A 56817-nucleotide genomic window follows, 5' to 3' on the forward strand; every position below is an offset into this window, starting at 1 on the left:
GCTTGCGAGATGTGGCCATCGGGCACCTCCCACCGGAACGGCCCAGCCAGACACCACAACCGTACGTCCACCTTCCCTAACCTGACCAACCAGCGACTAACCCGGCCGGCGGCGGTGCGCCGGCCGGGCGCGCGAGGCCCCCGGCATGGGACAGTTTGCCGGTGGCCTGGTTAGCGGGCGGCGGGGAAGGCGGGTAGGCGCATGGGACGGGCGCGGGACGAGCGGGCGTTGCTCGCGGACGTGATCGAGGCCGCTGGGCCAGAGCACCCGACCCTGTGCGAGGGCTGGGACAGCTATGACCTCCTCGCCCACGTGGTGACCAGGGAGCGGGTACCCAAGGCGGGCCCCGGCCTGATGGTCCCGCGGCTGCATGGGATGACCGAGCGCGCCGAGAAGGCGACGAGGGCGGCCCACTCGTTCCCCGAGCTCCTGACGATCTTCCGGTCCGGGCCGCCGCGCTGGCAGCCAACCCGGATTGGGCCGATCGACAACGCCACGAACCTCGTCGAGTTCTATATCCACGGCGAGGACGTGCGCCGCGCGCCGAAGGGCGTTCCCGAGAACGCCGCGGGCGCGCTCGCGGCGCGCGAGCTCACGCCGGAGCTACGCGAGACGCTGTGGGCCACGGCTCGCCGGTTCGCCCGGGTCGCGTACCGGCGGGTGCCGGGCGGCGTTGTTCTCGAACGCACTGACGGGCCCGCGACAGAAAGCCCGGGTGCGTCGCGGGTCGTCGCGCGCAAGGGCGAGCCGGCAGTGGTTCTGTCGGGCCCGGCCGCCGAGCTGTTGCTGTACGGCTATGGCCGGCGCGCGGGTGCCCAGGTCGAGATCAGTGGCGAGCAGGACCTCGTCGCGGCGCTCTCCGAAGCACGCCTGGGTCTGTGACCGCGGTCGCGGCGGGAAAGACCGGGCAGGCCAGCCAGGCAGACTAGGCATGTGCTGGAACCAATTCCGCGCGTCGCCGCCCGGGTCGTGCTGGTCGACCCGTCCGACGCGTTCCTTCTGATCCAGTCGCACGACCCGACCCTCGAGGACTCGCCGGTCTGGTGGCATGTGCCCGGTGGCGGCCTCGACCCAGGGGAGAGCGCGCGGCAGGGCGCGATCCGAGAGATCGCGGAGGAGGTCGGCATCCGCCTGGCGGAGGTCGGGCAGCCGGTCGGGACCAGGACCACTCGCTTCACGTTCGCCGGCAAGTCGTACATCCAGCAGGAGTCGTTCTTCGTCGTGCGGATCCCCGAGCGGGTCGATGTCGACCCGGCCGAGTGGACCGACCTGGAGAAGCGCTCCACGCTCGGCTGGGCCTGGTGGACTGTCGACGAGGTGGCCGCCAGTACGGAGACGATCTATCCGCGTGGCCTGACGGCGCTGGTCTCCGGCTGGCTCGCGTCCGGCCCGGGCGCCCAGCCCGTCGTCGTGGCCTGAGGCGCTGGGGGACGCGCCTGGGGCGGGCGTCCGAGCAGCCAGGTGCCCCACGGGCCGACCTTGCCCGGCTCGCGGACCTTCGCCCAGGGGATGACCCGCGCGTCCATCGTGTCGAGCAGGTAGTCGAACCTGGCCATCATCCGGTAGCCCAGCCGGCCGCCGAGCAGCCCGCGGGAGCGCAGCAGGTGCGGGTGTGGGCGGCTTGGCGCGCGCGGCAGTGCCCGCTCGTACTCGGCGGCAAGCAGCTGCCGCTGCTCCGGCGTGCTCGCCTGGTCGAACTCGCGCAGCAGATCCTCCTCCTCCCGGCTGTGGTCCGAGATCGCCGTCGCCAGCTCGCGGCGCAGTTCGGTGGCCTCGGCCCCCGGCGGGTGTGTGTCGCCCTGCGCGTACTGCTGAACCCCACGCATGATTATCAACATCTCGCGCGCGCCGGCACGCAGCCGCGTAATACGGCTCTCGGTATGCGGCAGCAGCCGGGCGACTTCCGGATAGATGACGTAGCCCATCGTGGCAAGATGCGCACACATTGCGGCGACGGCGGTGTCACCGGCGCGATGGATCTGGCGTGGGTCGGCCCCGGGCGCCGCTCCGCCCGCCCAGGCGGCGAGCCGGGCGGCGTCGCGGTGCACCGGGCCGACCAGCCGTACGAGACTGTCGTCCGCCGGCTCGGCGTCGACACCCTTATGCGAGTCCGCCTCCGCTGTACCAACATCCACGCCGCTGTCCACGCCGCTGGCGGAGGCCCACGGGCCGCCGGGCGTGGAGCCGCGTCCGGCGCGTGACCCGTCCGCGCGCCGCGACCGCATCTTCACCAGCGATCGCGGCGCGGACCTGGCCGCCGCGAGCAGTCGCGAGTTGGCCAGGGAACCGTGGCGTTTAAGAGCGGGCATCTGCCACCTCCTACAGCGCCCTCCCTCGTCGCGTCGCCGGGGAGCCGGTTCTCCGCTCACTCCCGCACGCATGACCGGCCGGGCGCATCGGTCCGACCCAGGAGACTCCTGCCCCAAAACGGCGACCCTATGGCAGCCAGCCGGCAGATCGACGCACGATCGCAAGGCGTGGCCGCTCGCATGAGGTTCACGCATGTAGTGGCACTCGTTGCCACTACATGTCGCGATGAGCGGCTCCAGCGCGCATCTGACGTCAAGATTACGCATCCGCCTTCTACCCTCGGAAACCTCTCCGCTACCCTGCCGATATGGCTGGCACCGCTGCCCCGGGGTTCCCAGGCTTCCTGCCCGACCGGCGAAGCCCGGGGTCCCTGCCGGATCCGGGGTCCCTGCCCGATTGGCGACAGGGTCCCTGCCGGATCGGCGACAGGGTCCCTGCCGGATCGACGGACGGGGTCCCTGCCGGATCGGCGAAGCCGATCTGGGAGGTCGTGATCTGGGAGGTCAGCGATCTGGGAGGTAAGCGATCTGGGAGGTCTGCTGGCAGGCCGGCGACCGGGCAGGCCGGGGAAGCCTCGGACCGGCGGTACCGGTCCGGGATGTTCGAGCCGCCGAACGGCACGGCGGCCCCCCTGGCTACCGGCACCGACGGCGCGAACGTGGCAGACACGGCCGCGGGAACGGCGTTCGCCGACACCGCCTCGGACGACGCCTCGGGCGCCGCCCGTGACCAGCTGGACCAGCTGCGGCGCCGATTCGTGCGCGGGCAGCTGCTGCCGCTCGGCCACCTCATCGTCCGGTATCGGCTGGTCGTCCCGGGCGGCTTCGAGGCGCCCTGGGTGCTGGTGACCTCCTGGCCCGCTCCAGCCTGGCTGCTGGGACGTTGCCTCAACGACACGGTCCACCCAGACCTCGCGCACATCCGGATGGGACGAACGGTCGCCGTCGGAGTAGACGACGTGATCGACTGGGCCGTGCTGGATGCCAGCAGCGAAATCGCCGAAGGCGGCTGGAGCCGCGGCCTACGTCATGCCGCGGATCTGCCTGACCTGCCCGGCCATCCGGACCCGCTGATCTCCGCCAGGCCCCCAGCCGCCCCGGCTAACCACCTGGTGACTAGCCACCGTCTCGACCGGGCACAGACAGCGAATAGCCCGGACTAGTCCAGTAACGGCACCCGAGCCGACACAAAGCCCACCGCTTCCGGCTTCATAACGATCGCTGCCGGCGTATATGGGCCCCTCACTGAGAGGGCTCGGCTACCGTTACCTACCGTGGCGGATGTAAGCGGCCGGCGCAGCCTCGCCAGCTCGCCCAGCCCGACCGGGCCGCGGAGCCTTGCCGACGCCGGGGGGCAGCGGGCCGAGTCACCCGGCGTGTACGTCCACGCCACCGTGCCTGAACTGGCGCTGCCCGGCATGCCCGCGCCCGGTGACGCTCCTCCGGCTGACCATCCGGGCCTCGACGAGGGCGGCATTCCGGTCGTGGACCTGGCCGGGCGGGAGGAGCCACCCGCGGTCGATCCCACCAGGTCCGAGAGCACACTCTGGCCTGACTGGCCCATCGGGTCCCAGGCCGCCGCCGAGCCCGACGGCCTGCCTGGGCCCGAGTGGGTGGCCGGATCTGAGTGGGTGGCCGAGCCCGAGGGGATGGCCGCCGCGGACGTCACTGGTGGCTCGGAGGGCGCCTGGGTTCCCCCTCAGATCGGCGACGGGCTTCCCGCCGGATCCGGGGTCCCTGCCCGATTGGCGACAGGGTCCCTGCCGGATCCGGGGTTCCTGCCCGATTGGCGAAGCCGATCGGGGAGGTCTGGGAGCCGATCTGGGAGGCCAGCGATCGGAGAGGTCTGGGAGCCCAGCTCGGAGGCCGCCGGCCAAGAGGGTCCGGACGACGTCCCGTGGACCGTGTCCGCCTACCAGGAGCAGACGTACGAGGGCTACGAGGAGCAGGCGTACGAGGGCTACACGTATGTCTACGACGGGCACCCGGGGCCGCACGACGCGGGCGGGCCGGATCCTGACCCCGAGTCTGACTTCTCACCCGTCCCGCTGCCGTCGGTCGGTGCTGACGGTTCGGTAGATCCCCTACCGCCAGATGACCGAGAGGAAGACCGAGGGATCGCCGCGATCGCTCGTGGCGACCTCATCGCGGAGCTTGCCGGCCGGCTCGAACTGCTCGACCAGTTGCTCGGCCGTCTGGAGGAGGCCAAGCGCCAGGCGGCCGACGCGAGCGAACACCTGCTGCTTACCCGTCGGTGGCAGGAAGAGACGGTGCGCACCATCCAGGAGGAGCGCGCTCGGATGCGCCAGCGCCAGCACGCGCTCGACGAGCTCGCCGAGCGGGCCAGGGCCGCGGTCGAGGCCATGCAGGCCACCTACCGGACCCTTCCCCGGGAGGTCATCGAGCTGGCGATCGAGCTTCAGGTGCTTGACCGCGCCGGCTTCATCACCAGACGCGCTCCCCGCCCGCCGCCCTAACGACCGTAAGTAACTATCTCGACGCAACGGGGAACGGTTAGGTTTTGCGCTAATCACAATGGGATTTTAGTCCCAACGACTAGGACCTAATGCCCAGACGGCCCCATCGACCCGGCGAAGCCTGCTCGAACCGTTGGATAGGCCCACTCGTCATAGGGGTGCGGGCGTCCATGGCGCCCCCGGACTAGACACACATCGTGTGCCGACTGTAGTCCTCCGCCCGCAAGGCCGGATCTGCGCGTAGTGTTCAAGCTACGTGGAGTACCCGATGGATCGGCACGACCTAGTCAGTTGCGATGGTTACGGGTGGATGGCTACCCTCGGCGACCCCTGCCATGACGGCAGCCTCGGTCCTCGGAACCGACGGTTCGCAGAAATCAGGCTTATGGGGGGTACCCACGCTTATCGTCATCATCCCAGTGGACTAGTCTTGTTCACGACGTCAGGCTCAGCACCGGACCGAACGCCGAATCCTGCCCGCGGTCCCGGTGTCCCCTCCGAGTCGTCACCTCGGGCAGGAGCGGGGGACCCACCTCGCAGTACCGGCCAGCGCCCCCTCCGGCGCGGGCCTTGGGGTGAAGCCCATCGCGTGCTTGCTGCGCGAGGGCCGGGCAGCCCAGCCCGAACCCGACAGCTCACCTCGCAGGCGTACGGGAAGGACCACACTTGTCCGCGCCCTCCGTACAGTGGGATACCGACACCCTGCCTGATACCAGCAGGGGTCGTCACCGCGGTCTGACCGTGGTGGCAAAGGTCCGAGGTCGTACCGCGGTCGCCGCGGCTACCACCGGTGCGATCGCGATGTCCGGCATCGCCCTCGCCGGCTGCGCCCCGGCRGCCGACACCTCGGCGGACGCGTTCGGAGATGACGGCTCCGTCACCACCGGCCTCAGCCTCGCCAGCGCCTTCGGCTCCGGGTCGATGGGCGGCTCTGGCACCGACGTCCGCCCGGTGAGCCTCGCGTCCACCCTTGGCGCCGACGGCACCGACACGGCGTCCGACCTGGCCGCGCCGACGCTGACCGCGAAGGCCGACGTCGACCTGTTCATCACGAACCCCGACGTCACCGTCTACTCGGACCAGCCGGTCGAAATCGGCTTCAAGCTGACCAACAAGGACACCAACCAGCCGCTGGCCAACCAGCTGGTCAAGGTCCAGGTCAAGCTACCGACCGGCTTCGCGACCTTCCTGCACCTGCAGACGAACAACGACGGGTACACCTCGTACACCGCGCGGGTGCTGACCACGACCCAGATCACCGCGGTCTTCGACGGCACCGACGCACTGCAGTCCGCCACCGCCGACAACGTCGGCACGGTGAACGTCGCSGARCGGCCGGCCCCYTCGSCSAGCCGGGGCGTCACGRTCAACGCCCCGTCRAACGGCGAYCTGGGTGAGAAGGCCGTCTACCTCGCGTCGCTGCAGGCCGGCAAGCCCTACGTCTACGGCGCCAACGGGCCGGACTCGTTCGACTGCTCCAGCCTGGTGCAGTACGTCTTCCGGCAGCTCGGCCGCAGCCTGCCGAGGACGGCGGAGGCGCAGTACGAGGCCTCGCTCCACGTCGACCAGGCGCACAAGGAAGTCGGCGACCTGATCTTCTTCGGCACGCCAGGTGACATCTACCACGTCGGCATCTACGCCGGCGACGGGAAGATGTGGGCCGCGCCGCACTCCGGCTCGGTCGTGCAGCTGCAGACGATCTGGAGCACGAGCTACAACGTCGGCCGCGTCCTGTAGCGGGGCGCGGCGGGCGAGGAGGGCTCACTCCTTGAGCGGCGACGTTCGGCCAGGTTCGGCTGCCCCGTTCGCGGGGTCCTTCCTCGAACCCACTCCCCTCCGGGTTCGCGGACACGGCCTGACCGCCTGGCTGGCTCCAACCGTCGGCGAAGCCGGTGGAACCGTCGCTCTCAGAGTTTCCAAAGCCTTCGACGCTCGGTGATGCCCGACCAGGCAGCGACCCAGCGACGCGTCCGCCATCCGTACCGGCGGCGGTAAGTTGCGGCTGGATGCGACAGCGGCCATGGTGGCCCGTCTCCTTCGACGCATCGTGCCTTTCCTCAGGCATTCCCAGACCCCCAGGACTCTCCGCATAGCAGCCGGCGTGGCCCTCGCCCCTTGGCCGCGCCACCCAGGACGTCCGCTGGTGGCATCAAGGGCTTCCCCCTCCCGCCCTCGATTCCGCCAGCGGACCACCCGCCGTCCGAACCCCCTCGGCGGCGGCGGCCCGGCTGGCTGCCCCCACGGCTCCGGGCCGAACAACGCGACGCCGCCCCACCGGATCTCCCCCCATCCGGCGGGGCGGCGCCCGCGGCCAACGAGACACCAACATCAGACTTCCGCCGGCTGGGTTCGCCCGGCCCGCGGATGGCCCGGGACGTCACACGACCGCCCGGGCACCCAGCCCCGCCCGCCCCGTCGGAAACCCCCCCGCCGACGGGGCGGGCGGCTGGCCTCGGTCAGTCAGTCCGTCGTGGGAGGCCGCCGGTGGCCAGGCCCGCATGCTCGCCGGCCCACTCTGGGTCGCCTGGCCCGCTCTGATCGCGTCTCCTAGAGCCGCCGTCACCAGCGTTCGCTTCACCAGCACGCGACTGGTAGATCACCACGACCGTGTCGCCGTAGTCGTGAATCGGGCCAAATCGCGACCGCGACAACACGTCCGCGGCGATCATGAATCGTCGCGGACGGGGCGGCGCGGCAGTAGCTCGCTTTGGTCGGGTCTCCTGGACCGCTCCGGTCGCGGTCTTCCTGGACCGCTCCGGTCGCCGATCCGAACCTGGCCGCTAGAGGGCCAAAGGGTGTGCGAAAATGATCTTCCTTCGCACACCCGGCGGCCGTTGTCCCCAGGATCACTAGCGGGACTTGTTCTGCGAGAAGCTCCACAGGTTGCCGGAGAGGTCGTCGTCCCACGAGGCCTGTCGCTCGCGGTCGGTCGGCACCTGGTCAGGGCAGTTCGGACCCGGATCGGGGTCGAACTGGCCCACGACGCCCACCGCCGCGAACTTCGTGGGGTTCGCGCAGGCGAGGGCCAGCGCGAGCCGGGCGCCCTCACCGAGGCCCCAGATGTAGACCCGCTTCGGATCGATCGCCGTCCAGTCCTCGGACATGTACGTGACGATGTCCATCAGGTACTGCGCGTCGGGTCCGGCTGAGTCCACCTGCCACTCGCCGGCGACCGGCTCGGGGTAGACGAGCGCGAAGTTCTTCCGGTCGGCCAGTTTCGACGCGCCGCTGTCCGTTTCGAACACCTTCGTCTTGGTGTTGTTGTCCGGCAGAACAAGCACAAGCGGAACCGCCTTCTTGGAGTTCCGCTTGGCATGCACGAGCAGTACGCGGCCTTTGGACTCGTACCGGGACGGCATGTCCTTCTCCGAGGTCTTAGCCGAGCCGCTGCCGTGCGCGAAGAGATAGAGCACAAAGATCGCAACGACAGCGATGACGGCTGCCTTGCGGTGCTTGCCCCACCATGCGGTGAGCGGATTGGCGGCCACGCCCCCAACCGAACCACACCTGACACCACGATGGCGCCCGTTTCGGCCAGGCATCTCGCCTGACGATGCCTTGATGGCATCTCGATGGCATCTCGCCGAACGGACGGGGCCCGCGGCCCGACTCCTTTGCCTTCCTCACCCCACTCGTGTCTGCTGGCGCCTCCGGCCGCGCGCGGCTTCGCCACGATCGCGCGGCCTTTGGCTGTGTCTGCTGGGCGCCTCCGGCCGCGCGCGGCTTCGCCACGATCGCGCGGCCTTTGGCTGTGTCTGCTGGGCGCCTCCGGCCGCGCGCGGCTTCGCCACAGTCGCGCGGCCTTTGGCTGGCTTCGCGGCGGACGCTCAGCCGACCTGCAGGGCGCGGATGCGCGCGGCCCGCAATGCCTCGACCTCCGGCGGGCCGGGAAGACGCGGCAGCGAGCCGTGTACCCAGGTCAGCATCAGGTCGGCCAGCGCCGGATTCTGCGCCAGGACCGGGCCGTGCAGGTACGTGCCGATCACTCTGCCGTCGATCCTGCCGTCCGTGCCCTCGGGGACGCCGTTGCCCAGGCCAAGCAGCACCCGGCCGAAGGGAAACCCACCGGCGCCCGGCAGCGGCCTCGTCCGGCCGCCATGATTCTCGTAACCGAGCACGGTCGGCAGACCGAGTGACGGGTCGGGTTCGACGACGATGTCGCCCACGACGCGCGGTGGCAGCGGCGCGTCCGGAGGGTCGAACGAGCGCCTGGTCTCGACGCCTACCAGCCCCATCCCGTCGTGGATCTGACCGCCGGCCGGGAAGCTCTCGCCGACGACCTGGTAGCCGGCGCAGACGGCCAGCACCACCGCGCCGCCGGCGACGGCCCGCTCGATCGCCTTGTTACGCCGCAGGCCCTCGGCCGCGAGTGTCTGCGGCTCGTCCTCGCCGCCGCCCAGCAGGTAGATGTCACATCCGGCCGGTACCGGCTCGCCTGCCGGCACGCTGACGACCTCGGCGGACAGGCCGCGCCAGCGCAGCCGCTGGGTGAGCACGATCGCGTTGCCACCGTCACCGTAGGTGCCGAGCAGCTCGGGATAGATCAGCGCGATCCGAGTGGTCGACTCCCGGGTCGCCGTCGCGCCGGCCGGATCGGGCTGCCGTTCCGCCAGCCGGCGTTCGAACGGGTCCGGCAGCCGCTCGGGCAGCCGGCTCCCCGGGGCCGACGGTTGCGATGGCGGCTGGAAGAGCCGCCGTTCCGGGATCTGCGGCGGCGTATACCGCTGCGGCGGGTACTGAAGGGGATGGGGCTCGAGGGGTTGGCGCTCGTCCGGGTAGGGCGGACGTCGCCCCGGCTGAACCGGCTGTGCCGGCCGTCCGGGGTACTGATCGTCCGGCGGGTAGGTCCCGGACGGGCCGGACGGGTAGGTCCCGGACGGGCCGGACGGGTAGGTCCCGGGCGGCGGGTAGAGCGGCTGGGTGACGTCCGGCGGCGACCCAGGGTCGCGCGGACGGCGTGGCTCCGGCTCGAACAGGCTCACCTGGCGCCTCCACGCGCGGGCGCGGGCAGCGCCGCCCGCGGGCGGCGCGGCGCGGGCGCGGTCCGGACCAGCAGGTCCCGGAACGCGGTGTAGTTCGCGACGACGTCCAGCACGGGCTCGGTGGCGGCATCGGCCGCGGCCTCGGCGTCCTGGTGCACCGAGTGTAGGACGCCGGCGTAGGCCAGCCGCACGCTCATGTCCTCCTTGCGCTCCCCGGTGACGAGCACGGGGCGGCCTGCGAGCCGCTCGAACGGCACATCCCAGATCCACGACGGGTCGCGGCCGTCAGCCGTCTGCGAGTTGAAGTCGACGATCAGGCTGCGCGGGGACGTCGAGTTGATCAGTTCCATCATCTCGACCCAGCCCGCGGGATTCTTGGCCAGCAGCATGCGGGCGCGCCGCGCCGCCGACCCGAGCAGTACCTCCTGGTAGCGGCCCTGCACGTCACCGAGATCGGTCATCGCGGCCAGCGCGTCCTCCACCTGGACGCCGAACTGCCGGGCCGCCGCCGCCGCCATCGTGGCGTTGCCCAGGTTGACCCGCCCCGGCAGGCCGATCGACGCCTTGATCGTGTGGCCGAACCACATGATCTCGTCAGGGCCCGTCACCGCGACGATCGGCTCGGGCCTGGCCAGCCCGCACTCCGACCACCAACCGGTCTCGTTGCGGTGCAGCAGCTTGGCGCACTGCGGGCAGACCATCGCGTCCGCGGTCCAGTTCTGCCCGACCGACACCCAGACCTGCTTCGACCAGGACATCGCGGCCCAGGTCACCAGCGGGTCGTCGACGTTGGCCACGACCGTGCAGTCCTCGAGCTCCTCCCCCAGGTCGCGCCAGATGGCGGCGATGCGCCGCGTCTCGTTGGAGCGGTCCAGCTGGTCACGGCTGATGTTGAGCAGCAGCACCACGCGCGGCTGGACCTCACGGGCGACCTTCGGCAGCCAGATCTCGTCGACCTCGAGCGCGGCGGCGGCGTCATAGGGCGGGCGAGAAAGCGCCGCCAGCACGCCGGGCGCCATGTTCGCGCCGCCGCTGTTCGACTTGACCGGGCCGAGCGTGCCGAGCGCCCTGGCCAACAGCCGGGTGGTGGTCGTCTTGCCGTTCGTCGCGGACACGCAGGCGATCGGCCTGCCCTTGCCGACCTCGGCAAGGGCGCGCGGTGAGATCTGTAGGGCGAGCTTGCCGCCGATCATCTCGCCGGAGCCCTTACCAAGCCGGCGAGACGTCTCAGAGGCCAGCCGCTCGACGGCAAGCGCCGCCTTGGTCCTCGCGGAGAGGCGGCGCGGCAACGGAGTCATCATCGCGATTCTTACCGCGCGCTGGGGCGTTGGGGCGCCCTACCCGGGATCCCTGCCGGATCGGCGACGAGGTTCCTGCCGGATCGACGACGACGCGCCGGCAGGTCGGCGATCCGGGAGGCCCGGGACGCTCCGCGCCCGTCACACCCTGTCGCGAGTCGATACATATGGCTGGGGCCTGTCCTGGTCTGGGTCAGTGAATGATCGGAACGGGCCGGCCGCCAACGGCACCACCATCGAGTAGTGACGCACCCGACGGGACATGTCTCTGGTCGATGCATATGGCTGAGGCCAGCCGTGGTCAGAGGCCGACGAGATCGTTGAGCTGGCGGCACCCGACAACCTGGCCGCGGCCTGTCTACATGATGAGGGCGGCCTTGGCCCAGGTCGACCCGGGGGGCCGGTGGGTGTCGTCCGCGCGCGGAATAGCCTCGCTACCAGCTCCCTTGACCGGCCACCGGCCCCCGGCTACGCCGATGGGGCGGGAAAGGTGATCCCGCGCACCGGACGACCCGCACGGCGCGAGAATCTCAGGTCAAGGCGCGTGGATCCGGCGCCACGGACTGACATGACGATGTACGAACTGGCTTGACGATGTGAGGACACCACGGTGAGCACCAAGGCCGTCGCGATCGCCCGCGACGACGACGGGTGGCGGGCTTACGACCTCGACCCCACCGAGCTCGAAGACCTCGACGCGCTGACAGACGCGATGCGTGATCTCGGCGACGGTCTCGTCGTCGCCTTCGTCGAGGAGGACGACGAGTACCTGGCGATCATCCGCATCGACGAGGACTCGTCCGACCCACGGGTCTTTCTCTCGGACCGGCGGGTACTGACGACCTCCGACCTGGCAGAGGCGCTGTTGGCCGACGCGCTGCCCATCCCCGCGCCGCGCGGGGATGGGGATGAGGACGACGAGGCCGTGTTGCGGCACGCCCATCCGATCGGCGACCTCGACCTGCTCGACGATCTCGGCACGTCGGCGGGCGCTCTGGCCGCCCTGATAGCAGAGGAGGGCATGCTGCCGGCGGACGTCGCCGCGGTTATCAGCGAGCGCGCCGGAGCAGGCGAGATCTTCGACGAGGTGCCCGACTGACCGCCGCCTCCGGCACCGCCGCTGAGCGCGACCTCGCGTCGATGCGGCTCGCGCTCGCTGAGGCGGCCCGCGCCCCCGAGGGCGGCGACGTGCCGGTCGGCGCCGTCGTGATCGGCGCCGACGGCACCCTGCTCGGCCGCGGCCACAACGTCCGGGAAGCCACCGGCGACCCGACCGGGCATGCAGAGGTCATCGCGCTGCGTGCGGCCGCCGCGGCGGTGGGCGAATGGCGCCTCACCGGGGCCACGCTGGTCGTGACACTGGAGCCCTGCACCATGTGCGCGGGCGCGCTGGTTCTCGCCCGTGTCGCCCGACTCGTCTACGGCGCCACCGACGACAAGGCCGGTGCCGTCGGCTCCCTGTGGGACGTCGTCCGCGACCGGCGGCTCAACCACCGCCCCGAAGTGATCGGCGGCGTCGCCGCCGAGGAGTGCTCGGCCCTCCTCGCCGCCTTCTTCGCCACTCGCCGCACCGACCGCCAACCCCGCGGCTGACCAGCGCGCCCGCACCCAAGCCCTCTGCCCCACCTGTTCGCATCGTCGAGTAAGCTCACCTGCGGTGGAGTCGCCTAGTGGCCGAGGGCGCACGCCTCGAAAGCGTGTGAGGGGGCAACCCCTCCGTGGGTTCAAATCCCACCTCCACCGCCCCTGAGCAGCACAAAGGCCGACCCCGGACGACACGTCCGAGGCCGGCCAATATCATCTAGTCTCAATCTTGGTCTCATTAGGCGCCCAGAGCAGCGATCCAACCCGCTGGGCGATGTCTCGACGTATCGGGGCGGTCAGGTGTTGGTACCGGGCGGCCATGGTGGTGCTCGACCAACCCATGATCGACATGACCGCGCGGTCTGGCACTCCAAGCAGGAGCAGAACAGTGGCCGCGGTATGCCTGGCGTCGTGCAGCCTGGCGTCACGCAGACCGGCCGCCGCCAGCAGTCGCTTCCATTCGGAGTAGTCCGTGCGGGGATTCGTCGCGCCGCCGGTCGGGGTTGCAAACAGCCATCCCGCGTTGGTCCATATATCGGCGGCCATGTCTCGTTCGCGCGCCTGCTCTACCTGGTGGGCACGAAGCAGGGCGACCAGCTCGTCCGGCAACCCGATCGTCCGCTTTCCAGCCCTGGATTTCGTGTCGTCGGTCTCGGGGCGGAGCGCGATGCGCCGTGGGCAGTAGCCACCATGCTTCTTGCCACACGTCCCGCCGCAGCCGTGGGACCATTTCGGCCTCAGCCTGTTGCGACGCACCCGTAGCGCACCCTGTTCTAGGTCGACGTCCGCCCATTTTAGCCCAAGGGTCTCGCCCTGGCGCAGACCGAGCGCAAGCGCGATCGCCCATCGTGCGCTGTTACGTCGCTTGGCAGCGGCATCCATAAGCCGTTTGATCGCCGCGACATCGTAGGGTTCGATCTCTTCTTCGACGACAGCCGGAGGCTTGGCGAGAGTCGCCGGGTTCTCCGTTATCCGCTTCCGGCGCTTCGCCTCATTGAGCGCGGTCTTAATGGTGCGGTGCGCCTGGTGGGCCGTAGCGGGCTTGCTGCCGTTTCGCATCATCTTCGCGTACAAGCGCTCCAGGTGTTCAGGCTCAAGCCGGTCGATCCGGTGTTTCCCCACTCCCGGGTTCAGGTGAACGCGGACCGCGACGCGGTAGCCCGCCAGCGTGTTGTCCTTCACCGTCCCGGGCACGATGTTCTCGATCCAGTGATTTAGCCACTGCTCGACGGTCCACGGCTTCCCCGGCTTCCTTACCGCGCCCTCGTCGCGGTCGCGCTCCAGCTTGCGGACTTTCGTGATGACCTCGGTTTCTGTTTTGGCGCTGACGTGGCGGCGGTCGGGTGTGCCGTTGTCGCGGACGCCCATTGTGACGCGGCCGTGCCAGCGGCCGTCGTTTCCTTCGTAGATGGAGGCGGCGCCGTTGGGGGCGCGGGTGCCTTCCTTTCGCTTTCGGGGCATGGGTCGTCCTTTTCAGGCGGCGGGGGTGAGGCTGGCGGTGTAGGTGGCGAGGTCGGCCGTGCGGACGCGGCGTAGGCGTCCGATGCGGACGGAGGCGAGGGCGCCTTGGCGGATGAGGGCGAAGGTGGTGGTGCGGCCGATCCCGAGGGCGTCGGCGGCTTCTTCGACGGTGAGCAGGAGCTTGGGCGTGGGAGGGGGCGCGGTGTCCATGCGTGCTCCGGGGGGTGTAGACAGCCGGGGGCGCGGCTGGGCGTTGACACGTTGACAATCGGGCTGTCGGGGCCTGTTCGTGCTGGTCGGGGCGGGTGTAGGTCCGTCATCGGGGGTTGGTGACGGTTGTTGACGGTGTTGACAGCGCGGGCGCCGTGGTGGGTGGGTGTCAACGCCGTCAACGGCTGTCATCGGGGGGTGTCGACGGGGGTTGTGGGGCCGTGACCTGCGGTAAAGGCGCCGTTGATGTTGGTTGTCAACGTGTCAACGGCTGTGAGTAGGTCGGCGGCGCGGGGGTGGAGTTGGTGGCGTCCGTCGGGGCGGGGTCGGGTCCAGCCGTAGGTGGCGAGGACGTCGAGGGCGGCGGTGACGTCGGCGGCGGTGGGGAGCTGGCGGATGAGGCGGCGGTGGAGTTCGCGGCGGGTGAAGCCGGTCATCTGTTCGCGGGCGAGGAATCGCAGGGTGCGGGCGGCGGCGGTGTGGGCGGGGTCGGTGGTGACGGTGTGTAGGGCGGTGCGGTAATGGGCGGCGAGGGCGTCGGCGAGATGGACGGCGCCGCGCATTTGTTCGGCGTCGATGGGGTGGCGCCAGCCGTCGCCGGGGTGGTGGGCCATGTGGAGCAGTCCGGCGATGCGTAGGGTGGTTCCGGGGAGTTTGTTGGCCCATTCGCGCATGGCGTGGTATTCGCCGCCGGGGCGGAGCTGGTTTTCGACGTGCTCGGCGTGGGCGGTGCGAATCGTGTCGGCGTCGGGGGTGAGGGTGATGACGGCGGGGTCTTCCCATTCGGCGAGGGTGGCGGCCAGGCCGTGAATGGTGCGGGCGTAGGTGTCGGTGATGTGGTCTGGGATGGGTGGGGAGTTGACGTCGCGCCAGCCCGCGAGCGAGGCGGGCAGGACGAACAGGAACCGGGCGACTAGGCCGCGGCCGGATAGGTCGGCGTCTGCGCCGAACTTCCGGAGCACCGATGGTTGGATCATGACGCCGACGGTGAGGGCGGGGCGGGGGATGAATTCGGCGTCGCGTCCTTTGCGGTCGACGCGCATGGGCCGTCCGGCGTGGCCTTTCAGGTAGGGGTCGAGGTTGGGGGCGGCGGAGAACCGGCCGGCGAGGGTGTCGAAGATGCCTCCCTCGTCGGAGATCAGGGCCATGCGTCCGCCGTTGTCGGCCATGAGCGAGGTGAGGGCTTCGGGGGTGGCGTCGTCGGCGAACAGCCGCGGCAGCGACGGCACGGTGACGGCCTCGGCGGCGAGGGCGGCGACGACGGCCTCGGCGGTGAGATCGGCGCGCCGGTCGTTGTCGGCTCGGGCGGCGACGTTCTTGGCCTGTTCCGCGGCGCGTCCGGCGATGTCGCGTAGGGCCGCGTTTTCCTTGGCGACCGGTTCGACGCGGGCGGCGAGGGTGTGTTCAGCGGCGAGGAGCGGGGCGGTCAGGGCGCCGTGGACGGGGCTTTTGCGTTCGCCGGGGTCGGCGACGACGGCGAGGAACAGGTTGACCGGTTCGCGCCAGCCCGGTCGGGGTTCCACTTCGAGTCGGCCGCCGGCGCAGGTGGATAGGACGGCGAGGGCGACGGCGCCGGCCATGGCGGGGTCGGTCTGAGTGAACGTCGCGACGGCGCGGACGTAGTCGGCGAGCCAGCCGGGGTAGACGTCGACCGGGAAGCCGGGTGGTGGGGGCGCGGTGCCGAGGGGTACGGGGAGTTCCCACGGCGGGCCGTCGTCGGGGTCGGCCGCCGGGGCGGCGGGGTGCAGGGGGTGGGCGGTGGCGGCCTCGGGGTGCTGCCCGGTCATGGCGGGTCTCCCTTCGGTGGCGCGGCGGGGGTTGTGCGGGCCGTGGACGGCCTGCCGTGGGTGAGGTGGTCTGCGGTGGTAGGTGATGGTTCGGATGTGTTGGTGACGGTTTGGCGTGGCCCTGAGACGGCCATAGGGGCCCGTTTTCGGATGGGCTGGTGTGGTGAGGTAGGGCCTGGCGGTCTCAGGCCGTCTCAGGGCGTCGGTCAGGGCTGGATCGCGACGGCTTCGTCGCGGAAGCCGCCTTCGATCGCGGCGCGGGTCTCGCGTGCGGTCTGGCCGGCGGCCAGTCCGGCGCGGGTGAGCGCGTCGAGTGCGGCGCGGCAGGTGAGGGCGTCGGCGGCGACCATCCGGGCGGCGCCGCGGGCGGCGCCGTAGAGGGTGGTGCGGCGCCGTCCTTGCGGGGCGCGGGCGACCGCGGCCAGATGCGCGGCCAGCAGCAGATCGGGGTGAGAGATGCCCCCGCCCCCTTGCCCGGCGGGCGAGGCTGGCGGGGCGGGGTGCGGTGCCGCCGGGGCTGGGGTCGGCGGGTCGGGCTGGGACAGGCAGACCTCGAGAAGGGGCGGGGGCATCTCCCCCACTGCCCGGCCACCCGCCCAGCGGTAGGGGCGCCGGGTGGCCGGGTGGATCGAGGGCGGGGCGACGACGTAGCCGCCGTCGGCTTTGATGTCGACCCCCGGATGCCCCGGCAATGGCCGGGATGGGACGGGCTTTCCGGGGTGGGTGTAGTAGAGGTGCCAGCCCCCGCCGCCGGTGGCCACCGTTGCGGTGGGCGTCATGAGCGCGCGGTCGAGCTCGCCGCCGTGGGCGGGGTCGATGTCGACGATCACCAGCCCGGACGTCGCCCCGGTCCGGATGGCGACCAGCCCGTCAGGGATGGCGGCGAGCATCGCGGCGATGCGGGTGGGGTCGGTGGTGGCCGCGTAGAAGCCGTGGCAGGTCAGACAGTCGCAGACTTCGCGGTCGTGGTCGTGGTCGGGGGCGACGGCCTTGCAGGGCTGGCAGTTGGCCACGGGCCGCTTGGAACGGCCTAGGACGAACACCCGCCACCCGGCGGTGGCATAGCCGCGGGCGACGGCCAGCCGATCTGAGGGTGGCGCGGGGTGGGTTTCGGCGGTGGGTCGCCCGCCGTGGCGGGCGTCGTCATGGCTGCCGGCCGCGGTGACGGCCTCGGTCTCGCTCGCCGCGGCGATGGCGAGGTCCGGGCAGGCGGGGCAGGTGACGGTGAACCCGCCGGGCGGGCTGGCAGGGGTGGCCATAGGTCGAGTCCGTTCGTGGGATGCGGCCGGGGCGGCGGGGGCTGGTGGGGTTGGGCAGGTGAGGTGCAGTGGTGCGCCGTCGTGGCGGCGGAACGTGGCGATGCCGCAGGCGCGGCAGGGGGCGAGGCTGCCCGGGCCGGATGCGAACTCCGACCGCCCGGCCTCGGTCGGCGTCGGGGTGGCTGGTGGCCGGGCGGCGGGGCCGGCGGGTAGGAGTCGGGCGGCGGTGTAGTCGACGCGGCGGGGTCGGTGGGCCTCGCAGCGCCAGCCCGCGGCGTAGAGCCGGCCGGGAGCGCCGCAGACGGCACAGGGCGGGGTGGTCATGCGGCCAGCCCCGTCCGGTCGTGGCAGTCGAGGCAGACGCCCAGCCGGGCGGGGATGACGTAGCCGGCATCCGCGCCGCAGCCGGGGCAGAGGCGGCGGCGGGCGCGGGCGGCGGCGAGTTGGGCGAGCCGGCCCGGGGCGGGCGGGGTGCGTAGGACGGTGTCGGCGAGGTGGTAGAGCGCGGCGGTCCGGACCCCGCTGGCCGCCCGCCGGGAGCGCCACATCAGTTGGGCGACCGGGTCGCCGGTCGGGCGTAGGCCCATCGCGGCGAGCTGGCCGCGGGTGGCGAGATGGTCGGGGGTCATCCGCCACGGCCAGGTCGGGATGCCGTAGCGGGTGCCAGCGGGGTCCAGGAACATCTGCGTCGGCCTACCGGCGGGCGCGCTGTGGCGCGGGCTGGGCGGAGGTGTCGCGGGTGGGCTGGGCGGGCCGGCAGAAGTAGCGCTGATGGGTGGCCAACAGCTCGTCTGCTTCGGCCTGGGTGGTGACGTTGTCCGAGACTGCGCCGCAGTCGCCGCACCGGTAGCGGGCCATGATGGGTACTCCCTTGCTTGTTCTTGTCGGGCGGGTGAGGGCCGGGGCGCGGCGACGTTCTTGGCGGAGTGGCGCCGCGCCCCGGGCGGATCTAGCGGCGGAGGTGGCCGCCGACGACGGCGATCCCGGCCAGGGTGAGTACGGCGAGGGCGGCGGTCAGGGCGATGGCGGCGGGCTGGTGGTGCAGCGGGTAGCCGCCGGCAACGGTGAGGGCGAGCCGGGCCGCGCGGGTGGTGGCGGTGCGGGTGGTGGCGGCGAGGCGGGCCAGGGCGCGGCGCAGGGTCGGCCAGAGCGCGGCGGCGGCCAGGGCGAACAGGACGGCGGTCATAGCAGGGCTCCCGGGCTAGCGGAGGCGGCGCAGGGCGTTGGTGGCGCGACGGCCGGCGCGCAGGGTCAGGCCGGTGTGGTCGCAGTGGCGGCACGGACGGGGCCGTCCGGTGAACCGGCCGGTGGTGCGGGTGGTGCCGGCGCAGTGGCGGCAGGGGCGGAACGGCCGGATCCAGCACAGAACCCCGTAACCGACAGTGACGATCAGCAGGGGCAGGGCGAGCGGGACGAGCAAGCTCGGGTCGGGGGTCACGGAGGGCCTCCAGGGCTGTTTTTGGGCGCGTTTGGCCGGGGGGTGCTAGCCACTAGTGGGCTGGCGGGGGTTGGTGGGGGGTGCTAGCGGGGGTGCTAGGTCTAGCGGGGGTGGCCGCTAGACCTAGCGACCCGCCGGGGCGGGTTAGCCGCTCCGCTTCCGCTCACGCTCAGTGATCGCGGTGAGGATGTCGGCGTGGGTGACGCCGCGGCGGTTGCCGCCCTTGCCGGTGGCCGGGTCGGTGCCCCAGATCTGCCCGACGGTGATCCCGTGGGGGGTGAGGGCGGCGGTGAGCTGGGCTGGCTTCCACCCGGTGTAGGCGTCGGGACGGTGCTCGGCGAGCAGGCTGCACAGGGTGTCGTTCCAGACCTTGTCCTCGCCCAGCGGCCAGACCGCGGCCACGTCGGCGAGCACATCGAGAACCTCGGTAGTGCGGGTCCGCTCCGCCGGGGTCGGCAGGGTGCCAGCCTCGGCGCGGAGCTCGACCGCACGGGCGACGACGCGGACCAGGTCCGGTCCGGCGACGTAGAACGACCGGTCGGCGCCGGGCTTGCCGAACCCTGCGAGGATGCCCCAGCCGGCTTCGGTGACCGGCTCGAACACGGTGGCCCGGTAGCCGTTCTTGTACGCCGACGTCCCCAGGATCATGTCGTTCGCGGTCTGGTCCGCCACCGACAGGCAGAACCGCGAGTTGACGTTGCGGGTGATCCCCGTCGGCAGGCTGTCCTTGTCGGGGATCTGGGTACCCAGCAGGATGATCACTCCGAGGGCGCGGCCCAGCTTGATCGCCCGCTCCAGGGTCTCCCCTGCCGCCTTGCCCCAGCGGGACACGAACAGTTCCTGTGCTTCGTCGATGAAGACCACGAGCGGGTGCAGCCCGGAGCCCTTGAGGGAGGCGAGCTGTGGAGTGACTTTGCCTTCGGGGGCCATGCCGCGGGCGCGGTAGTAGTCGATCCGCTCGGAGCGGCGCTGGCACTCGGCGTAGACCCAGTCGACCATCCCGGCGGCGCGCTCGATCGTGGCCTCGTCGAAGCCGTTGCCGTACTCGGCAAGGACCGGCTCGAAGTCGGCGAAGTCACCGACGCCCTTGAGTTCGTAGCCGCGGATCTCGGCCCGGGGGTCGAGGGCGGCGGCGGCCACGAGTAGCCGCAGGGCGAACGTCTTGCCGGAGCCGGGCTGGCCGCCGAACAGCCAGTTGCGGAACATCAGCGACACGCAGACCGTGGTCATCCGTGGGGTGGTCGCGAACGCGAACGGCTCGAAGACGTCGACCTTGCCGGACCGGATCAGCGGCCAGGCAGGGGGGCGCATCTTTGACGCAGGCTCATGGCCCACCCACAGCGCCAGCCGCCCGGTGTGCCCCGGCGACGGCTCAGGCCAGACCTGGTCGAGCGGTAGGCGCAGGCCGGAAGCGAGCCGGCCGCGGCGGGCGACGACCTCGGCGGCTTCCACGCCGTAGGGCAGGTCGACGATGGCCAGGTGGCCGGGGCCGTCGCGGTGGATCTCGACCGGGAACGAGATCGCCCCCGGGTCCTTCGCCACCGCGGAGTTGATCCCGGCCAGGCCGATCGAGGTCAGGGCGCGGCGGACGAGTTCCGCCGTCAGCTTGCGATAGGCCGGGCCGTTCGTGACACGGTCGAGAATCGGCCGGTCCGCCGGGCGGCCCAACCGCGCCAGACCGACCACCGTGCCAACCAGCACGGCGAGGCGGACCAGCGACGGCCACGGGCCGAACCAGACCACCAGGTAGGCCACCAGCACCAACACGGTGCTGATGCCGAGGATCGGCCAGCGGGTCGTGGACTGACGCTGGCGGGCGCGGTCGAGCTGCAGCCATGCCGCGGTGTCGTTGCGCCGGGCCGCGTCCTGCCGCAACGCCCAGTTGCCCTCCTCCGCCGACGCCCACCGCAGCAGCCGCCCGACGAGGCGGAACCCGCCCACCATCGCCCACCACACCGTCAGCAGCGCGTACTTCGGCGCGCGCAGGGCGTGGAAGCCAGCGGCGTAGCCGACGTTGCGGGAGGTCTGGCGGGCGGCGGTGCGGACCGCGACGCGGGAACGCAGCCAGGCCGGGACAATCGGCGCCCGCACCGGACGCACCCGCCCCGCCGGCACCGCCGTCTCGTCCGACGGGTCGACCGGCACGCCCAGCGGCGCCGGCTCGACCGCGACCGACTCGCGGTCCTCGCCATCGTCGCCGGGGTCGGTGGTGGGCGGGGCGGGGACCGGGCGCCGGGCGCGTGCCTCTGCCAGGTCCACGACCTCACCCCCCGGCCCGGCGGTCGGGTCGGCTGGGTCGGTCGGGCTGGTGGGGTCGGTCCACCCGTCGTCGGGGTCGGGGCTGGCGCCCGGCCCGAACGGGTCTGTAGTCGTCATGATGGTGGTGGTCCTTCCATGCGGAGGGGCAGGACCGGGGCGCGGCGGGTGAGTCTTGGCGGGCTGAACCGCCGCGCCCCGGGGAACACGGGCTGGTCGGGCTGGTTAGGCGGCGACCGGCTCACGGGCCGCCGGCACCGCCGGGACGTCGCTCACGGTCGGCGTGGGTGCCGGGGTGCGCAGGCCGGCGGTGTCGAGTAGCCGGGTGGCGCGCTGGTGGCCGATCCCGAGCGCGGCGGCGGCGCGGCGGACCGGCACCGTGCCGTCGGGGGCGCGGGGCAGGTCGCGAAGCGCGGCGATCAGGTCGGCGTCGGTCCGCTGAGGGGCGCGCTTGCGGTCGGGGTTGCGGGGTGTGCTCGTCTGCGTCCGGCCGGTCCGGGCCGGCACACGCTTCGCGGTGCGCTCCGTGGTTGGCGTGGGTGTCGGGTCGGGGGTGGATGTGAAGGCGGCGGCGGTGACGGTGTCGAGCGCCAGGTCGAGCACAGCACCCACCGCGCCCGCGGGCGACGGTGCGGGCTGGGTGTTGTCGAGTTCGGCGCGGATGCGGCCACCGGTCTCCAACAGGGCGATCGAGGCGACGACCACCAGGCCATCGACCGACAGCGGCAGCAGGTGCGCGGAGATCGCGGTCTCGCCGTAGCGGGCGGCGACGCTGACCATGTGGAAGTAGGAGACGTACGCCGCGACGCCGGCCACCGCCGCCGTCGCCGCCCGGCCCACGAACGCCAGCACGAGACGGTGAACCGGAACGCGGGAGATCAGCTCCACCGTGATCAGCAGGGCGACCGGCGACCACGCCGACATCACCCGCCCCACGATGCTCGGCTGGGCGTGCAGCACGTTCGCCGCGATCGACGCGGACACCCCCAACGTCAGGGCGACCCGCACCCCCCACTGGAGACGGCGCAGACGGTGTAGACGGTCGTTCACTGGTCCTCCTCCAGGGTGTCGAGCGTGGTGAGTTCGGCGCGGAGCTTGGTGGCCTGGTCCGCCCACCAACCGGGCACGGTCGTGCTGGTGGTGGCGTACCGCTCGGCCTCGGCAAGCCGGGCGGTCAGCACGGTGCGCCGGTCGGGGATCTCGTCCACCACGGCGGCCACCGCCAAGGCGCGGCGCAGGCTGACCGTTTCCGCGTCCTGCGAGTACGCACCGGTCAGGGTCGACTCGATGGAGGCGGCCATCAGGCCGAGTGCGAACGCCCGCCGGCTGGCCGGGGCGTCGTAGTGGGCGAGCATCGCCCGCGCACCGTCCAACTCGGCGGCGGTCAGCTCGACCGCGGGCGGCCACGTGGAAACGGTCCGGGTGGTCACGCCGCACCCCGTAGCGGGTGACGACGGGGACGGAACCGGCCCGGCCCGGCAGGCTCGAAGTCGGTGGCGACGCTCGCCAGCCGGCGGTGGGCCGTGTCGAGACGGAGGGTGGCGAGGGGGCCGCCGTACCCGGCGGCGAGGGAGGCTTCGGCGTCGACCACGGCAAGTTCGGCGTCGATCAGCGGCCATTCGGCGTCGATCTCCGCCAGGTCGCCGGGCGTCGGCTCCCGGTCGGCCAGGTCCGCGGACGACTCGTCCGACGCGAGGCTGGCCAGCATGTCGAGGTCGGTGAACACCGCCCACAACACGAGACCCACCTCGGCGCGGGTGAAGACCGCTTCGACCTTGACCGCCCTGCCGCTGTCGCCGAATGGGCGCGCCGACAGTGGCACTTCCAGACGGGCGGCGTAGCGCAGCAGCGCGGCAAGGCGGCGAGCCTCATCGGGGTCGTACACATGCAGGTCGACCGCGGTCTTCCGCGCCGGCACCGACACATGCACCCCCGGCGCGCCGCCGCCCAGCAGGTCGACGACTTCGGCAGCCACCCGCAACGCGGCGGCCTGCCGGCCGGCCCGGACATCCGGGCCGGCCACCACGACAGAGGCGGTCACTTGCTACCGCCCGACTGAGAACCCCGCTCCACCAGCTCCCGCGCGAGCTTCTCGACGGCCTCAGCCGTCGCGTCCGCGAGGTTGTCGGCCGACGGGGCCGTGTTCAGGGCATGCTTCATACGGGTCTGACCTCCTACACAGGTCGGATCAAGACCCTGGCCGGGTGCGGGAACACTCGGCCGGGGTCGGACCTTGGCCCTCGGCTGGTGCGGGAACACCAGCCGAGGGCCGTTTTCGTTGCGGTTCAGCGACTTAGCCGGTGACCCGCACCCGAAGTATGGGGTAGCACCCTTAGTGCCGTCTAGACCTTCCTAGGATTTTTTGTGCGACCTAGTCACACGGGTACGCCACAGCGGTCGGCTAGGCCGCGAAGCTCCAGGTCGTCGCGGCGGTCCGGACCCTGCAGCAGATCCCGCACGAGCACTCGCACGCGTGGATGGTCGCGAATCTGCTCCGGCGCGATCCGCTCCGCCTCCAGCAGTGCGGTCACTGCCTCGCCGCGGGCGCGACGCTGCGCATTGGCTCGCGCGACGTCGATCAGGAAGCGCGCCCGCCGTTCCGGCGACAGCCCATCGAGGTCAATGTCGGCTGCCCGTTCCAGGGCCTCGCCCGCGTCACCGAGCTCGACCGCGACCGCGACCGCGTGGATCGCAACGTTCGCCGGTCCGAACTCGGTGTTGAAATCGTTGCGACCGGCGCCGACCGTTGCCGCGAGCCTCTCGGCCTCGCCGATCGCCTCTCGGGTGCCGGACCGGTCGCCGGATCGCGCGGCCACGACTGCCCGGACCAGGCAGAGCGCGCCAAGCACCGATGTGGCCGGTTTCCCGAGGTCGGCCGACCGCGGGCGAAGCGCGTCCGCGCCGACGGTCGCCGCGTGGCGGGCCTGGTCGAGCCGACCGGCGCTCAGCAACGTCTGCGCCAGCCGGTACTGACCAGCCGCCACCAGCGCCGGATCGTCCGCGCGCTCGGCCGCGAACAGTGCGCGGTCGGCTGTCAACCAGCCCGCTTCGAGGTCATCCACCTTCGCGAACACCGCGCCGACCGCCTGATAGGCACTGGCCAACGCCGCAGCGATCCCGGCACGCTCGCCGGACGGCGCCGACCGCACCGCCTGCTCCAGATCGATGATCAGCGCGGCCAGTGTCGGCACGACTTCCGAGTACCTAGACGCGTGGACTAGGTCCCACACACCGTCGACCCGCGCCCGCGCGTCCGAGCCGGTCGCGCTCCTGCCTGGTGGTCCCGGAGCAATCAGCGCGGCCAGCGCCGGGTGGCCAGTGACCGCCAAGCGCAGCGTCGACCACCAGGGCGCCGGATCGGCAACCGCCTCAACGGGCGCGCCCGGCGAGAGTTCAGCCACCGGAACGTTCAGGGTGTCGGCGAGCAGCTCCAACACCGACATCCGGTCGACCTTGCGAGCGTTCCGCTCGACCTGCGAAACCCAGCTCTCCGACCGGCCGATCAGCCGCCCAAGCTCGACCTGAGACAGCCCACGCCGCTTCCGGTGGTACGCGACGCGTTCGCCCAGCGTCGGGGACGCCTCGGTCACTTCGCGCCCCCGGTCACGCCCTTGTCGTCGATCAGCGAAAGGAACTCGACCCGCGGCGGCGCAGCTAGGAACTCCTCCCGCGCCGCGAGGAACCGCATCACGTGCTCCTGGCGCTCATGCTCGTCGAACGCCTCGCGGCTCCGGTACAGCTCGTAGAAGATCCGTGCGTCTGGATCTTCCTCAACGGCATGCGTCGCGTAGACCTGCGTCCCAGGCTCCAACGCCACAATCTGTGGCAACGTCTCTGCGACCAGGCGGTCGAACCCCTCCGCCGCCCCGGGTCGCAAGGCGAACCGAACCACCAACCCGAACATCGAGCCTCTTCTCCTTGGGTACGACGCCAGGCAGCTCAGCGTCGACGACCCCACCATCCTGACACAGCCCGCACCCTTAGGACCATCTAGCATTTTTTGTGCGACCACAGCTCTCGTAACGCCCAAGGATGGCCGCCTTATTTCCTCCCCAGCGAGAGTCCACGCACTGGATGACGATCAACCTTCAGCCGCGACCACTCCGAGCGGTGCCGAAGATTCATCGCGGTAGGATCGCCGCCAAGTTCCAACTGCTAGACGGGGGCTAGTGATGGCAAATTCACGACCAATTTATTCATGGAGAACAAAAAGAAATACCCGCAGATTGCTTGGCAAAGTCCGGAAAGACTTAAGGAGGCTTGAGCGCCTCGACCTGCTTTCCGAACCACAAAAGCTAGCACTAAGGCCGGCAGTTGTTCGCGCGAAGATTTTCCAAGAATTGGTGACAAGCTACGATCGCACCATCGTAAATTTAGTGATGATACCCCTAACGCTATTGCTATTGATACTGCTCATCAGTAGGGCTGTCGATGTATCCGGAGGCGAAATATCAGGCACGTCTCTGCGTGCAGCTATTGCCGGGGTCGGAATTTCCCTTGTAGTACTCGAAGGGTTTCGGAATCGCATAAGAGGAATTCTAACATCAATCTTTGTTTATCTCGGCATATTGTGCCTTTTGGTAATTCTCTACTTAGCAAATGACGTCGGTCATCATTTTGAAAAATCCTCAGAAAAATCTTGGATACCGTGGCCGTCGTGGAACATCAAAATTAGTCACGATTGGCTCAAGGATGTAGCCATCGGTCTGGCCGGCGGAATCCTCATCGCGCTGTCGATGATCTTTCTTTCGATCGCCTTGTCTGTAGTAGAGACGCGGCTTTTCAACGCAGCAGTTGTCCGCCTCGCTCCGGAACGCTTAGTAATAAGTGGGCTTATTACGGCGATACTTTCGATTGGTTCGACCGATACACAACTTTCATGGAAACGACGAATCCGGGCGGCATCGGCGTTAACAGGCTCCGCCAAAGCAATGGACCATATGGGACGTAAGACCCCAATGACAGAGGTGGCCGAGGGATTTCGACGCCGCGCAAACTACCTGCGCGGAATGTCGGGGGCGCTCACTCTTTCCAAGGAGAGTACCCAAGGAGATACTGTCACCCATTTGATGGCGTTCACCATTGAGGCTACCCGAGGAAACCTTAGCCACATACCCGAAGCTGAGGGAGAGTCCGCGGTGATGTCCAGTCGCCGCCTTGCACTTCGTTCCACAAGGGCAGTGCTTGTCGGACTATTCCCCATAGCCGCTATCCTCACAATTGAGAGATTCGTCGCCGGATTTGATGGTCCAGTGGTCGACTATTTGAAAATTACCGCAGCCACCTGGCTTATCGTTTCAATAACGTCGATAATCGACTCGTCTAGTTCCCAGCGCATTCCGCTTATTGGAGGCTGGCTAAACCGTCCGTCCTAGCCAGCCGGCGTCGCCAGCCAATGGGCAACCAGGCTCGTCGGACGTCCGGCGTACGGACGTCCGCAGCCACTTCTAGGCGGTGTGGCCGGGGGCCAAGATGCGAGCGTTTGAGACCCGGGCCGTAGGGCACGGCGCCGGACGGTAGCGCCCCGCAGGAAAGGCGCCGGCCTGCGGCTCTCTCGCTCCCGTCCTAGATCGAGCAGGGCGCGTCCGGCGGTCTCAGTTCTGGTCTCGTTCACCAACGTTCGGTACCGGTCACGATCGGTCGAAGACCGATGAGACGCCTCATCTAGACCACGGCGTATCTTCCTGGACGGCAGTGAGCAGACCTCGAAAGCGTGTGAGGGGGCAACCCCTCCGTGGGTTCAAATCCCACCTCCACCGCCCTGTTCGGTGACCCTTTGGGTCACCTTCCCGGAGTCTCGATGTCTGCTCCGGGGGACGACCCCCGGACCCCCGATGTAGGGGCTTCGCCCCTACGACCCCCTCGGCTCGCCGCCTAGCGGCGGCATTTGACCCTTCGGGTCACCTTCCCCGAGTCTCGATGTCTGCCCTGGAGGACGACCCCGGACCCCCGATGTAGGGGCTTCGCCCCTACGACCCCCTCGGCTCGCCGCCTAGCGGCGGCATCGGGCTGGGCGGTCTGGCTGGGGTTCTTTGCACGGACGCCTTCGGTTGCTTTTCCTTTGACCGCCCTTCGGGCGTTGTCGGCTGTGCGGGCGGTTCTCGGTCAGGTCATCCACGGCTTGGTGAACCTTTCGGGCAGAGGCCGCTTCCGAGCCTGGCTATGGCCTTCATCGCGGTGGCCGGGAGGCCGGTGTGGGTGGCGCCGATATCAGGTGGCGGCTCGGGTGTCGGGACGACGGCGCGGCGGGGCTGGAATTGGGCCCGGGTACATCGGCGGGGCTGGGTGGGGTGACCGGTTTAAACGGCTTTGGGTGGTCGGCTTTGGGAGTTCGCGGGGCGGGGATGCGCCGACGCGAAAAATGGGGTGGCGGCCCGGTCTGGCGGGTATACCCATCGGTCGGGTTGCGGCCGCGGCAGGGCGTGCAATAGTCGTGACGAACAGAAAAACAATGCGTGACCATGACTCCGCGGAAGGCCACCACGCGACGAGAAAATGATTTCTGAACGGTCGCGGACCAGGCGTGGGAGAAGGACTTTCGGCGGGGTCGGCGCGCACAACCGATCCCAGCCAGGAGGTACCGAGAATGGCAAGGGTTGTGGTGTTCGGAGCGAGCGGCAAGATCGGGCAGTCCGTCGTGAGCGAGGCGATCCGGCGCGGCCACCAGGTCACCGCGGTGGCGCGCGACGAGGCGAAGCTCGCCAAGCTGCCCAGAAAGGCCCAGTCCGCCGCCGGTGACGCCACTTCGCGTGACTCGGTGTACAGCCTCGCGGACGGCGCCGACGCCGTGGTCGTCGCGATCGGTGGAAACGACAAGAAGGTCTGGGTGAACGCCGCCCGCACCATGATCGACGCGATGAGCAAGCTGGGCGACAACGCGCCTCGTCTCATCCACGTCGGCCACGGGGGCACCCTCGAGGACGGACAGGGTGCCCGCATCCTCGACGACCCCGAGTTCCCGAACGGCATGCGCAAGGACGCGCAGGGCCAGGCGGAGGCGCTCGACGCGCTGCGTGCCGCCAAGAGCGTGCGCTGGACGGTCGTCTGCCCGCCGCCCGTGAACCTCGCCCAGGGCAAGCGCCGGGACACCTACCGCACCGGCACCGACCAGCCGGTCCGTGATGGCCGCGGCAACATGGCGCTGTCGGCCGACGACCTCGCCGTCGCGATCTGCGACGAGATCGAGAAGGCCAAGCACATCAACCAGCGCTACACCGTCGGCTACTGACCGGCGGGCGGCGGCCGGCGGGCGCGGAGTTTCGCGGAGTTTCTCTGTCAACCGCCGGCCGCCGACCTCCCGGTGTTCCCACTGATTCCGGACCAGCTAGGCCGCGCCGTCCGTCATTGTGTCGGGCAGCGGTCCAGACCAGTCCCTGAGGAGTTCGAGACGGCGATCCGGAGCCGCCACGGAACAGATATACGCACCGCCACGGCCGGCGTCAGCGTCGACGCGGGTATCCGGGCGGCGCCAGTCTTCATCGCAATCGCCCCCGGGGCCGCCCAGCGTCGCGCGGTTCCCGGGGGCTACTTTTTCGCGCGAGCCTTGGCGCGGTTATGGATGCGACTGGTCCGCCCGGGCTCGGGCGCGGCGGGCCGCCAGATCCTCCGTGAGCGGCGGCGATGGGTCGGCGCGCATTGTGTCGAGAATCTCGGCGGTGTCCTTCGGAGTCGTCAACGGCGAGACGATCGCGAAACGGGCGAGTGTCTCGCCCTGGTGCACCGTCGGAGTGACGAACGCGAAACCATCACGCAGCAGGCGCTCGGACCAGGCGTGGTAGTCGCCCGCGGACCAGCCGAGCCGGCGGAACACCACCACGGACAGCTCGGGCTCGCCGACGAGCTCCAGGTAGGGGGCCTCGCGGATCTGTTCCGCGCAGGCAGCCGCGGTGGCGAGCGCGCGCTCGATCGCCTCGGCGTAGGCGCGGGTGCCGTGCACCGCGAGCGAGAACCAGAACGGCAGGCCACGGGCTCGCCTGGTCAGCCCCACCGCGTAGTCGGTGGGGTTCCACACGTCCGGCGCGTCGAGCACCTGCAGGTAGCCGGCCTGCTGGGTATGAGCGGCCCGGGCAAGCGCCGGCTCACGGTAGATCAGCGCGCACGCGTCGAACGGCGCGAACAGCCACTTGTGCGGGTCGACGATGAAGGAGTCGCACAGTTCCAGGCCGTCGAACCGATGCCTCGCGGACGGCGCGGCCAGAGCGGCCAACCCGTATGCCCCATCGACATGCATCCACAGCCCGTGCGCTCTGGCCACCTCGGCCAGCCCGCGCAGGTCGTCGACGATGCCGAACTGGGTGGTGCCGGCGGTGGCGACGACGGCGAACACACCATCGCGCCGGTCGGCGGGCAAACCATCGAGAGCGTGGGCGAGCGCGGGGCCGGTCAGCCGTCCATGCCCGTCGGAAGGCGCGTCGACGATGTCGACATCCATCACCCGCGCGGCCTCGGCCAGCGACGAGTGTGCCTCCTGCCCACAGGCAAAGCTCCACCGACGCGGTGAGATGCCCGCCGCGGCGCACCTCGCGCGGGCCGCATGGCGAGCGGCGACCAGCGCGGACAGGTTGCCGACCGTCCCACCGGGCACGAACACGCCGCCGGCCGTGGCTGGGAGGCCCGCCAGGTCGGTAAGCCAGCGCAGCGCCTGGTTCTCCGCGAAGACAGCGCCCGCGCCTTCGAGCCAGCTACCCGCGTAGATCGACGAGGCACCGACAACCAGGTCGAACAGTATGGCGGCCCTGGTCGGAGCGGCGGGGATGAACGAGAGGTAGCGCGGATGGTCCGTTGAGATGCAGGCGCGGGCCAGCACCTCGTCATAGAGGCGCAGCGCCTCGACACCACCGAGGCCGTCAGGAGTGACCGTCTCACCCACGGCGGCGGCGAGCTGGGCCGGCGACCGCGGCGCGTCCAGAGGCGCCGGGTCAAACCGCATCCGTTCCTGCGCGTACGCGATGACAGCGCGGGCCAGCTCGGCCGTCTGGTCGTCGTAGCGGTGCACAGTCCTCCCGTGCTCCAGCGCTCGCCATCCGGCCGCTTACACCCGCCTGTTTGTGGCGCGGCGCTTCTCCTACCGATTCGCGCGGCGGCGGCCACGGGTTCGGCGTTCTTCCGGTTCAGGGCGGCGAGACCCGCGGTTGAGCCTGGCCTGGCCCGGTGCGGGACGGCTCGCGCGCCAGCCCTTTCCAGCCTGTCGCAGCAGGCATGCCGCACACCGCCCATGGCATGCCGCGCCATGGGCACGACGTGCCATGGGCGGCACGGTATGGGCGAGCCACGGGCGGCACGCGGAGACCGTCGCCGCCTGCCCGTTCCCTCAGGGCCCAGCCCGTCAGAACCGTCAGGACGGTGCTGGGCCAACCCTCATGGCTGTTGGTCTCACGCTCCGCCCGGAACCGCCCGGGCGGAACCGGTCAGGCCTCCTGCTTGCCCTTGCGCTGACGCAGGAAGAAGCCACCGGTGGCCAGGGCGACCAGCAGGACGACGATGCCGACACGCTTCATGACAACCTCCGAAATACCTGTTGAAGACTTGTGGACGCCGACCCCTGGGGTCGGCGCCGCCGGATCAGGTTCCGACCGAATGTCACGGCGAAGTTTCCGCCCGGCATGGCCAGAGCATGCCACGCACCGCACGGCATCGAGGTACCGGCACCGGCACGTGCCCGGCTTACCCCAAAGATCCGGCGCGCCGACGGGTGCCGCGGACGGGTTCCCCGCCTCGACCGGCGTGGAATCGACCGGATGTCTCCACCGCCACATCAGCTAGACACCCGGCGTGGCCACCCGTTGTCACCCGGTTCGTCACTACTTGTGCGCAGGATCGGCGAGGGGACCGCCCAGGCCGCGCGGACCGGCCCAACCCATCCGTCTGGCGCGGGTCCAGGTCAAACCTGCATAGCACCCACCGGGGCGCCGCCTCACGGCGCCGTCCGCCGGGCTCCGCGAGGCGGCCGGAGGTCCTGACGGCGCGACGCGGCGCGGCGCGCAGGTCTACGACGACACGGTGGTGGTGATCCACCAGCCGCGTGCTGGCGGGCGAACATCGGCGCAGGCGGCGCTAGCCTGCCCCAGAATTCGGGGCGAGGGGGACAAACCCGCGTGGGATCGCTCAGCCGTCGCCGCGCTGCTCGATGACGGTCGCGCCGAGGCCGACCCGTAGCAGTTCCACGGCGGCGGCCTCACCCGTCAGGGTCGCGCCCGGATGCGTCGGCGCGTCCTCGTCGTCCGGCGACGGCTCGTCGGTCGCGTCGTCGCCCGCGCCGAAGGCCCTGGGCACCGCGGTCGTGGTGTGGGAGGGCGTGGCCACGGCCCCCCCGGCGGCCGCGGAGCCCCCAACCGTGGTCACGGCCACCGGGGCAGGTGCCGCCGTGAGGCCGAGTCCGGCGTCCTGGCGGGCAAACGTGGGGGCCGGTGCGGCGTCGAGCCCGGGACCGAGCGGTCCGCGTTCCGCCGTAGCGATGGCGGAGCCAGCGAACCCACCCGCCCTGCCGGCGACACCGGCCTGGAGGGGTGGCTGCACCCCGCCGCCCGCGAGGCCGGCGCCGTATCCGGCTGACGGCTGCGGCTGCGCGGCGTAGCCGGTCGGCGGGCGGACCCCTTGGCCCGGCTGCGGTCCCGACCAGGCGGCCGCCGCCGGCGAGGGCGGCGGCCCGGGCGGCGTGGGCCCGGGCGGCGTCGGACGGCCCGGGCCGTCGGCCGTCGGCGCGTGGCCAGTCGGCGCGCCAGCGGGTCGGCCCGGCCCGCCCCGGGCGCCGCCGGCGCCGGGACGCCCGCCGCTCGCGCCGGGCTCGCCGATCGTCACCCGCCACGCGCCGCCGAACGTCTCGGCGAGCGCCTCGGCCAGCACATCGGCATGGTTCCCCTGGCTGAACACCTTGGCCATCGGGGGTGTCGAGAGCGCGAGAAACACCTCGTTCGACCGGACCTCGAGCACACTGACGTGCTCTACCAGGAGGCTCGCTGTCACCACCCTGCGGCGCCGTGTCGCGGCGAGCACCTGGTCCCACCTGGCACGCACAGTTGCCGCCTCAGGCCCGCCACCACCGTCGGCCGCGGCCGGCCGCTGTGCTGGCTGCGCGGCCGGCGGAGGCGGCGACTGCCGCCCGGCGGGGGCCGTCGGCCCGCTCGCCGGGCCGCCCCAGCCGCCGCCCGGCCGAGGCGCAGGGGCTCCATCAGCCGGCCCGGTCGACGGAGCCGGCCTGGGCTCGGCCGCGTGCGCGAGCGCGGGCGCGGATGCCGGCGGGCGTGTGCTCGGGGTGTACGGAGCCGGCGGCGCGGGCGAACCGACCGGAGCCGTGGGCTCGGCCGCGGAAGCGGAGGCGGGGGTCACCAAGGCCGGCGCGCCCGCGGCCTGGCCGCGCTCGAGCCGTTCCAGGCGGACGAGCAGCGCGGCCGGGTCGGTCGCGGCGCCCGGCAGCAGCACCCTGGCCAGGACGAGCTCGAGCAGCAGCCGAGGGCTCGCCGTCCCGCGCATCTCCGCGAGGCCGGCGTGCAGCACGTCGGCGGTCCGCGACAGCTCCGCCGGGCCGACCCGGCCCGCCTGGGCCTTCATTCGGTCGATCTGATCGGACGAGAAGGCATCGAGGAGGCCGCGCTCGACCGCGTCGGGCACAGCGTTGATCAGAATGAGGTCGCGCAGCCGCTCCAGCAGGTCCGCGGTGAAGCGGCGCGGGTCGTGCCCCGACCCCACGACCTTGTCGACGACGGTGAACAGCGTCGCCCCGTCGCGGACGGCGAGCGCGTCGACGGTCTCGTCGAGCAGCACGCCGTCGGTCATCCCGAGCAGCGCGACCGCCCGGTCGTAGCGCAGCCCCTCTGGGCCAGCGCCCGCCAGCAGCTGGTCGAGCACCGACAGCGAGTCACGCACCGAGCCGGCGCCGGCTCGGACCACCAGCGGGAGCACCGACGGGTCGACCTCGGCGCCTTCCTGGGCGCACACCGAAGCCAGGTGGTCGCGTAGTACCCCCGGCGGCACCAGCCGGAAGGCGTAGTGATGCGTCCTGGACCGGATGGTGGCGATCACCTTGTCCGGCTCGGTGGTCGCGAAGATGAACTTCAGGTAGGGCGGCGGCTCCTCGACGACCTTGAGCAGCGCGTTGAACGCCGCGGCGGTCACCATGTGCGCCTCGTCCACCACGAAGACCTTGAACCTGGCCGATGCCGGCGCGAAGAACGCGCGTTCCCGCAGGTCACGCGCGTCATCGACGAGGCCGTGCGAGGCGGCGTCGATCTCGGTGACATCCATCGACGAGCCGGTCCGGATGGACACGCACTGGTCGCACACACCGCATGGCTCAGGCGTCGGCCCCCGCTCGCAGTTGAGCGAGGCGGCAAGGATCCGCGCCGACGAGGTCTTGCCGCAGCCGCGCGGGCCGCTGAACAGGTAGGCATGGTGCAGCCGGCCGGTGCGCAGCGCCTGCATCAGCGCCGTCGTCACATGCTCCTGCCCGACGACCTGGCTGAACGTCGCGGGCCGGTACCGGTTGTACAGCGCTGTGCTCACAGCGTCTCGAGCTCACTCTGTCGCCGCACTCGCTCCGCCGCCTTCCTCGTCCCTCGGAAGGCAGCTCCGCGAGCTTGCTCCTGCGCTCGCCAACCCGCCCTCGCAGCCCGCGTCGCTACGTGCCCCGATCCGGTGCCTGGGCTGTCAGGGGAACGGGGCAAGGCCATTGTCCGCCTCCCACGACTACCGGTGCGGGGGCCACTCCGCCCCCAAGGCCGCGGCCCCCAAGATCGCGCGAAGCGCGACATCGGAGGTCCGGGAGCCACCCTCCCAGGCAGACATCACGAGCCCGCAAGCCACCCCTAACGACGACGAAGGACACCCCGCCGCGCCCGCAGGGCCGCGGCCCCCAAGGTCGCGCGAAGCGCGACATCGGGGGTCCGGGGGTCGCCCCCCGGGGCAGACATCACGAGCCCCGGGAAGCCGCCCAAAGGGCGGCGAACAGGAGGACCCCTCGCGCACCCGCCAGAGCCCGCTTATCCTTGCTGCCTTCCGGCCCTGGGGAGGTTCACGAGGATGACGCCACACGAGGGGTCTGCTCCGCAGTCTAGCCGGCCGGCGCCGATCTTGACGCCCGGGCCACCCCCGGCCTGAGACGCCTTCGAGATCGCTACCTGAGCCCCGCCCGCCAGCCCTCACCCGCCCGCGATCCGGTACTCTCGTCGGCGGAGGACTCGCCTAGTGGCCTAGGGCGCACGCTTGGAAAGCGTGTTGGGCTTACACCCTCGCGGGTTCGAATCCCGCGTCCTCCGCTCGGCGAGCCTGCTCGGTGCGGCGCACCTTCGCTTTGCGGAGGACGCAATATCTGCCCATGGGGGCGACCCCCTGGAACCCCCGGTGTCGGGCTTCGCCCGACCCACCGATCCACACAGCACCGCCACCACAACTCGGCACGGGACACCTTCGCTTTGCGGAGGACGCAGCATCCCCCAAAGGGCACCCTCGCACCCGGCCGTCGAGGCCTCATCAACCCTCAGGTCCGCGCGCACGCCGCACAGGGCGCCCACCGCATAGGATCATGGTCATGTCGAATCCTGGGGACCCGTTTGGTGGGCTCGGCGGTGACGCGGCCGGTGGTTTCGGGGCGCTCTTTGAGCAGGCGCAGAAGATGCAGGCCGCGATGGTCACCGCGCAGCGGGAGCTCGCCGAGGCACGGATCGAGGGCAGCGCGGGTGGCGGGCTGGTGACCGCGACCGTGAACGGCGGCGGCGAGCTGGTCGACCTGAAGATCAGCGCGCGGGCCGTCGACCCGGACGACACCGAGACGCTTGCCGATCTGGTGCTGGCCGCGGTGCGCGACGCCACGACGAACGCGCACAAGCTGGCCGAGCAGAAGATGGCGGCGGCCACGGGCGGGCTGGGCGACATACTCGGGGGGCCAGGCGGCGGCCTGCCGGGCGGCTTCCCCCAGCTCGGCTGACCACATCGGGTTTGGGCAGATTTCAGGGACCGACGGCGCTGACGGCGCGGGAACGGTAAGGCAAACGTGTATGAAGGCGTCGTCCAGGACCTGATCGACGAGCTCGGGATGCTTCCCGGGATCGGGCCGAAGAGCGCGCAGCGCATCGCGTTCCACATTCTCGCCGCCGACCCGGCCGACGTCCGCCGGCTCGCCAAGACGCTCATCGAGGTCAAGGAGAAGGTCCAGTTCTGCCGGATCTGCTTCAACGTGGCCCAGGCCGAGCTGTGCCGGATCTGCTCCGACCCGCGCCGCGACACGACGGCGATCTGTGTCGTCGAGGAGTCGAAGGACGTCGTCGCGGTCGAGCGGACCCGCGAGTTCCGCGGTCGCTACCACGTTCTGGGCGGGGCGATCAACCCGATCGGCGGCGTCGGCCCCGACGACCTGCACATCCGTGAGCTGATCGCGCGGCTGGCCGACGGCTCGGTGACCGAGCTGATCCTGGCGACCGACCCGAACACCGAAGGCGAGGTCACCGCGAGCTACCTCGCCCGCCAGATCGCCCCGATGGGCCTGACCGTCACCCGGCTGGCGAGTGGGCTGCCGATGGGCGGTGACCTGGAATGGGCGGACGAGGTGACCCTCGGCCGTGCCTTCGAGGGCCGCCGGACGGTCTCACCCTGAGCGCCGTGCCGGCCGGCCCGCCCGACCTGGGCTAGAAACCGAGGATCGGCGCGTAGGTGGAGCTGGGAATCGCCGACAACGTCAGCAGAACGACGCTGATATCCAGCTCGTCCGCCTCGGCGGAGAAGTGCCCGAGCATGCCACGGGTCAGATAGACCGGCTGGCCGCCGCGGCTGACCCGCACCCCGAAGACACCCGTCGCGCGCAGCCACCAGACCCTGTCGGCCGCTCTGATGCGCACCTGCCGGCGGTCGCGGCGCAGGTCGGCTACGAGCCTGCGCAATCGCGGATGGTCGGCCCGCGGCCGGCTAGGCTGGTCGACCGCGCCGGCGATCTCCCGGCCCGCGGCGTGAACCACCAGGCGAGCCGGCTCCGCCGTCAGTTCGATCAGCGAGCTTTCCCGCGAGATCTCCTGCCCGGCGGGCCACATCGTCGCCGGCCAGATTCCCTCCCCGGCGAGCACGCGCGCACCCAGCGGGCCGCCGGTCGGGTGCCCTGGCGGCAGCAGTGCGCCGACAACCATGCCGGCTCCGTCGAGCCGCCAGGCGACCGACACGACGGCGCCGGGCGCGAGGCCGGGCAGTGCCGGAGCGCGGGGGGCCGCTTCGGTGGAACTCGCGCGCACGGGCAGCATGCGCAGCATCCGGGTGGGAGTGACGTTGTGGATGAGGGTCCACGACTGGGTCAGACCGATCATGCCCGGCGCCTCCTCCAGCCATCCGCCAGCACGGCTCTGGAACGGGCGATCGGGCGAGCTAGGCGGCCCGGAATGTCCCGTGTCCAGCGTGAACCACGCTCCGCTTCCACCGGTGGACAGTCTGCCATCTGCCCCTTACGCATCGCAATACAAGTACATCTTGGGAGCTATCACGACATTCGATAACTCATACGGGTTGTCCGGAATGCCGACCGGGTCGCCCACCCCGGTCGCGACCCACCGGAAGCCGGATGACAGCGTGGAACGCGGAGCCGGCCCCAGCCGGTCATGTCAGGAGCGGGTACATCAGATGATCATCAGTTCACACGTCGGAGCGGGTGCCCTGGTCGGCATGGCCGTCCGCAGACCGGGGGCGGCGCTCGCCGCGGGCTTCCTGTCCCACCTTGTGATGGACGCGCTGCCGCACTGGGGCACCGGCCCGAACACCGAGCCAGAGTGGCTGCCGATCGCGAAGAAGGACGGCGTCGCGGGGCTCGCCGCGATGGCGCTGCTGACCGCGTCCGCACCGGCGGCCGTCCGGCTCGCCGTACTCGCCGGGATGACAGGCGCCTGCCTACCGGACACCGACAAGGTCGGTCGCTTCTTCGTCGGCCACAGCCCTTGGCCAGCCCGGTTCGACCATTTCCACGCGGCGATCCAGAACGAGGCCCGCCACCGTCTCCCCCGCGAGGTCGCCACCGCCGCCGCGCTCACGGCGATCAGCACGCTCACTCTGCGAGCCTGGTCCGCCCGCACCCCGCGGGCCGACTGAAGCCGCCGCCATCGGCGCCCGCCCCTGGGCGCGGGTCCGGCGGCTCGGAGTTCCGAACCCGGAGTTCCGGAACCCGGAGTTCCGGAGGCCGGGCCTCAGCGCGCCGGGAATCAGAGGTCAGGGAAGAGGACAGCGGCGCCGGTGACGCGGTCGGCGGCAAGATCCGCGAGGGCTCGGTCGGCGGCGGCGAGCGGGTAGGGCGTCACCGTCACCTCCAGCAGGTGACGGGCCGCGATCTCGAGGAACTCGGCGCCGTCGGCCCTGGTGTTCGCCGTGGTACTGCGCACCGAGCGTTCCTGGAACAGGTGGCGCTGGTAGTTCAGCGGGGGGACATCCGAGAGGTGGATCCCGGCGATGGACAGGGTGCCGCCACGGTCGAGCGCCTGGAGCGCGACCGGCACCAGCTCGCCGACCGGCGCGAACAGCACCGCCGCGTCGAGCGGCTCGGGCGGGGCGTCGTAGGCGCCGGTCGCCGAAGAGGCGCCGAGACTCAGCGCCAGCCGCTGGGCGTCCGCCGAACGCGTCATCACGTGCACGGTGGCTCCCTCGGCCCGTGCCACCTGGGCGGCAAGGTGCGCGGAGGCGCCGAAGCCGTAGATGCCGAGCCGTCCGCCCGGCGGCAGCTCCGCGCGCCGCAGCGCCCGGTAGCCGACGATCCCGGCGCACAGCAGTGGTGCGAGCTCGCCGTCGTCGTAGCCGGCCGGGAGCCGGTAGGCGTAGTCGGCGCTCACGACGGCGTACTGGGCATAGCCGCCGTCGGCGTCCCAACCGGTGTAGGTGGACGCGGGGCACAGGTTCTCCGCGCCGCGGCGGCAGTAGGCGCACGTGCCGTCCGTGCCTGCGAGCCAGGCGATGCCCAGCCGGCCATCCGGCCCGAGCCCCGGCCAGCGGGCCTCGATGTCGACACCGGGCCCGGCCTCGTCGAGCGTGCCGACGACCTCGTGGCCCGGAATGGTGAACGGACGCCGAGGCGCCAGATCACCCTCGGCGAGATGCAGGTCTGTCCGGCACACCCCACAGGCCTTCACACGCAACCGGACCTGCCCGTACCCAGGTTCGTGCACCGGCAGTTCGACCTGGCGCAGCGGCCCCGTGGCCGCCGGCCCCGGCCTCGCCACCTGCCAGCCCACCATCGTGTCCGCACCCGAGGTCACGACCAAAGCCTCTCACCGCGCACGCTGTCCGTCCGTCCGAGCATCCACGCACGCAAGGGCACGAGGACGACAGACGGCACGCAACCAGACGACCGTCGCCGAACAGCGCAACCCAGCCAAGAGCCCGACGCCGGTCCGGGCCAGCCCGGCACTTTCTGGTCCGGCCCGGAACCAACGCAAGGAGCAGGGTCCCTGCCGGATCGGCGGAGCTTGCGGAGCCGATCTGGGAGGTTAGGCTCAGCGCCCGATGTCTAAGCGCCGAGCGGTCGCGCAAGCGACCTCCGAGGCGCTTAGACGCTCACCCCGTAGTCGCGTGCGAGGCCGGCGAGGTCGGTGTGGCCCTGGCCGACAGCGCGGAACTTCCAGTCGGCGCCGTTGCGGTACACCTCGCCGAAGATGACGACCGTTTCGGTCGAGTAGTCCTCGGACAGGTCGTACCGGACGAGCTCGGTGCCGTTCTGGTCGACGACGCGGATGTAGGCGTTGCGGACCTGGCCGAAGTTCTGGGCCCGGTTGACGGCGTCGTAGATGGACACCGGAACGACGATCTTGGCGGCGTCGGCCGGGACGAGGCCGAGATTGATGACGACCGACTCGTCGTCGCCCTCGCCTTCGCCGGTCCGGTTGTCGCCGGACAGCTCGATCGCGCCATCGGGCGACTTCAGGTTGTTGAAGAAGACGAAGTGCCCGTCCGTGACGACCTTGTTGCTCTCGCTGACGGCGATCGCCGACGCGTCAAGGTCGAACTCGGTGCCGGTGGTGGTGCGGGCATCCCAGCCGAGGCCGACGGTCAGCGCCGTGAGCTGCGGGTTGCCGGCGTCCGCCGCCGTCTTCGTCAGGCTGACGTTACCGCCTTTGGCGAGGCTGATGGCCATGTATGAGTCCTTCCTGGCCGATCTGTTCCACAAGCATCGACGGCCATGACGGTGAGCAGCGCTGGTCGCGAACACCTTCGCACAATTCGTCCGGCCGATCAGCGGGCCCGTCGCGCGCCGGACAGCATGACCGGGCACCGGGACCACATCCGGGCACCTTCCACACCACATGACCACCGAAACCACACGGAGGCAACAACGTGGGCACCATCGTGGAACCGCCGGGGCCCGGCTGGCGAGGACCCGCCGGGCGCGCTGGAGAGACCGGGAGATGACGGATGTCATCGCGGGTTCGTGACGGTCATGACTGACGCGAGGATCGCCGTACCCAGCACCCTGCTGACATGCCCAGATTCAGTGCGTCGCGGCCGCCGCGAGACGAGCGCGCCGCCCATCAGGCCCGCGGCAGCGGCAGCGGCACCGGCACCGGCACCGGCACCGCGGCGTCTTCCCCCGCCCCGGCACCATCCGCACCATCCGCGCGGTCATCCTCCGCGCCCTCCAGAGCGGGGTCGCCCGGCGCCGCGCCGATCGTGCTCGACGGCGTCCACCGGGGCTACGGGGCGACGAAGGCCGTGGACGGTGTGAGCCTGGCCGTCCCCGCCGGCCAGGTCGTCGCGCTGCTCGGCCCGAACGGCGCCGGCAAGTCCACCACGATCGACATTCTGCTGGGCCTGACCAGGCCCGAGCGCGGCACGGTGAGCCTGTTCGGCCAGGAGCCTCGGCAGGCCTGCGCGAGCGGGCGGGTCGGGGCGATGCTGCAGAACGGGGGCCTGCTCCCCTATGCGACGGTCGGCGCGGTGCTCGACGCGCTGCGGGGGCTCTACCCTCGCCCGCTGCCCACCGCCGAGGCGCTGCGCCGCGCGGGCGCGACGGAACTCGCCGGTTCCCGCACCGAGCGGCTTTCCGGTGGCCAGCGCCAGCGGGTCCGGTTCGCGGCCGCGCTGCTGCCCGACCCCGACCTGCTGGTGCTCGACGAGCCGACGGCGGCGATGGACGTGGCCGCGCGGCTCGCGTTCTGGGCGGCGACGCGGGAGTGGGCGGCCGAGGGGCGCACCGTGCTGTTCGCGACCCATTACCTGGCCGAGGCCGACGACTTCGCCGACCGGATCGTGCTGCTGCGCGCCGGCAAGGTCGTCGCGGACGGCCCGACGACCGAGGTGAAGGGGCAGGTCGGCGGCCGGACGATCCGCGCGACGCTGCCCGGCGCCGAGACGGGCCGGCTCGCCGCGCTCGGCCCGCTGCCGGGTGTCACCAGGGCGGAGACCCGCGGCGAGACGATCGAGCTGACCTGCGCGGACAGCGACCGGGCGCTGCGGGCGCTGCTCGCCGCCGCCGCGGACGTCCGGGACATCGAGATCACGGGCGCCGGCCTGGAGGACGCCTTCGTCGCTCTGACCAGCGCGCCCGCGGGCCACGCCGCGCCAGCCCAGGCCGCGTCACTTCAAGGCACCGCATCACTTCAAGGCACCGCATCACCTCAAGGCACGTCGTCACCTCAAGGCACGTCACCCCAGGATTGGGCGAAGGAGACCTCGCGATGAACCCGGCTCTGCTGACCGCCCGCTATACCCGGTTCGAGATAGGCCGGATCTGGCGCAACCCGCGCTTCCTGATCTTCAGCGTGACGTTTCCGTTCATCATGTTCGCCGCCTTCACCTCGAGCGACGCCACCGACCGGCTTGGCGACATCACCGTCGGCCCATACGTCATGGTCAGCATGGCGACCTTCGGCGCGATGGTGTCCATCGTCGGCACCGCCGGGCGGATCGCGCTGGAGCGCGCAGGCGGCTGGAGCCGCCAGCTGCGGCTGACCGCGCTCACCGGCGGCCACTACCTGCTCACCAAGGTGATCACTTCCTTCGCGCTGGCGCTGCCCGCGCTGGTCGTGGTGTTCGTCGAGGCAGACGCGCTCGGCCGCGCCAAGCTGCCGGTGCACACATACTTCGTCGTCGGCCTGTGGGTGCTGATCGGCATGGTGCCGCTGGCGGCGTTCGGGATCTGGCTGGGCTACCTGCTACGCGCCGACAACGCGGCGCAGCTGTCCGGCGCGGTCTCCTCGCTGCTCGCGCTCGCCGGGGGCGTTTGGGTACCGGTCGAGCAGTTTCCCGACTGGATGGCCAAGATCGCGAAGGCGCTGCCGATGTACTGGACGGGCGACGCCGGCCGCGAGGTGATCGCCGGTAGCTGGCTCGGCTGGCACGGACTGGCCATCCTGGCGGTATGGACCGTGATACTCGGACGGCTCGCGGCGCGGGCCTACTCCCGTGACCAGCTGCGAGCCTGACACCCGGACGGGCCCTCGGGGGCGTGAGGCTCCGCCATCGTCGAGCCCCGTTCGGCCTGACCCGCCGACGCGGTCCTCCAGGCCGCGGGACCACGAGCCCACCGACTGGCCGGCCCCGGTTCGCGGCCAGCGCGGCCAGGTGGCCGCCGACGGCGGAGGGCGACGAGCGTGACGGCGAGTACCGGCATGGCGATGAGCGAGACGGTGAGTGAGCCGTCGCAGGACACGCTCACCGCGATCCGGCGGTTCTTCTTCGAACCGATCCGGGGGCAGAATGCGTTCGGGCGTGAGGCCGGCGTCGGCCGGTGGCGGCGCACCGCGGCGATCTGGCTGGTCTACCTCGGCTACTCGGTCGGCGACCTGTTCTCGAATGACCACCCGCCGCGGATAGCGCTCGGGCTGATCCTGCTGGCCGCGTTCGCGTACCTCTACGTCGGCCCGCTGCCCCGGGCGATGTTCGGCGGGCCGCGGCGCTACCAGGCGACGGTGCTGGTCGGGATGCCCGGCATCACCGTTGTCTACCTGGTCGTGCTGGGCCGCAGCGGGCTGGTGATGCCGGTCTTCGACTCCGTCGCCTTCGCCATGCTGCTGCTCCCGGTGATCGGGCTGCCGGTCATCCTGGTGATGGCGGCCGCGGTCACCTGGCTGCCTCAGTACGTCCCGAGCTGGGACCTGCACGGCGAGCAGTGGTCGCTCTCCGGGCCGATCCTGCTCGTGGTCTTCGCTCTCTACGTGATGCGTACCGGGACTCGGCACCAGATCGAGCTGTTCCAGGCCCGCCGGGAGATAGAGCGGCTGGCCAAGGAGCAGGAGCGGCTGCGGATCAGTCGGGACATGCACGACCTGCTGGGGCACGCGCTGACGACGATCACGGTGAAGGCCGAGCTCGCGGCGAGGCTCGTCGGCCGCGACCCCGACAGGGCGGCGGCCGAGATGGCGCAGGTGGCGGCACTCGGCAGGGAGGGGCTCGCCGACGTGCGGGCGGCACTGGCCGGCTACCGGCCGGTGAGCCTGGCCGGCGAGCTGGCCGCCGCGCGGGAGGTGCTCAGCGCCGCGGGCATCCGCGCCCAGCTGCCGGCGGCCGTCGAGGAGGTTCCGGTCGAGCTGAGCGAGCTGTTCGGCTGGGTGCTGCGGGAGGGAGTGACCAACGTCGTGCGGCACAGTGGCGCGCGATCCGTACAGGTAGCGCTGACGGGCAGGTCCATCGAGGTCGTCGACGACGGGCGCGGCCCCCTGCCGCGCGTCCCCGCGGGCCCGGCCGCGCCTGCCGGGCCTGCCGGGCCTGCCGCCCTCGTGCCGTCTGAGCGGACCGGAACCCACACGGCGCGGGCCGCCCCTGGCCATGGACTGGCGGGCCTCGCCGAGCGGGTCGCCGCCGCGGGCGGACGACTGGAGACCGGCTCCGCGCGGCCCGCGCCAGGCGACGCCGAGACGGACGCCGGCACCGACGCTGACGCCGCCCCCGGCGCTGTGGGCGGGGGCAGCGGGTTCCGGCTGCGCGCGGTGGTGCCCGCATGATCCGGGTGCTGCTCGCCGACGACCAGCACCTCGTCCGCGGGGCGCTCGCGGCGCTGCTGTCGCTGGAGGACGACATGGAGGTCGTCGGGCAGGTCGGCCGCGGCGACGAGGTCGCGGCGGCCGTCGCCCAGCTGCTGCCCGACGTCGTGCTGATGGACGTCGAGATGCCCGGCATCGACGGGCTGGCCGCCGCGGGCACGGTGCGTGCCACCCGGCCGGCCAGCCGGGTGCTCATCGTCACCACCTTCGGGAGGGCCGGCTACCTGCGCCGGGCGATGGAGGCCGGCGCGCTGGGTTTTGTCGTCAAGGACGCACCGCCGGACGCGCTCGCGGACGCCGTGCGCAGGGTCGCCCGGGGCGAGCGGGTCGTCGACCCGACGCTCGCCGCCGCGACGCTCGCCACCGGGCCGAGCCCGCTCACCGCGCGCGAGCGGGATGTCCTCGTCGCGGCGCGCGACGGGGCGACCGTGGCCGACATCGCCGGCCGGCTGTTCCTGTCTGAGGGGACGGTCCGCAACTACCTGTCCGCCGCGATCGCCAAGACCGGCGCCCGCAACCGCATGGAGGCTCTGCGCGCCGCCGAGGAGTCCGGCTGGCTCTGACCAGCACCGATGCGTCCTTCCGGCCGCCGGCGCCATGGGGCCGCCGAGACCATTCCGGGGCTGGCGGGCCGGTGACGGTGGGCGAAAATCGGGTCGGGAACGGCGGCGGCACTCTGTAGCCTGAGGGGCATGGCGTTGGTCGTGGCGAAGTTCGGCGGCTCCTCCGTAGCGGATGCGGACAAGATCAAAAGGGTGGCCGAGCGGATCGTCGAGCAGCGCCGCGCGGGTAACGACGTGTGCGTCGTCGTGAGCGCGATGGGTGACACGACCGACGAGCTGCTGGAGCTCGCCGAGCAGGTGTCCCCGCTGCCGCCGCCCCGCGAGCTGGACATGCTGCTGACGTCGGGTGAGCGCATCTCGATGGCGCTACTGGCGATGGCGATCTCGAACCTCGGCGCCGAGGCCCGCTCGTTCACCGGCTCGCAGGCCGGAGTGATCACGACGGGCACGCACGGCAAGGCGCGGATCATCGACGTCACGCCCGGCCGGATCCGCACCGCCCTCGACGAGGGCGCGATCGCGATCGTCGCCGGTTTCCAGGGCGTCAGCCAGGACACCAAGGACATCACGACGCTCGGCCGCGGCGGCTCGGACACCACCGCGGTCGCGCTGGCCGCCGCGCTGCACGCCGACGTCTGCGAGATCTATACCGACGTGGACGGCGTCTTCACCGCCGACCCACGGATCGTGCCGAACGCGCGGAAGATCGACACGGTCTCCTACGAGGAGATGCTCGAGCTCGCCGCCAGCGGCGCCAAGGTCCTCATGCTGCGCTGCGTGGAATATGCCCGCCGCTACAGCGTCCCCGTGCATGTCCGCTCGTCGTTCTCGACGAAGCCGGGTACCTGGGTCACCGACATTCCGGAGGCTGAACTCGTGGAACAGGCCATCATCCGCGGCGTCGCGCACGACAACAGCGAGGCGAAGGTCACGGTCGTCGGCTGCCCGGACAAGCCCGGGGTCGCGGCGGCCGTGTTCCGCGCGGTCGCGGACTCGGACGTCAACCTCGACATGATCGTCCAGGTCGGGTCGGTCGCCGGCTCCGGCCGGACGGACATCTCGTTCACGCTGCCGAAGACCGACGGCCGCACCGCCCTTGGCGCGCTGGACAAGGTTCGCGACGAGATCGGCTTCGAGAAGACCCTGTACGACGACCACATCGGCAAGCTGTCGCTGATCGGCGCGGGGATGAAGTCGCACCCAGGGGTGTCGGCCCGGTTCTTCGGCGCGCTCGCGGACTCGGGCGTGAACGTCGAGATCATCTCGACCTCCGAGATCCGTATCTCGGTCGTCGTCCGCGACACCGACCTGCCGGGCGCCGTCAAGGCCGTCCACGACGCCTTCGAGCTCGGTGACCCCGACAACCAGGCCATCGTCTACGCCGGCACCGGCCGGTAGGCCAACGCAGCCACCTCCCCGACCCAGACCCAGCCGGGCCACCGCCACATGCGTCAGCCCGGAACCAGCCGGGGAGGGCGCTCCGCGCCCGACAGGCGGAGCGTCCGGCGGGCGCGCCAGCGCCCTTCCGGACGACCGCCACACCGTCGCCGTGACGGTGGTTATCGAGAGGAACTTCGGCCGTGGCCGACGAGACCGCCCATCGCCCTACCCTTGCCATCGTCGGCGCGACCGGAGCCGTGGGCACCGTCATGCTGTCGCTGCTGGACGAGCGCCCGGACATCTGGGGTGAGATCCGCCTGATCGCCTCGGCCCGCTCGGCGGGGCGGACGCTGCGGGTACGCGGCGAGGACGTGGTCGTCCAGGCACTCGCGCCCGAGGTCTTCGACGGTGTCGACATCGCGATGTTCGATGTGCCCGACGAGATCTCCGCCCAGTGGGCGCCGGTCGCCGCCGAGCGCGGGGCGATCGCCGTCGACAACTCCGGCGCGTTCCGGATGGACGCGGACGTGCCGCTGGTCGTCCCCGAGGTCAACGCCGACGCGCTCGCCGACACGCCACGCGGGATCATCGCCAACCCGAACTGCACGACGCTGTCGATGATCGTCGCGATCGGGGCGCTGCACCGCGAGTTCGGCCTCGAGTCGCTGTTCGCCACGTCCTACCAGGCGGCCAGCGGCGCTGGCCAGGCCGGCATCGACGCGCTCTACGACCAGTTGGCCGTCGTCGGTGGCCGCCGAGACCTCGGCCAGGCCGCCGGCGACGTACGCAAGGCCCTCGGTGAGGACGCCCTCGGGCCGTTCCCGGCTCCGCTCGCGCTCAACGTGGTCCCGTGGGCCGGCTCGCTCAAGGACGGCGGCTGGTCCTCGGAGGAGATGAAGATCCGCAACGAGTCACGCAAGATTCTCGGACTGCCGGGTCTACGCGTCTCGGCCACCTGCGTGCGGGTTCCGGTCATCACCACCCACGCGGTGGCGGTGCATGCCCGGTTCGCCCGCCCGGTCGGCGCCGCCGAGGCTCGCGCCGTGCTCGTCGGTGCGCCCGGGATCGCCGTCGTGGACGACCCGGCGGCCGGCGAGTTCCCGATGCCGGCGGACGTCGTCGGGACCGACCCCACCTGGGTGGGCCGAATCCGCCAGTCGCCGGACGACCCGAACGAGGTGGCGCTTTTCGTGTGCGGCGACAACCTCCGCAAGGGAGCCGCTCTGAACACCCTGCAGATCGCGGAGACCCTCGTCGGCCGCGGCCTGCGCTAACCCCGTTCGCCCGGCACGACGGTTTACCGAACAACGGTTGCGAATACAAATACCGGAGCGCGTCGGGCGCAACGGAAAACATCCAGCGAAGCATCCGGTCTCGTTCGGGCTCGCGGTATCCAGTGGCCGGCACAATCACGCCGGCCACTGGGACCAGCATGCCCTAGAACGCTCTTCGGTAGCGATCGCCGCCATGCGCCGTTGACGGTCTGGCGCCCTGCCCCGCGGGCAGTTCCGACCGGCCCTTCCGCCCACCGGCCAGGCGGGTGGAAGGGCCGAAGCCCACCGCACAAAGCGATCAGCCCGCCTCCCCGGGGAGACGGGCTGATCGTGGTCGAGGACTGAGCCCTAGATCGAGCCAAGCCCGACATCGGGGTCCGGGGTCACCCCTGGAGCAGTATGCAGAGCGGGCCACCGGGGAAGCTGCCCGGAGGGCAACGACCAGGGTGGCCCGTCGAGGTCTGCGTGGCTCAGATGGCGTGGACCGCGTCGGCCTGCGGCCCCTTCTGACCCTGGGTCACCTGGAACTCGACCCGCTGGCCCTCCTCAAGGGACTTGTAGCCGTCCATGTCGATGGCGCTGTAGTGGACGAAGACGTCGGAGCCGCCGCCGTCCACAGAGATGAAGCCGAAGCCCTTTTCCGAGTTGAACCACTTGACCGTGCCCTGAGCCACGTGCCGTTCTCCTTGCTGGTGCAGTCAGGGCCCGCACCGCGCGGACCCCGGGCCATTCGCCGGCGAGACATTTCATCACCGGTTCAGTTCCGCAGCGTCTCGGTTGAGACACGCACCGAACTGCTGCCAAGCACGACGGTACACGCCGAGGGGCGCGTGCGGGAGCCCTCCGGGCCAGGAAGTCCACTTCATCCGCCGGTAACAAGCCGACGCCCACGCACGCTCCGATGCCCATATCGCATCCGTCCCAATCGGTCGAGACCACGCGCCGGCATGACGAAACGACACGCCCGGACACAAACCAGCCACTGGCCGTAGGTGATATAAGTCACCTACTATAGTCCCGGGCGAGCGCCCGGGCCATTGATCTCCACAACCGTGTGGCACTTCGTCAGGCCGCCAGGCGGGGGCCAATGCTAGCCGGGCAGTGCCTGAGCGAGATCGGCAATCAGATCCGCGGGCTCCTCCAGGCCGATGGACAGCCGCAGAAGGCCGAGGTCGACACCGGCCGCCGCGATCTCCTCAACGGTCTGGTGGGAGAACACCAGCGTCGCCGGGTGCGTGATCAGGCTCTCGACGCCCCCGAGGCTGACCGCGTTGACGAACAGCCCGACCCCGCGCAGCACGTTCTGGGCCGCGTCGAACCCACCCCGCACGACGAAGCTGAGCATTCCGCCGAACCCGGTCATCTGCCGGCGAGTGAGCTCGTGCTGCGGGTGATCAGCCAACCCCGGGTAGTACACCGCCTCGACGGCGGGATGGCCGGCGAGGAACTCGGCGACGGCCTGCGCGGACGAGTTCTGCCGCGCCAGCCGCAGCGGGAAGGTACGCAGGCCGCGGGCCAGCAGCCAGGCCTCGAAGGGATGGCAGACCGGGCCGAAGACCCGGGCGGTCTGCCAGGCCGCCTCCATCAGGTCGGCGCGCCCGGTGACCACGCCCGCGGTGACGTCGCTGTGCCCTCCGAGGTACTTCGTCGCCGACTGGACGACGAGGTCGGCCCCGAGCTCGATCGGGCGGGTGTTGAAGGGCGACGCGAACGTGTTGTCCGTGATCATCAATGCGCCGTGGGCGTGGGCCGCATGGGCCGCGGCGGCGAGATCGGTGAGGACGAGGCTCGGATTGCTCGGCGTCTCGGTGTAGACGACCTTGGTCCGGTCGGTGACCGCGGCCGTGAGCGCCGCCGTGTCCGACTGCTCGACCAGGGTCACCTCGATGCCGAAGCGCGGCAGCACATCCGTCAACAGGGTGAGCGACCCGGTGTAGTGCTGGGTCTGGGCGACGACGTGGTCGCCCTGGGAGACGTTCGACAGCAGCGCGGCGCTGACCGCCGCCATCCCGCTGCCGACGAGGAGCGCGGCCTCGGCGCCGTCGAGCGCCCGCAGCATCTCCTCGCAGACCCGGGCGTTGGGCGAGCCGTAACGGGTGTAGAACCGCGCGGGGCTGACGGCGCTCGCGGCCTCGGCGGCCCGCTCGTCCGCCGGCAGACGGTAGGTGCTGGTCTGGAAGATCGGCGGGTTGAGCGGCTCGCCGACCGGGTCGTCGTGCCAGTCCGGGTGGATCAGCCGGGTGATGTCCGCCCAGTTCCTGGCCGCGGCCGGTTCGGGGCTCCGCTGTTGGGGGTTCCGCTGTTCGCCGGTCATGGCCACAGCCTGCCCGGCCCCTCGACCAGGCCGCGACCCGATTTCGGCGTCATCCCGCCCAGGGCGCCAGAACTCGCCGCTTTCCGCCCCCACCCGAAGCCGGCGTCGGGCCAGAGCCCAACAAGACCGCGACGGGGAGGCGGCGGAGAAGCTACCCCTTCAGCCAGTGGCGGTGGCGGCTGTCCGAGAGGGATGGCCAGGCGTCGAAGAAGTCGCGCTCGGCGACGCGCGCCCGCAGCTCCTCCAGGCCGAGCAGCAGACCGTAGGTGAACGCCGTCGGGTCGCCGGCTTCCTGTGCCTCGATCCCCCAGGACCGCAGCAGCCCGGCGGCCACCGTGGCGTCCTGGTGGGTGCCGAGCAGTTCCTGCGCCTCCTCGGAGATCCTGGCCAGCGTCCTGGCATCCGGGCCGAAGACGGGCGTGAGCGCCTCACCGGCGTAGCGCAGCCGCTTGGCCTGCTTGCGTGCGGAGTGCAGCAGCACATCGCGGTCATGGCCGGCCGGGGTCGCCGCGGCCTTCGCGATCTTGCGGACAAGCTTGCGGTCGGCGGAGCGGACCAGCTCGCGCAGCTCGGTCGCCGCCGGGCGCCGTGCTCGCCCGGTCAGCGGCGCGCGCACCAGCTCGCCGAGGTCGACCAGCAGGACGAGGTAGCGCTCGTCGCGCAGCGCGGCGAGCGCCTCGGCCCTGCCCTGTGACATGCCGGCCTTGAGATGCCGGGCGAGGCTCTCCTCGACCGGTCCGCGGACGAGGTCGGGCGGCAGCGCCGCGAGCCGGCCGTCGAAGTACTCGAGCTGCACCTCGCTGTCGCGTGCGCCTGACAGCGCCCGCGCGAGGTCGCCGAGCTCGCGGTCGAGATGGGCGACCAGGTCGGCAGGGAACAGCGGCGCGAACGTGCGCAGCGTGCTGCGCATCCGGCGAGTGGCCACCCGCATCTTGTGCACCGCGTCCGGCTCGTCCATCCGCACCCGCGGGTCGGCCGCGAGCAGCGCCTCCACCTGCGCGGACAGGTAGACGCGCAGCACCTCGCCGGCGGCGAGGCCGGCTCGCCGGCGGCGGCCGGCCGGTATCGCCGGCGACGGGCTCGGGGCCGGCTCGGGCGGCGCGGTGTTGGCCAGACTGAGCAGGTGGGCGAGCTTGGAGCCGTGCGGCGCGTCGGTCGCGCCAGCCGCGCGCAGGACCGCCTCCACGTCGTCGAGCAGCCGCGCCCCGGCGGCGCCCCCGAGGGGCGCATCGGCGTCGGCGGCCGTGCCCGTCCCGGTGGCGGCCCCGTTGAGCAGCTCGACCTCGATCTCGCGCCACTGTGTCAGGACCGCCCGCTCGCCCAGAGTCTGGGCACGGACGCGGTCGTCGACGACCTCCGCCAACGGCTCGCCGGCCGCGTCCAGCAGCCGGGTGGCACCGCGGGTGGTGACCAGCCGGGCGACCGGGCTGACCCGCGCGCCGCGCAGCTGCAGGAACACGATGTCGAGCAGGTCGGCCGGCGGCACGCAGTGCGCCACGCCCCGCTCGTCCGGCTCACTGGCCGACAGCGGACGGTGGATCTCCTCGCGCGCGCCGCCGCCGGCCGGCAGCTTCAGGTGCCAGCCGTCGTCGGAGCCCCCGACCCGGCGGCGCAACGTCACCTTGGCCCGGGCGAGCCGCAGGTCCTCCGAGTCGTAGTAGACGGCCTCCTGCGTGAACGTCTCCGGCTTCGTCACCGCCGCCACGCCGACGCCGCGGCCCGCCGTATCCAGTGAGGGCAGCACGAAGTCCACCCCTACGGCGAACTTCCGCTCGATCTCCAGCTGACCGCCCACGCCGTCCCCTTTCGGAGCGCCCGCTCGGGTCGCTCGTATGCCCTGCGCCCTCGGCCACATGGGCGGATGAGCGGGGGTCCAGGGGTCGTCGTCACACGGGCGGCGCCATGACTCCGCCGAGCGGACTCCGCCGAGCACGCGTCCGCGGCCGGCGGCCGCCTGGCCACCCGGCCACACGTGTAGCAACAACCCCGGTTTGCCGTTTGTTCTCCTATTGTTATCCAGGAGTTGGCAGCCAGGAGACGGATCCAGCCAACAACACATATCCGACGAACGCCACCGAATCGATCAGCGTGTGTGCCACGACCAGCGGCACCACCCGGCCGCGTCGTTGGAAGATCCGGCCGAACAGCACACCCATCGCGACGTTGCCGAGGAAGCCACCGAGGCCCTGGTAAAGGTGGTAGGAGCCGCGCAGCAGGGCACTCGCGGCGAGCGCCCGCCGGTCACCCCAGCCGAGCTCACGGAGCCGGACCAGCAGGTATCCGGCGACGACGACCTCCTCGGTCACCGCGTTCTGCAACGCGGAGCCGAGCAGCACCGGGATCCGCCACCACACGTCCGGCAGCCCGGAGGGTGCGACGGTCAGGTTCGCCCCGCTGTGCCAGGCCAGGAGGTAGAAGCCCAGCCCGGTGCCGCCGACGGCGGCGGCGAGGGCCGCGCCGAACGCGAGGTCGCGCCCCGGGCGGCGGCGGTCCAGTCCGATCGCCCGGGCGCCGCCGCCATGGCGGCCGAGCAGATGTACGGCCAGGAACGCCGGGACGATGGCATTGAGCAGCCCGGCGAGCTGGAGCGCCAGGTCCAGCCACGGCCGGCCCGGCGCCGCGGACCCGTTGAGCAGCGCCACCTGGCCGCGGACCGGACCGCTCGTCACCGCCCCGATGTAGCGGATGAAGGCGAACAGCCCCGACATCCCGAGCGACACCCCGAGCAGCAGCCAGATCTCGACCACCAGCCCGCGCCGGCCGAGGGCCTCCTCGCCATCGGTTCCGGCCGCCGGGGTCACCGGCACCGTGGGGGCCGCCGGGGCCGGCCGCGTGTCCGACGTGGCGGTGGTGCTGATGGGCGGAACGGCGGGAACGGGCATCCCCGAGACGGGGCCGACGCTCCCGGTGTTCTCGGCGTCGGCGCCGGGCTGTGAGCCGGGGACTGGCTCCGGTCCGGTGCCGACGCTCGCCCGAGGACGTATCCCTGGCCGCATTCCGGGACCGTAGCCCACCCGCCTGAGGCCGTCCCGCGGCGGACGCTCCGCGCCCGCCGCCGGGCGCGGCCTGTCGGGCGCTGAGCGCCCTCCCCACGCGGTTCCGGGCCCTGGCATATGGCAGTGGTAAGGCTTGGTCCGGGCTGGCGAGGTGGCTGGGTTGGTACTGCGCTGATGCGCCGTCACTTGCCGTGGCTGGGTTGCGTGCATTGCTCGCCGGAACGAGGTCACGCCCGCGCCGGCTTCCCGGTTAGTCGGCGCACGACCTTCTACACGGCGTAAAATTCGGATCATGGCGCGCCTGGGAGACCTAGAACGCTCGGTCATGGATGTGTTGTGGGACTCCGAAGGCTGGCTGACAGCGCGGGAGGTCGCGGCGCGGCTGCAGCACGAGCGGGACCTCGCGTACACGACCGTCCTCACGGTCCTCGAGCGGCTCGAGAAGAAGGGCTTCGTGCGGCGCCAGCGGGCCGCCCGCGCGCACCGCTACCGGGCGTCCGACGCCCGCGAGGCGGTCGTCGCCGAGGCGATGCTCGAGGCGCTCGGCAACGCCGACGACCGTGGCTCCGCGCTGGTCCGCTTCGTCGGCGCGGTGTCGGCCGAGGAGGCGGAGATCCTGCGCCGCGCGCTCGCGCTGCCGGCCGAGACCGACGTGCTCACGCCGACCGGCCCCGGCGACGAGTCATACCTCGACGTCGCCACGCTCGGTGATAGCGCCACCGGCATCATCACCGACACCCGCACAGACGAACTCGATTCGTCATCGTCGCCCGATAAGGCGGGCGGCGGTAACCTTGCGTCGACATGACGACGGCGGCCGCTCTCGCGCTGTTCGCCGTGGCGCTGGCCTGGCCGGTGCCGCGGCTGCTCGCGGGTGCCCGCTGGACGCACGGCTGCCCCAGAGCGGCGATCGTGCTGTGGCAGGCCGTGGGGCTCGCCGGCGGGGTGTCTGCGCTGCTGGCGGCCGCCGCCTTCACCGTGGCGCCGCTGTCCGGCTCGACGCCCCGGGCGATCGCCAACCACGCACGTAACATCGCGGCCGGCCGGCCGCTGTCCGGGCTCGACTGGCTCAGCATCGTCGGCCTGATGGCCGTCGCGGCGCTGGCTGGCCGCCTGTTCGGCGTACTCGCCTCGTCCACCCACGCCACCCTGCGCCATCGCCATCGCCACCGCCACCTCGTCGACCTCACCGGCCGGGAGCACCCCCAGACGTCCTGCCGAGCGCGATCGCACGGCCACGTCGGCGCCCCGGCCCAGGCCCGCGCCGGCCGTTCCCGCAGGATCCACGACTGGACTCCGCTCGCCGTGGTCCGCCCGCAGCCATCCCGCCCTGAGCCGGGCCGCGCGGGCGTTGACAAGCAGGCTCAGTGCGAGCTCTGCGGTCGCGTGGGGCTGCGCATCCTCGACCACCCGGTGGCGGTCGCCTACTGCGTCCCCGGCGTCCGGCACGCCCGGGTGGTGGTGTCCCGCGGCCTGCTCACCACCCTGGCGCCGCGCGAGCTGCAGGCCGTGCTCGCCCACGAGGACGCGCACGTCGCCGGGCGCCACGACCTGGTCATCCAGCCGTTCATCGCCTGGCAGCAGACCTTCCCCTTCCTGCGTCCGGCCTGGGAGGCGACGGCGGCGGTCTCGCTGCTCGTCGAGATGCTCGCCGACGACGCCGCCGCCCGCCGCACGAGCGGGAAGGTGCTCGCCAGAGCGCTCGCCCAGCTCGGCGTGACCCGTTCCCTCGTTCCCGCCGGCACCCTCGGGATCACCGGGGACCTCACCCCCGGCGGTTTCGCCGGGGTCCCCAGCCGGCGCGGCGCCGCGCGTCAGGCCGGCTCCGGCACGGCCGTTGCCGCCGCGGCGACCGCCACACCCGCGGCGCAGCGCTCCCCCGACGCCGCGACGCTCGCGGGCGCCGGGAGCGTCCACCCGCCGTCGCGGTCACCGGTGATCGCGCGCATCGTCCGGCTGCTGGAACCGCCGGCCGTCCCGTGGTGGCAGCCGGCCGCCGCCTACGCCGCGGCGACCGCCATCGTCGCGACGCCCATCCTGCTGCTCACGCTGTAACGCCCCGTGCGGGCGCACGGCGCTCGAACACCGGCCAACTGCCACGGTGTCGGGCCGACGAAAGCGTTGTCTGCCACGCGGACGCAGCTGGGACGTCATCGGCTGGTACCTGGGTCTTAAGGAGTCGGAGGCGTCACGTTTCCTAGCCGCGGAGCCCCGGCGGGGGGACGATCCGACACGGTGACGGCTTGGTCGCAGCACCGCGAGCACGTCGCCGGTACTGGCCCTCGACGACCGCCGCGCGGACACCCCCCGGAACACCCGTCCCCTGCGCGCGCCAGCCAATGGCCCGCCGGCGGATATGGCCAAGGCCCACACGAGCACGGCGAAGCCCTGCTCGGCCGGAGGTCTGCCGGTCGAAACGGCCGAAGGCCACGCGAGCAAGGCGAAGCCTTGCCACGATGGGAGGCGGACGAAGAAGCATGACGACGACGGCGATCGGCCCGGGCTCGGTCGGACACGGCGCCGGCGACCACGGAGACGGTGGTGGCAGCAGCGGCGACCCGAAGGCGATCATCGTCGTCCACGACGTCAGCGGCGTGGCGGCCGCCGGTGAGCTCGGCACGATCGCGGACAGGATGACGCAGCACGGCATCCGGTTCGGCGTGATCACCTCCGGCGAGCAGCCGTTTCCCGACCCCGCGGCGCTTGACCTCATCGTCGTCATGGGCTCCGACAAGTCCGCCTACGACGACACGATCCCGTGGCTGCCCGCCGAGCTGACCTACCTGCGCGCGGCGATTCGGGCCGGCACCCCGATCCTCGGCATCTGCTTCGGTGGGCAGATCCTCGCCCGTGCGCTCGGCGGTGTCGTACGCCCGGCCGAGCGGCACGAACTGGGCTGGCTACCGGTCACCACCGCTGACCAGACCGCGATCCCGACCGGCCCCTGGATGGAGTCGCACTGGGACACGTTCACTGTGCCACCGGGCGCGCGGCGACTCGCCTGGACGCCGGCCGCCGAGCAGGCGTTCCGGTTCGGCCCGCACCTCGGGGTGCAGTTCCACCCCGAGATCACCCCGACGGTGTTCGAGACCTGGGCGGCCATCTGGCAGGCCAACGGACGTGATCGGGAGCTCGCCGCGATGGGCGTCGACATCGCCGCACTGCGCGAGGAGATCGCGCGCCGATCCGATGCCTCCCGCACCTCCTCCTACACCCTCTTCGACGACTTCTGGGCCCGCGCCCGCGCCTTCAGCCGCGCCTGACGCGCGGCGACGCCGCCGCCCGGCCGAAGGCCGCGCGACCATGGCGAAGCCACGCGCGGCCGGAGGCACCCAACAGACACAGCCAAAGGCCGCGCGACCATGGCGAAGCCACGCGCGGCCGGAGGCACCCAACAGACACAGCCAAAGGCCGCGCGACCATGGCGAAGCCACGCGCGGCCGGAGGCACCCACAGACACAGCCAAAGGCCGCGCCGCCATGGTGGAACCTCGCGCTGGCGATTAGCGGCGGGTGGCGAGGGCGACGTCCGGTTCCTCGCGCCGCGGCTGGGTGGCGAACAGCGCGGCGGTACGGGCGGCGGTGCCGCGGGCCCAACGGCCAGTGGTCAGCAGGCCGAGGACGCCGATGGCGACGCCGCAGCCAACCATGATCCACCAGGCTGCCGCGCTGGTCGGGTCGATCGCGGCATGACCGTCCTGACCGGCGACGTGGCTGGCCGCGACGGAGCCGAAGATCGCGACACCCAGCGCCATGCCGACCTGCCGGCTGGTCGAGGCGACCGCCGCGGCGACGCCGGCCTGGGCGACGGGCATTCCGGACACCGCCGTGTTGGTGATCGGCGCGTTCACCATGCCGAAGCCCAGCCCGAACAGCGCATAGGCACAGACAAGCACCGCGAGGCTGGTGTGCGGGCCCATGAACGACAGCACCACGCCGCTGGCGGGCAGCGCCGTCCCCGCGATGATCAACGGCGGCCGCGGTCCGTAGCTGGCGACGAGACGGCCCGAGATCGGCGCGCACACCGCGGTCACCCCCGCCATCGGCAGGGTCAGCAGGCCAGCATGCAGCGCCGAGTAGCCACGCACGTTCTGCAGGTAGAGCGTGTTGAGGAACAGGAAGCCACCCATCGCCGCGAACGCGCAGACGGCGATGGCGGTGGCACCGGAGAACGGCGCGCTGCGGAAGAACCGCATGTCGAGCAGCGCCTCGTCGCGGCGCGTCTCGCAGACGATCAGCCCGACGAGCGCGCTGGCGGCGATGACGAACAGGACAATCGTCTGCACCGACGTCCAGCCGGCGGCCGGCGCCTCGATGATCGCGTACGTGAGCGTGCCGAGAGTGACGGCGACGAGCAGTTGGCCCAGCGGGTCGAACCGGCGGGCTCGGGGCGCCTTCGACTCGGGCACGTACCGGGTGGTGAGCACCATCGCGGCGAGGCCGATCGGCACGTTGATCCAGAAGATCGCCCGCCAGCCGACCCCGTCGACGAGCAGTCCGCCGAGCACCGGGCCCAACGCCATGGACAGGCCGATCACGCCGCCCCACACGCCGATGGCGCGAGCCCGCTCCCGCCGGTCGGTGAAGGTGTTCGTGATGATCGCCATCGCCACCGGGTTGAGCATCGAGCCGCCGACCGCCTGGATCATCCGGAAGGCGATCAGCCAGCCGAGGCCGGGCGCGAGGCTGCACAGCAGCGACCCGGCAGAGAACAGCGCCAGCCCGGTCCGGAACACCCGCTTGCGACCGAGACGGTCGCCCATCGAGCCGGAGAACAGCAGCAGGCTCGCGATCACGAGCCCGTAGGCGTCGATCGTCCACTGCAGGCCGGAGTCGGGGGCATGCAGGTCGTGCTTCAGCGACGGCAGGCCGACGTTGAGGATCGTGGTGTCCATCCCGACGATGAACAGGCTCGAACAGCAGATCGCCAGTACCAGGTAGCGCCCGCTCCGGCTCAGCGGCTCACCCGCCGTCACTCCACCAGCCCCCGCCGCCGACGTGGGTGCCGTCGTCATCGGCTCTCCGATCTTTGAGCTGGTCACCACCCGAGATCACCGAAATCGTTGTGGATGTCTAATAGTTAGCAGGATACAACTAATTCTCTCGCCAGCCGCCCTGCTCGTCTGTGACGTTTCCGCCGTCGGCGCCACCCGCGATCGCCAGGCCGGTCGTGCGGCAACCGGGCAACCGGGCAACCGGGCAACCGGGCCGAGGATCAGCGCCGTTCGGCGATGCCGGGCCCGAGCGGCGGTCTAACGGCCGACACGAACGGACAAATGGTGCGCTGCCGATGCTTACCTGTGG

Annotated in this window: 50 protein-coding genes, 2 tRNA genes, 1 other RNA gene and 1 riboswitch; of the genes, 23 read left to right on the top strand and 30 right to left on the bottom strand. The window is 71.5% G+C overall.

What is annotated here, in order from left to right; genetic code table 11:
- Positions 1-201: 201 nt before the first annotated feature.
- Both BCD48_RS36335 and BCD48_RS36340 read left to right on the top strand, forming a co-directional pair.
- Positions 202-882, top strand: a complete 681-nt coding sequence (locus BCD48_RS36335; protein ID WP_071052941.1) for a TIGR03085 family metal-binding protein — start codon at positions 202-204, stop codon at positions 880-882.
- Positions 883-933: 51 nt separating this feature from the next.
- Entirely contained in the window at positions 934-1419 is a 486-nt protein-coding gene (locus tag BCD48_RS36340) for an NUDIX hydrolase (RefSeq protein ID WP_083419741.1), read from the top strand.
- Here the strand turns inward: BCD48_RS36340 and BCD48_RS36345 are convergent.
- Entirely contained in the window at positions 1341-2309 is a 969-nt protein-coding gene (locus BCD48_RS36345; RefSeq protein WP_083419742.1) for a hemerythrin domain-containing protein, read from the bottom strand. The two genes, BCD48_RS36340 and BCD48_RS36345, sit on opposite strands and share 79 nt — an antisense overlap.
- 599 nt (positions 2310-2908) lie before the next feature.
- Here BCD48_RS36345 and BCD48_RS36350 point away from each other — a divergent pair.
- The 3 genes from BCD48_RS36350 (at position 2909) to BCD48_RS55165 (ending at position 6523) form a co-directional block, all read left to right on the top strand.
- Positions 2909-3472 (top strand): hypothetical protein, encoded by a 564-nt coding sequence (locus BCD48_RS36350; protein WP_071052942.1) that lies wholly within the window; start codon positions 2909-2911, stop codon positions 3470-3472.
- Between the two features lie 111 nt (positions 3473-3583).
- Positions 3584-4786 carry a hypothetical protein gene (locus tag BCD48_RS56060; RefSeq protein ID WP_312623493.1) on the top strand — a complete coding sequence of 401 codons (1203 nt, stop codon included), beginning with the start codon at positions 3584-3586 and terminating at the stop codon, positions 4784-4786.
- 496 nt (positions 4787-5282) lie between these two features.
- A riboswitch (cyclic di-AMP (ydaO/yuaA leader) is annotated at positions 5283-5449 on the top strand.
- 3 nt (positions 5450-5452) lie between these two features.
- Entirely contained in the window at positions 5453-6523 is a 1071-nt protein-coding gene (locus BCD48_RS55165) for a C40 family peptidase (protein WP_071052943.1), read from the top strand.
- A gap of 1112 nt (positions 6524-7635) precedes the next feature.
- Here the strand turns inward: BCD48_RS55165 and BCD48_RS36365 are convergent.
- The 3 genes from BCD48_RS36365 to BCD48_RS36375 all read right to left on the bottom strand — a co-directional run bounded on the left by BCD48_RS36365 (position 7636) and on the right by BCD48_RS36375 (position 11069).
- Positions 7636-8274 (bottom strand): PHB depolymerase family esterase, encoded by a 639-nt coding sequence (locus BCD48_RS36365; protein WP_071052944.1) that lies wholly within the window; start codon positions 8272-8274, stop codon positions 7636-7638.
- Between the two features lie 339 nt (positions 8275-8613).
- Complete coding sequence (locus BCD48_RS36370; RefSeq protein WP_071052984.1) at positions 8614-9399, bottom strand: type 1 glutamine amidotransferase; 786 nt, start codon at positions 9397-9399, stop codon at positions 8614-8616.
- A gap of 365 nt (positions 9400-9764) precedes the next feature.
- On the bottom strand, positions 9765-11069 hold the full coding sequence (locus BCD48_RS36375) for a Mur ligase family protein (RefSeq protein WP_071052945.1): 1305 nt from the start codon (positions 11067-11069) through the stop codon (positions 9765-9767).
- Between the two features lie 607 nt (positions 11070-11676).
- Here BCD48_RS36375 and BCD48_RS36380 point away from each other — a divergent pair.
- The 3 genes from BCD48_RS36380 (at position 11677) to BCD48_RS36390 (ending at position 12809) form a co-directional block, all read left to right on the top strand.
- On the top strand, positions 11677-12165 hold the full coding sequence (locus tag BCD48_RS36380) for a tRNA adenosine deaminase-associated protein (protein ID WP_071052946.1): 489 nt from the start codon (positions 11677-11679) through the stop codon (positions 12163-12165).
- A gap of 41 nt (positions 12166-12206) precedes the next feature.
- Positions 12207-12659, top strand: coding sequence for a tRNA adenosine(34) deaminase TadA (gene tadA / locus BCD48_RS36385; protein ID WP_071052947.1), 453 nt, complete (start codon positions 12207-12209; stop codon positions 12657-12659).
- 63 nt (positions 12660-12722) lie between these two features.
- Positions 12723-12809, top strand: a tRNA-Ser gene (locus BCD48_RS36390).
- 54 nt (positions 12810-12863) lie between these two features.
- On the opposite strand, the gene BCD48_RS36395 is transcribed toward BCD48_RS36390, so the two are convergent.
- The 15 genes from BCD48_RS36395 to BCD48_RS36455 form a co-directional block, all read right to left on the bottom strand.
- Positions 12864-14111 carry a tyrosine-type recombinase/integrase gene (locus BCD48_RS36395; protein ID WP_071052948.1) on the bottom strand — a complete coding sequence of 416 codons (1248 nt, stop codon included), beginning with the start codon at positions 14109-14111 and terminating at the stop codon, positions 12864-12866.
- A 12-nt stretch (positions 14112-14123) separates the two neighbouring features.
- On the bottom strand, positions 14124-14321 hold the full coding sequence (locus BCD48_RS36400) for a helix-turn-helix domain-containing protein (protein WP_071052949.1): 198 nt from the start codon (positions 14319-14321) through the stop codon (positions 14124-14126).
- A gap of 188 nt (positions 14322-14509) precedes the next feature.
- Positions 14510-16108, bottom strand: a complete 1599-nt coding sequence (locus tag BCD48_RS36405; protein WP_071052950.1) for a YfjI family protein — start codon at positions 16106-16108, stop codon at positions 14510-14512.
- Between the two features lie 206 nt (positions 16109-16314).
- A complete protein-coding gene (locus BCD48_RS56965; RefSeq protein WP_241842272.1) occupies positions 16315-17691 on the bottom strand; it encodes a bifunctional DNA primase/polymerase in 1377 nt (458 codons plus the stop codon).
- Positions 17688-18050 carry an RRQRL motif-containing zinc-binding protein gene (locus BCD48_RS36415; protein WP_071052951.1) on the bottom strand — a complete coding sequence of 121 codons (363 nt, stop codon included), beginning with the start codon at positions 18048-18050 and terminating at the stop codon, positions 17688-17690. Before BCD48_RS36415 ends, BCD48_RS56965 begins: the two co-directional genes overlap by 4 nt.
- Positions 18051-18060: 10 nt before the next feature.
- On the bottom strand, positions 18061-18225 hold the full coding sequence (locus tag BCD48_RS51715) for a hypothetical protein (protein WP_157910605.1): 165 nt from the start codon (positions 18223-18225) through the stop codon (positions 18061-18063).
- A gap of 91 nt (positions 18226-18316) precedes the next feature.
- Positions 18317-18553 carry a hypothetical protein gene (locus BCD48_RS55170; protein WP_071052952.1) on the bottom strand — a complete coding sequence of 79 codons (237 nt, stop codon included), beginning with the start codon at positions 18551-18553 and terminating at the stop codon, positions 18317-18319.
- 15 nt (positions 18554-18568) lie between these two features.
- Complete coding sequence (locus BCD48_RS36425; RefSeq protein WP_083419743.1) at positions 18569-18805, bottom strand: hypothetical protein; 237 nt, start codon at positions 18803-18805, stop codon at positions 18569-18571.
- 144 nt (positions 18806-18949) lie between these two features.
- Entirely contained in the window at positions 18950-21181 is a 2232-nt protein-coding gene (locus BCD48_RS36430) for a cell division protein FtsK (RefSeq protein WP_071052953.1), read from the bottom strand.
- Positions 21182-21286: 105 nt separating this feature from the next.
- Entirely contained in the window at positions 21287-22111 is an 825-nt protein-coding gene (locus BCD48_RS52665; protein ID WP_071052954.1) for a DUF2637 domain-containing protein, read from the bottom strand.
- The gene (locus BCD48_RS50085; RefSeq protein ID WP_071052955.1) at positions 22108-22491 is read right to left on the bottom strand and encodes a hypothetical protein; all 384 of its coding nucleotides are present in this window, start codon (positions 22489-22491) and stop codon (positions 22108-22110) included. Before BCD48_RS50085 ends, BCD48_RS52665 begins: the two co-directional genes overlap by 4 nt.
- A complete protein-coding gene (locus tag BCD48_RS50090; RefSeq protein ID WP_071052956.1) occupies positions 22488-23102 on the bottom strand; it encodes a DUF6284 family protein in 615 nt (204 codons plus the stop codon). The genes BCD48_RS50085 and BCD48_RS50090 overlap by 4 nt, the downstream gene beginning before the upstream one ends.
- Positions 23099-23221 (bottom strand): hypothetical protein, encoded by a 123-nt coding sequence (locus BCD48_RS55175; RefSeq protein WP_274536621.1) that lies wholly within the window; start codon positions 23219-23221, stop codon positions 23099-23101. The genes BCD48_RS50090 and BCD48_RS55175 overlap by 4 nt, the downstream gene beginning before the upstream one ends.
- Before the next feature lie 215 nt (positions 23222-23436).
- A complete protein-coding gene (locus BCD48_RS36450) occupies positions 23437-24651 on the bottom strand; it encodes a helix-turn-helix domain-containing protein (protein WP_071052957.1) in 1215 nt (404 codons plus the stop codon).
- Positions 24648-24965 (bottom strand): putative quinol monooxygenase, encoded by a 318-nt coding sequence (locus BCD48_RS36455; protein WP_071052958.1) that lies wholly within the window; start codon positions 24963-24965, stop codon positions 24648-24650. Before BCD48_RS36455 ends, BCD48_RS36450 begins: the two co-directional genes overlap by 4 nt.
- Before the next feature lie 268 nt (positions 24966-25233).
- Between BCD48_RS36455 and BCD48_RS50900 the strand changes: the two genes are divergently transcribed.
- Both BCD48_RS50900 and BCD48_RS36460 read left to right on the top strand, forming a co-directional pair.
- Complete coding sequence (locus BCD48_RS50900) at positions 25234-26436, top strand: hypothetical protein (RefSeq protein WP_131804171.1); 1203 nt, start codon at positions 25234-25236, stop codon at positions 26434-26436.
- 1211 nt (positions 26437-27647) lie between these two features.
- Positions 27648-28289 carry an NAD(P)-dependent oxidoreductase gene (locus BCD48_RS36460; protein WP_071052959.1) on the top strand — a complete coding sequence of 214 codons (642 nt, stop codon included), beginning with the start codon at positions 27648-27650 and terminating at the stop codon, positions 28287-28289.
- Between the two features lie 324 nt (positions 28290-28613).
- Here the strand turns inward: BCD48_RS36460 and BCD48_RS36465 are convergent, their stop codons facing one another.
- From BCD48_RS36465 to ffs, 3 genes are all read right to left on the bottom strand, one after another.
- Positions 28614-30056, bottom strand: a complete 1443-nt coding sequence (locus BCD48_RS36465; RefSeq protein WP_241842274.1) for a pyridoxal phosphate-dependent decarboxylase family protein — start codon at positions 30054-30056, stop codon at positions 28614-28616.
- Between the two features lie 1109 nt (positions 30057-31165).
- Positions 31166-33559: a DNA polymerase III subunit gamma and tau gene (locus BCD48_RS36470; RefSeq protein ID WP_071052960.1), complete on the bottom strand. Its 2394-nt coding sequence runs from the start codon at positions 33557-33559 to the stop codon at positions 31166-31168.
- A 442-nt stretch (positions 33560-34001) separates the two neighbouring features.
- Positions 34002-34098, bottom strand: an RNA gene (ffs, locus tag BCD48_RS36475) — signal recognition particle sRNA small type.
- Between the two features lie 128 nt (positions 34099-34226).
- On the opposite strand from ffs, the gene BCD48_RS36480 reads away from it, so the two are divergent.
- The 3 genes from BCD48_RS36480 to recR all read left to right on the top strand — a co-directional run bounded on the left by BCD48_RS36480 (position 34227) and on the right by recR (position 35645).
- Positions 34227-34311, top strand: a tRNA-Ser gene (locus BCD48_RS36480).
- A gap of 272 nt (positions 34312-34583) precedes the next feature.
- On the top strand, positions 34584-34979 hold the full coding sequence (locus tag BCD48_RS36485) for a YbaB/EbfC family nucleoid-associated protein (RefSeq protein WP_071052961.1): 396 nt from the start codon (positions 34584-34586) through the stop codon (positions 34977-34979).
- A gap of 66 nt (positions 34980-35045) precedes the next feature.
- Positions 35046-35645 carry a recombination mediator RecR gene (gene recR / locus BCD48_RS36490; protein ID WP_071052962.1) on the top strand — a complete coding sequence of 200 codons (600 nt, stop codon included), beginning with the start codon at positions 35046-35048 and terminating at the stop codon, positions 35643-35645.
- A gap of 31 nt (positions 35646-35676) precedes the next feature.
- Here the strand turns inward: recR and BCD48_RS36495 are convergent, their stop codons facing one another.
- Positions 35677-36342: a hypothetical protein gene (locus tag BCD48_RS36495; protein ID WP_071052963.1), complete on the bottom strand. Its 666-nt coding sequence runs from the start codon at positions 36340-36342 to the stop codon at positions 35677-35679.
- Between the two features lie 310 nt (positions 36343-36652).
- Here BCD48_RS36495 and BCD48_RS36500 point away from each other — a divergent pair, with 310 nt between their 5' ends.
- Positions 36653-37114 (top strand): hypothetical protein, encoded by a 462-nt coding sequence (locus tag BCD48_RS36500; protein WP_071052964.1) that lies wholly within the window; start codon positions 36653-36655, stop codon positions 37112-37114.
- 110 nt (positions 37115-37224) lie between these two features.
- Here BCD48_RS36500 and BCD48_RS36505 read toward each other — a convergent pair whose 3' ends face one another.
- Both BCD48_RS36505 and BCD48_RS36510 read right to left on the bottom strand, forming a co-directional pair.
- The gene (locus BCD48_RS36505; RefSeq protein ID WP_071052987.1) at positions 37225-38247 is read right to left on the bottom strand and encodes a zinc-binding alcohol dehydrogenase family protein; all 1023 of its coding nucleotides are present in this window, start codon (positions 38245-38247) and stop codon (positions 37225-37227) included.
- A 311-nt stretch (positions 38248-38558) separates the two neighbouring features.
- On the bottom strand, positions 38559-39143 hold the full coding sequence (locus BCD48_RS36510) for a TerD family protein (RefSeq protein WP_071052965.1): 585 nt from the start codon (positions 39141-39143) through the stop codon (positions 38559-38561).
- Positions 39144-39487: 344 nt separating this feature from the next.
- On the opposite strand from BCD48_RS36510, the gene BCD48_RS36515 reads away from it, so the two are divergent.
- From BCD48_RS36515 to BCD48_RS36540, 6 genes are all read left to right on the top strand, one after another.
- Positions 39488-40687 (top strand): ABC transporter ATP-binding protein, encoded by a 1200-nt coding sequence (locus BCD48_RS36515; protein WP_198543542.1) that lies wholly within the window; start codon positions 39488-39490, stop codon positions 40685-40687.
- Complete coding sequence (locus BCD48_RS36520; protein WP_071052966.1) at positions 40684-41430, top strand: ABC transporter permease; 747 nt, start codon at positions 40684-40686, stop codon at positions 41428-41430. The genes BCD48_RS36515 and BCD48_RS36520 overlap by 4 nt, the downstream gene beginning before the upstream one ends.
- Before the next feature lie 168 nt (positions 41431-41598).
- On the top strand, positions 41599-42948 hold the full coding sequence (locus BCD48_RS36525; RefSeq protein ID WP_116271789.1) for a sensor histidine kinase: 1350 nt from the start codon (positions 41599-41601) through the stop codon (positions 42946-42948).
- Positions 42945-43550 carry a response regulator transcription factor gene (locus tag BCD48_RS36530; RefSeq protein WP_071052968.1) on the top strand — a complete coding sequence of 202 codons (606 nt, stop codon included), beginning with the start codon at positions 42945-42947 and terminating at the stop codon, positions 43548-43550. The genes BCD48_RS36525 and BCD48_RS36530 overlap by 4 nt, the downstream gene beginning before the upstream one ends.
- A 129-nt stretch (positions 43551-43679) precedes the next feature.
- On the top strand, positions 43680-44948 hold the full coding sequence (locus BCD48_RS36535; protein ID WP_071052969.1) for an aspartate kinase: 1269 nt from the start codon (positions 43680-43682) through the stop codon (positions 44946-44948).
- Between the two features lie 182 nt (positions 44949-45130).
- Positions 45131-46204 (top strand): aspartate-semialdehyde dehydrogenase, encoded by a 1074-nt coding sequence (locus BCD48_RS36540; protein WP_083419744.1) that lies wholly within the window; start codon positions 45131-45133, stop codon positions 46202-46204.
- Positions 46205-46674: 470 nt separating this feature from the next.
- Here the strand turns inward: BCD48_RS36540 and BCD48_RS36545 are convergent, their stop codons facing one another.
- The 4 genes from BCD48_RS36545 to BCD48_RS36560 all read right to left on the bottom strand — a co-directional run bounded on the left by BCD48_RS36545 (position 46675) and on the right by BCD48_RS36560 (position 51400).
- The gene (locus BCD48_RS36545) at positions 46675-46878 is read right to left on the bottom strand and encodes a cold-shock protein (RefSeq protein ID WP_007513152.1); all 204 of its coding nucleotides are present in this window, start codon (positions 46876-46878) and stop codon (positions 46675-46677) included.
- A gap of 416 nt (positions 46879-47294) precedes the next feature.
- Positions 47295-48518 carry a trans-sulfuration enzyme family protein gene (locus BCD48_RS36550; protein ID WP_083419745.1) on the bottom strand — a complete coding sequence of 408 codons (1224 nt, stop codon included), beginning with the start codon at positions 48516-48518 and terminating at the stop codon, positions 47295-47297.
- Between the two features lie 151 nt (positions 48519-48669).
- The gene (locus BCD48_RS36555) at positions 48670-50313 is read right to left on the bottom strand and encodes a CYTH and CHAD domain-containing protein (RefSeq protein WP_071052970.1); all 1644 of its coding nucleotides are present in this window, start codon (positions 50311-50313) and stop codon (positions 48670-48672) included.
- Positions 50314-50530: 217 nt separating this feature from the next.
- Positions 50531-51400, bottom strand: a complete 870-nt coding sequence (locus BCD48_RS36560) for a type II CAAX endopeptidase family protein (RefSeq protein ID WP_083419746.1) — start codon at positions 51398-51400, stop codon at positions 50531-50533.
- Between the two features lie 406 nt (positions 51401-51806).
- On the opposite strand from BCD48_RS36560, the gene BCD48_RS36565 reads away from it, so the two are divergent.
- The 3 genes from BCD48_RS36565 (at position 51807) to BCD48_RS36575 (ending at position 54777) form a co-directional block, all read left to right on the top strand.
- A complete protein-coding gene (locus BCD48_RS36565; RefSeq protein WP_071052971.1) occupies positions 51807-52322 on the top strand; it encodes a BlaI/MecI/CopY family transcriptional regulator in 516 nt (171 codons plus the stop codon).
- Positions 52319-53569, top strand: a complete 1251-nt coding sequence (locus BCD48_RS36570; RefSeq protein ID WP_071052972.1) for a M56 family metallopeptidase — start codon at positions 52319-52321, stop codon at positions 53567-53569. The genes BCD48_RS36565 and BCD48_RS36570 overlap by 4 nt, the downstream gene beginning before the upstream one ends.
- A gap of 422 nt (positions 53570-53991) precedes the next feature.
- Positions 53992-54777 carry a type 1 glutamine amidotransferase gene (locus BCD48_RS36575; RefSeq protein WP_083419747.1) on the top strand — a complete coding sequence of 262 codons (786 nt, stop codon included), beginning with the start codon at positions 53992-53994 and terminating at the stop codon, positions 54775-54777.
- Positions 54778-55016: 239 nt separating this feature from the next.
- Here BCD48_RS36575 and BCD48_RS36580 read toward each other — a convergent pair whose 3' ends face one another.
- Positions 55017-56528 carry an MFS transporter gene (locus BCD48_RS36580; RefSeq protein WP_083419754.1) on the bottom strand — a complete coding sequence of 504 codons (1512 nt, stop codon included), beginning with the start codon at positions 56526-56528 and terminating at the stop codon, positions 55017-55019.
- Between the last annotated feature and the right edge of the window lie 289 nt (positions 56529-56817).

It is taken from the genome of Pseudofrankia coriaricola, assembly GCF_001854805.1.
Taxonomy (GTDB): Bacteria; Actinomycetota; Actinomycetes; order Frankiales; family Frankiaceae; genus Pseudofrankia.

Bases quoted from the DNA above. Each gene is read 5' to 3' on its own strand.
- BCD48_RS36335 (WP_071052941.1), top strand. From the start codon at position 202: ATGGGACGGGCGCGGGACGAGCGGGCGTTGCTCGCGGACGTGATCGAG.
- BCD48_RS36395 (WP_071052948.1), bottom strand. From the start codon at position 14,111: ATGCCCCGAAAGCGAAAGGAAGGCACCCGCGCCCCCAACGGCGCCGCC.
- BCD48_RS36560 (WP_083419746.1), bottom strand. From the start codon at position 51,400: ATGCCCGTTCCCGCCGTTCCGCCCATCAGCACCACCGCCACGTCGGAC.
- BCD48_RS36375 (WP_071052945.1), bottom strand. From the start codon at position 11,069: ATGATGACTCCGTTGCCGCGCCGCCTCTCCGCGAGGACCAAGGCGGCG.
- BCD48_RS36535 (WP_071052969.1), top strand. From the start codon at position 43,680: ATGGCGTTGGTCGTGGCGAAGTTCGGCGGCTCCTCCGTAGCGGATGCG.
- BCD48_RS36530 (WP_071052968.1), top strand. From the start codon at position 42,945: ATGATCCGGGTGCTGCTCGCCGACGACCAGCACCTCGTCCGCGGGGCG.
- BCD48_RS55170 (WP_071052952.1), bottom strand. From the start codon at position 18,553: ATGACCGCCGTCCTGTTCGCCCTGGCCGCCGCCGCGCTCTGGCCGACC.
- BCD48_RS36460 (WP_071052959.1), top strand. From the start codon at position 27,648: ATGGCAAGGGTTGTGGTGTTCGGAGCGAGCGGCAAGATCGGGCAGTCC.
- BCD48_RS36415 (WP_071052951.1), bottom strand. From the start codon at position 18,050: ATGTTCCTGGACCCCGCTGGCACCCGCTACGGCATCCCGACCTGGCCG.
- BCD48_RS36495 (WP_071052963.1), bottom strand. From the start codon at position 36,342: ATGATCGGTCTGACCCAGTCGTGGACCCTCATCCACAACGTCACTCCC.
- BCD48_RS36515 (WP_198543542.1), top strand. From the start codon at position 39,488: ATGCCCAGATTCAGTGCGTCGCGGCCGCCGCGAGACGAGCGCGCCGCC.
- BCD48_RS50900 (WP_131804171.1), top strand. From the start codon at position 25,234: ATGGCAAATTCACGACCAATTTATTCATGGAGAACAAAAAGAAATACC.
- BCD48_RS36520 (WP_071052966.1), top strand. From the start codon at position 40,684: ATGAACCCGGCTCTGCTGACCGCCCGCTATACCCGGTTCGAGATAGGC.
- BCD48_RS36430 (WP_071052953.1), bottom strand. From the start codon at position 21,181: ATGACGACTACAGACCCGTTCGGGCCGGGCGCCAGCCCCGACCCCGAC.
- BCD48_RS55175 (WP_274536621.1), bottom strand. From the start codon at position 23,221: ATGAAGCATGCCCTGAACACGGCCCCGTCGGCCGACAACCTCGCGGAC.
- BCD48_RS36485 (WP_071052961.1), top strand. From the start codon at position 34,584: ATGTCGAATCCTGGGGACCCGTTTGGTGGGCTCGGCGGTGACGCGGCC.
- BCD48_RS36510 (WP_071052965.1), bottom strand. From the start codon at position 39,143: ATGGCCATCAGCCTCGCCAAAGGCGGTAACGTCAGCCTGACGAAGACG.
- BCD48_RS36405 (WP_071052950.1), bottom strand. From the start codon at position 16,108: ATGACCGGGCAGCACCCCGAGGCCGCCACCGCCCACCCCCTGCACCCC.
- BCD48_RS51715 (WP_157910605.1), bottom strand. From the start codon at position 18,225: ATGGCCCGCTACCGGTGCGGCGACTGCGGCGCAGTCTCGGACAACGTC.
- BCD48_RS36550 (WP_083419745.1), bottom strand. From the start codon at position 48,518: ATGACCGGCGAACAGCGGAACCCCCAACAGCGGAGCCCCGAACCGGCC.
- BCD48_RS36570 (WP_071052972.1), top strand. From the start codon at position 52,319: ATGACGACGGCGGCCGCTCTCGCGCTGTTCGCCGTGGCGCTGGCCTGG.
- BCD48_RS36565 (WP_071052971.1), top strand. From the start codon at position 51,807: ATGGCGCGCCTGGGAGACCTAGAACGCTCGGTCATGGATGTGTTGTGG.
- BCD48_RS56965 (WP_241842272.1), bottom strand. From the start codon at position 17,691: ATGACCACCCCGCCCTGTGCCGTCTGCGGCGCTCCCGGCCGGCTCTAC.
- BCD48_RS36350 (WP_071052942.1), top strand. From the start codon at position 2,909: ATGTTCGAGCCGCCGAACGGCACGGCGGCCCCCCTGGCTACCGGCACC.
- tadA (WP_071052947.1), top strand. From the start codon at position 12,207: ATGCGGCTCGCGCTCGCTGAGGCGGCCCGCGCCCCCGAGGGCGGCGAC.
- BCD48_RS36455 (WP_071052958.1), bottom strand. From the start codon at position 24,965: ATGTTCGGGTTGGTGGTTCGGTTCGCCTTGCGACCCGGGGCGGCGGAG.
- BCD48_RS36575 (WP_083419747.1), top strand. From the start codon at position 53,992: ATGACGACGACGGCGATCGGCCCGGGCTCGGTCGGACACGGCGCCGGC.
- BCD48_RS36400 (WP_071052949.1), bottom strand. From the start codon at position 14,321: ATGGACACCGCGCCCCCTCCCACGCCCAAGCTCCTGCTCACCGTCGAA.
- BCD48_RS36505 (WP_071052987.1), bottom strand. From the start codon at position 38,247: ATGGTGGGCTGGCAGGTGGCGAGGCCGGGGCCGGCGGCCACGGGGCCG.
- BCD48_RS36580 (WP_083419754.1), bottom strand. From the start codon at position 56,528: ATGACGACGGCACCCACGTCGGCGGCGGGGGCTGGTGGAGTGACGGCG.
- BCD48_RS36500 (WP_071052964.1), top strand. From the start codon at position 36,653: ATGATCATCAGTTCACACGTCGGAGCGGGTGCCCTGGTCGGCATGGCC.
- BCD48_RS36345 (WP_083419742.1), bottom strand. From the start codon at position 2,309: ATGCCCGCTCTTAAACGCCACGGTTCCCTGGCCAACTCGCGACTGCTC.